The organism is Sphingobacterium thermophilum (assembly GCF_039541675.1).
Taxonomy (GTDB): domain Bacteria; phylum Bacteroidota; class Bacteroidia; order Sphingobacteriales; family Sphingobacteriaceae; genus Sphingobacterium; species Sphingobacterium thermophilum.
Genome location: NZ_BAABGR010000014.1, coordinates 1 through 51635, shown reverse-complemented (window position 1 = coordinate 51635; position 51635 = coordinate 1). Strand labels below are relative to the sequence as shown.

The window sequence follows — 51635 nt, the reverse complement described above, 5'->3', positions numbered from 1 at the left end:
TAGTGGTTACTAGACGTAACTTAAAATTGAAATTATACTTCTGTTTTTTACTCATAAAAATGCCCCAAATAAGTGTCTAACTTTTTGGGGCATGTCTATAACTCATGCCTTTTTTATTATATGATGGTAATCTTTTATTATTCCCCGTGTAACCAGGCTTTCTTAGCCAACAATTCTTCTTGGGTTTCTACCACATTTTCGTCTTCCACACAACAGTCTACCGGACATACGGCAGCACATTGCGGCTCATCATGAAAGCCCACACATTCTGTACATTTGTCCGAAACGATATAATACACTTCGTTCGAAATAGCTTCCTGTGGTGCCGACGCATCTATAGTAACACCATCGCCAAAATCGATAATTCCATCCAAAGCAGTACCATCCGAAAATCTCCATGGAACACCCGCATCATATATCGCATTATTTGGGCATTCTGGCTCACAAGCCCCACAATTAATGCATTCGTCAGTAATTTTTATCGCCATTTATAACCTCACAATTAATAAATAAACTAATTTTGTACTGTCAAAAGTAAAAATCGATTTCTAACTTTCATAATAAAAGTATACGTAATCAGTAGAGTTTTTACTTATTTGACAAAACAAAGATAAAGTAAATAATTATCAGAATAATTCTAAATTACATATTTTGACAAAGAACGAGAGAATCAGAGCTTTTGCAACATTAGGAGAATGGATGTGCAATCCTGACAGGGACAGTTTATTCCGCATAGAAAGCATCCACCTTCAGAATGCCTGGTACACTAAAGAAAATATCCTCAAGCAGTTTCAAACGCTTGGCCAAAACCTTACTGTAGAAAAACTGGAACAGTGGACTTCGGCCTACCCTATCCAAGACGGGATGAACAACAAAACCGTGGGACTAGTCCTTGCCGGCAACATTCCGTTGGTAGGATTTCACGACCTACTGTCTACACTTATTACAGGCTTCACGGCACTGGTCAAACTATCTTCGGATGATGCGGGGGTCAGCAAGCTCATCATCCACAAACTTCTAGAAATAGAACCACGCTTCCAACAGCATATACATCTGGTGGATCGCCTTTCCAATTTTGATCTTGTCATCGCCACAGGGTCCAACAATACTGCCCGATACTTCGAATATTATTTCGGAAAAAAACCGAATATCATCCGTAAAAACAGAAACTCCGTGGCAGTACTGACAGGAAAAGAATCTACAAAAGAACTTCACCTGTTGGGTTACGACATCTTCGACTATTTCGGTTTGGGATGCCGGTCCGTATCAAAAATATTCTTGCCTTCAGGCTACAACATAGCGACTTTCTTCGAGGCTATCGAACCTTTCAAAGATATCAAGGACCATTTCAAATACAGCAACAACTACGATTATAACAAATCTATATACCTTGTAAACGGAGACAAACATTATGACAACGGCTTCTTGCTACTCAAAGAAGACGAAAGGATAGCCTCTCCCCTGGCAGTAGTTTATTATGAAGAATATGACAGCTTATCCGATGTAGAGTCTTTTATCAACAACCATGCAGATCAAATTCAATGTGTGACGTCTATGACGCCCCTAAATATCCGTACCCCTCAATTTGCACTGGGCGGCAGCCAATGTCCTGCATTAAACGACTATGCTGACGGAGTGGATACGTTGAAATTTCTGACAGACCATCAATAATTGTTAAATTGATAAGCTTATAACAGGCAATTCATAAAAAATTCTAACTTTGTTTAACTATGTATGTAATCAAAGTAAAAGGTGTGGCAAAAATTCCTGACTATGTCCAATTGCGCGACGACGCCTTCACGCTCTTGGCCTACTTCAGGGTTGACAGACCCGACAAATCTTTGGAAAAAATCGGGTTAGGAGATAAAGCCGAACAAATCATGAAAATCGTTCAGGAATTGCCTTTCGGACAAATAAAAAAAATCAAACTATAAGATGGTAAAAAACACAGTAATACGTCTAAAAAACGTAGATATATATCAACAAAAACATTTAGTACTATCCAACGTTAATCTTGAGATCGACAAAGGTGAATTTATCTATCTTATCGGTCAATCGGGTTCCGGAAAAAGTTCCTTATTGAAAATCATATACGGCGATCTGTATATCGCCAACGGTGAAGGTTTGGTAGCTGGCTTTGACCTTAAGACCTTGCGCGAAAATGATGTACCCTTTCTTCGAAGAAAATTAGGTATTGTCTTCCAAGATTTCCACTTGCTAAACGACCGTACGGTAGAAAAAAATCTTGAATTTGCACTGAAAGCTACCGGATGGAAAGACAAAAACCTCATCCAAAACAAAATGATAGATGTACTGGAAAAGGTGGGATTACGCTCAAAGATACACAAGATGCCCCACGAGCTGTCCGGAGGAGAACAGCAACGTATCGTTATAGCAAGAGCTTTGCTCAACGATCCGGAAATCATTCTTGCGGATGAGCCTACAGGAAACTTGGACCCCGCCACTTCAGAAGAAATCGTACTGTTGCTTCGTGACATAGCCGCTTCTGGTACGGCTGTACTTATGGCTACACACGACTACCAGATCATACGTAATATGCCATCGCGTATTATACGCACCAGTGACGGCGCCCTACACGACAACGTAAGTATATAAAACTGACAAAAACTATTTTAATCCGACATTTTGGACGTGTTTATTCATCAAGCACTGACAAGGTGTCGGATATTTTATAATGGCAAAATTATTGAAACCCCTACTTGAGCTACTCAAGTATCTAAAAAAAATTGTGATCATGAACGAAAAAGAAAATATTCAAGACGAAAAGCAGCAAAACGAAAACGTAGAACAGAACGAAAAAGAACACACGCAAGAACAAGAAACATCTGCAGAAACTCCGGCCCCTTCTCAGGAAGAAGTGCTGAGCAATCAGCTTGCCGAAATGCAGGATAAATATGCACGTTTGTTTGCTGAATTCGATAACTATAAGAAGAGAACAGCGAAGGAACGTATAGAATTGATTCAGACTGCGGGCCAAGCTGTAATCTCTAAACTATTACCGGTTTTGGATGACTTTGACAGAGCATTATCAGCGATGGCTACAGCTCAAGATATTGAAGCTATTAAGCAAGGCATAGAATTGGTAAACAATAAGTTCCGCAAGATCCTTGAAAACGAAGGTCTCAAAGAAATTAAAGTTATCGGAGAGCCTTTCGATGCGGATTTTCAAGAAGCAATCACTGCCATTCCAGCGCCTTCAGAAGATATGAAGAACAAAGTTATAGACGTCGTTGAGAAAGGATACACTTTAAATGACAAAGTTATCCGCTATGCAAAAGTAGTGATTGGACAATAATAGCAACTATTTATGTCAAAAAGAGATTATTATGACGTACTTGGCGTTTCGCGTCAAGCCGATGCAGCAGAAATAAAATCAGCTTACCGTAAGTTGGCGATAAAATATCACCCGGACAAAAATCCGGACGACCCTACCGCTGAAGAAAAATTTAAAGAAGCTGCAGAAGCTTACGAAGTGCTGAGCGATCCGGAAAAAAGAGCTAGGTACGACCAGTTCGGCCATGCAGGAACCTCATCCAACTTTGGTGGTGGCGCCGGCATGAATATGGAAGATATCTTTAGTCAATTTGGGGATATTTTCGGCAGTGGAAGCCCTTTCGAAAGTTTCTTCGGTGGAGGCAGAAGTTCCAGAGGAGGACGTCGTGTACCTAAAGGTACCAACCTGCGCATCAAGGTTAAGCTTACCTTAGAAGAAATTGCCAAAGGGGTAGAGAAAAAGATAAAAGTAAACAAGCAAGTAGTCTGCCGTACCTGTAACGGTACTGGCGCTAAAGATAAATCGTCATACCACACCTGTAGAACATGTGGTGGTTCAGGATCGGTAAGACGCGTTACCAACACCATTTTGGGACAAATGCAAACCACCAGTACCTGTCCTACCTGTAACGGGGAAGGTATAGAAATAAGCGCTAAATGTACTACCTGTCGTGGCGAAGGATTAGTAAGAGGGGAAGAAACCATCTCTATCAATATCCCTGCCGGCGTAAGCGAAGGAATGCAGCTATCCATGAGCGGCAAAGGTAATGCAGCCCCTCGCGACGGCGTACCAGGCGACTTGATTATCCTCATCGAAGAGATTCCGCATGCTACCTTAAAACGTGATGGCAACAATGTTATCTACGACCTTTATGTCAACTTTGTAGATGCAGCCCTAGGTACCAGCGTGGAAGTTCCAACAATAGATGGGAAGGCAAAAATTAAAATAGAACCGGGAACGCAAGGAGGAAAAATACTCCGCCTAAAAGGAAAAGGTATTCCGGAAGTAAACTCCTACCACAAAGGAGACCAGTTGATTTACGTCAACATATGGACTCCGAAAGCTTTGTCGCCAGAAGAAAGAGAATTGTTAGAAAAACTAAGGAATTCTCCAAACTTCAAGCCTCAACCCGGAAAAAGCGAAAAGTCCTTTTTCGATAGGATTAAAGAATATTTTGAATAACAAATAAAAAAGAGCATCGTAAAGATGCTCTTTTTTTATACACCTTTGTAGGTCTGCAGCGACAAAGGATCTTCCAACTCAAAGGAAATATTAAGCTCTTTATCTCCTCTTCTTATCTGCATCTTAATACGTTTACCTTCACCGGACTGAAGTTTAGCCTTTATATCCTGCAGCTTCATCTTTCCTACCATTCTGCCGTTAATTTTAAGAATCTGATCTCCAATTTGAATACCAGCCTGCTCTGCCGGAGAGTTAGGCCTTACCTGATTGACAATATAGGTCGCATGCAGCTCAATAAGATAATTCACCTGGGTGCTAAACACAATGGTCCTACCTTCCATACGCTCATTTTCTCCCATATCCTGATACAACATACGGTGACGTACAAATTCAAATCCATCGTGTACAATTTCCAGTCCACTCATATCCACCACATAAGGCTTGTGGAAGTTTTTGTTCACTCGCAAATAAATACGCTGGTTTGGATAATCCAAAATGACATGAAAGCGACTCAAGATCTGGTTGCCTATGGATCCAACTCTGTTTTTCGATATCTTAACTGGATCATAGCTGTTGCTGTCAGGATAAGCGACAATAGGATATTCGACAACATACTTTGCCCATCGCAAACTTTTAATCCTGTTTTTATAGCCAAACACAGCCCCATTGAACCCCATTCCTAAATATTCCCGGATGTAGGGAGGCGAGATAACATAATGAGACAACTGACGCTGAAAAAGCATCATAGGATTCGAATTTCCTAAATCTAAGAGTAGCTTTTGGTTCTCAAATCTCTTCTCTTTAGTTTCAATATGAGCTTGGGTATAAACACGGTCATTTTCCAGTATTAGGGGAAATGAATCATACTTATCCACTTTTAATCCTAAATCTGAAGCACTATGTGCAACAGTAATCTTCTTCTTAATATAGTCTATAGCAACTACGTTACTTCTGAAGAATAAGCTCCCCAAAATTCCGTGAATAGGAATACCTATATTGCGCGAGAGGTTGAAACTAGTATCCGTAATTACATAAAGATGATGCACTGAATCGATTAAAGTACCTACCTCCAGCTTATTGCGTAGAGAAACCATTCCTTGAATAGGTCTCCCAATACCAAAACCCTGAAACGTGACAGCAGAGGTATTCTTCAGGAAGACGGAGTCCACCTGTCCAAACAACAACGTTTCCTTTACTCCATTGTCCAATAAAAACGATAAGGGTTCTCCATTAAGTTTGACAGACAATAAAATGAGATTATCTACAAAGTCGAAAGGTATCACAACCTTCTTATCATGTGGAAAATGCCAAAGCTGAGCTCGAAGCGGTCCTATATGCAATAGGAAGAAAAAGTATAGTAGGAACCGTTTCATAGGACAGACTTTTTTATATTAAGTTAACCAAAATTATCCTATAAAGCAATATAACTATGAACACATGCTAAAGAACAAGTTAGAAAGCTATTCTTAAGCCAAGCATTTTATGTTTTTACTTCATAAAAATTTATTAGATAATAATAAAAAAACGAGCCTAAAGCAGGGCTGCTTTAAACTCGCCTATTAACCAATTATAAACTTAAATTATGAGACCACAAAGGTACGCAAAATAGTTTACCATGCAAATTATTTTTGCGTTTTTTTGCGGTTTTCAATTATCGGTCGACTTCTCCAAGCACAATATCGATAGATCCTAGAATAGCTATTAAATCTGCTATAAGGACTCCTTTTCCTAATTCCGGAAGAACTGAAAGATTATTAAAACTAGGGCCTCTGGCCTTAACACGACGTGGAATATCGGTTTTTGCTTGTGTTTCAAAATAAAAACCGAGTTCTCCTTTAGGATTTTCTGCACGTACATAATATGCTTGTTCTTTTAAAGTTACTTTTTTAGGAACCAAGGCCCGTGGGTCAAATTCCGGAGAACGTGCAAAATCCGACATCAGGCGATCGGCACATTGCTCAATGATTTTAATAGATTCTTTAATCTCATCGACACGCACCTTATAGCGATCCCAACAGTCCCCAACAGTCCCCATCAAACCTTGTCCTATAGGAATGTCGAAATCCAATTCAGGATACACGGAATACCCATCCACACGTCGTAAATCCCACTTCACCCCACTGGCACGCAGCATAGGCCCTGAACAGCCATAGTTAATGGCTACATCTGCCGGCAAGACACCAATGTTTGCCGTACGTGCGATGAATATCTGATTGTTGGTAAGCAAGTCATCCAGCTCGTCCAACTTAGGACGAAAGTAGCTTACAAACTCCTTGCAGCGCTCCTCAAAACCTACAGGAATGTCATAGAAAATGCCTCCTACCCAAATGTAGTTATACAGCATACGGGATCCCGACGCCCATTCTAACATATTCATTATATGTTCTCGGTCGCGGAAACACCACAAGAATGGAGTAAACGCTCCTATATCGATACCGTAGGTTCCTATGGCAATGAGATGGGATGCTATGCGATTCAGTTCACAGACTAAAACGCGTATATACTCTACCCGTTTCGGAATTTTATCGGCTATTCCCAACATACGTTCTACTCCCATCACATAGCTGTGGCTGTTGTTCATAGAAGCCAGATAGTCCAGTCGGTCCGTGAAAGGAATGGTTTTGGGATAGCTCAACGACTCAGCATGTTTATCAAAACAGCGGTGCAGATATCCCAAGTGAGGGATGATTTCCTTAACAATTTCACCGTCGGTAATCAACTCCAAGCGCAACACTCCGTGCGTAGAAGGATGTTGTGGTCCTAAGTTGATGACCATCTCGGTAGAACCTATACTTTCTATCTTCTCTTTATATTTCAGGTAACCCTGATTGTATTGTTCAAGCATGTTATTCACCTTTTATTGGTATTCCGTGGTACGATTCCGGATCTTCATAATCTTTACGCAGAGGAAAGCCCTGCCAATCGTCCGGCAGCAGAATTCTTCGCAAGTCAGGATGTCCTGAAAAAAATATACCCATAAGGTCAAAGGCCTCCCTCTCGTGCCAATCGGCTGTTCGCCATACACTGCTTACGGAAGGTACTTCCGGCAAATTGTTCTTATCTCTATTTTCCATAGTCAGCTCCACGCGGAGAGTCAGCTGTCTTTGAAAGGGAAGAGACGCTAGATTATATACTACAGCAAATCTATTTTCCGGAAAATAATCCACCGCAGTAATATTTGATAGAAAGTCAAAATAGTATTTACTATCATCTCTGAGATAACGGCAAACGTCAACCAAAATATCTTTCGGCAGTGTGATGGTCTGCTGCAGTCCCCCTTCCATGGGCTGTATGTTTTCCACACCGAACTTGCTCTGTAAATCTTGTATCAAATTGTTCATTAGGGTGCTAGTCTTTTTTTTGTCCAGGAGTTATTTTCCGCTTTTGTATATACAATCCTGTCATGCAATCGAGAGCTTCTTCCCTGCCAAAATTCCATGCGCACAGGCTTCACCAAATATCCGCCCCAAAAGGTGGGGCGTGGCACCAAGGGTTGTCCGGCAAACTTATCTTCATACGTTGCCACACGTTCCTCCAATACGGACCTGTCGGCAATAACCTGACTTTGAGGGGATGCCCAAGCACCTATTTGACTGCCACGAGGTCGTGACGCGTAATACTCATCGGAATCTTCTGCCGGCAACTTCTCCACTATACCTTCAATACGAACCTGACGCTGTAACTCCGGCCAAAAAAACAACAGACTCACCTTGCCATGTTGTTCTATATCTTGTCCTTTCTGACTAGTATAGTTGGTAAAAAAACTAAATCCTTCAGACTTCAAATCTTTAAGAAGGACTACCCGAGATGAGGGGAAACCTTCACGATTTATAGTCGAAAGAACCATAGCGTTAGGTTCCACCACCTCACCATCCAAGGCCTGCTGAAACCACCGTTCAAACTGTTCTATAGGATTGCCTAATGTGTCATTTTCCGATAAAGAGCCCTTCGCATAATCCTCCCTTATCGCAGCTATATCCTTATGTTCGATTGCCATAAAAATCAAAAATTATTTATACAAACTTAATAAATGAAGTGCATAAATCTACCTAATAAGTGGGATTTTGACAGACACATTTCACTTGTTGAAACGTTTTTTGTAGTTTAGACTAAAAATAACATGGAGAGAAAAAATTATGTTTAATTCGAATCCACCAAAACAGGGAAGTTTGCTGCTTTCAGAGCCTTTCATGTTGGATCCCAATTTTGAGCGATCTGTAGTATTGCTATGTGAACATAACGAGGATGGCACGATAGGTCTTATTCTGAACCAACGGTCAAGCTTGTTGCTGTCGGATGTGGTGGATATGGATGTCGCAGACTTTCCTTTATATATTGGAGGGCCGGTACAGCACAACGCCATCTTTTATCTGCACCGTGCTCCCGAGAAAATAGAAAACGGCAAACTTATCTACAAAGACATCTACTGGGGTGGGGATTTCGAAAAAGCGGTTTTTCTGATTAACGAAGGTATACTTTCCACAACAGAAATAAAATTTTTCCTTGGCTACTCAGGCTGGTCCCCGGGACAACTTGACGAGGAAATAAATCAAAATTCTTGGGCGGTACATAATGAATACAGTACTGAACTCACCTTCCTCACCGATGGAGAAGACCTATGGAAACAGGCTTTGATAAGCTTAGGGCCTAAATATGCTCATGTAGCCAACTTCCCGAAAAGTCCTTATCTGAACTAAATGAACTCAGATTAAAAAAGCGAAACTGATGAGTTTCGCTTTTTTAATGCAATTAATACAGTAGTTAATGAGTTTCAAACTCATGCACAGAATATATATTGAAGTTGTCAAGAAATATTCTGTTAGCAGGAGAACTGATACTGTTTCCTGTGACAAAACGTACCCTGATGGTAGAGATTACCGTATTGGTTTCTGGCTTCTTGATATATAAGTAATGGAAAGAATTATTCCATAAATTTTGTTCTACCAAAGCAGACTTTGAATCAAAGTGATTTAAGGCAATGGTCTGGGAAGTGGTACCATCCTCAAACTGACAGCCGTTTTGAAGTTCTACTGTAAGCTTATTGTTGTCGGGCTCGCCAAACAAAGGCGCATACGCCACCGCGTTGAAGCTCAATACCAAAATACTGTCCTTCTCTATTCCACCTATGTTTCTGCTTATAAAATCAGCACCATAGTTATCCTTTCCAAGTTTTACATGCTCGAATCGGCCGTACACATATGCTGCCTCCTGGTCCTCTCCTACCGTAGAAGTCCATCCATTCGCCAGCTGTGTAGAAGTCCAGCTTTGCATCAACACCTCCCTCCCTTCATCCAAGGGATTTACCACGCCATAACGTAACCAACTAAAGTTATCACTAAACCGGCGTGTATATCCTTGTGTGACTGTGACAAATCCTCCATCAAGATCTTCTGTGATAAGAGATAACACACTAGTTCTTAACTCAAAAGTTTCCTTCAATGGTTTAATATCCAATATGACATGGTACAGGGAATTAGATACTTTTTCCACCTTCTCTATACTAATCCAATTTTCTGGATCTGCCTTTTCACTCGAAATAGAAAATTCTTTGTCGGTCAAGACATAGAGTGTATCTTTTCCTCCGGAGATATCTACCTTATAGGCAGACTTAATTTGATCTTCAGCATGAACACTCGAAGATATGATAAAATCTGATGCGGAGGAGGAAATCTCTTCTTTCTCACAGGATGTCAGACCTAAGGAGAAGAGTATTAAACCATATAGAGCCTTATTTAAATGATTCTTTAACATAACAATCTTTAAAAATTAATTCCAAGTAATTACAAGGTCAGCGATAATGGGTAGATGGTCGAGGTCATTTAATCCGGTATATGGTGCCGACACATTAAAAATCTTGATATTCGAAGAAGTAACTATATTATCTATGTTACCATTCGTATCACCTCGAAATCCTGTTCTCAAGGCTTTACCACCAGAGGTGTTGAACCATCCCAAATGCCCTCCATTGGCAATATTAAACCCTTGTTCAGCAAACTTCAACTGGTTAGCATCAGGAGCATTCATATCCCCCATACAGATAAAATACTTATACTTCTTAAGTTCTTCGAGAAGCATACCGAAAGAATGGTCATGGATATTCTTCTGCCAAGGGATATGTGTTGAGATGACCGTTATCACCTCATTCCCAATATGCAAATCCCCTAACACAGCGTAATAATCGCCATCCCACTTTTTCTCTCTTATATTGGTTATTTTATAATTTGTCGCAAAGCCATTAAAAATCCAGCGGTATGGGGTACCCAATACCACGGTGGAATAAAAGGGATCTAATAGCTGTTGTTGTGCCTGATATACGCTATCCTTGTCAAAGTATAGATTCCATTCATTGAAAGAAAAAATATCAAAACCTTGAACACCTATCCATTGCTTCCATCTGATAAGTTCTGCGGCCGCGACCTTCTTATCAAGCTGGAAACCACCCAATGACCCTTGGTTAAAATGTCCTACATTATATGAACATACCCGTAGCTTCACCGGCATGCTTGGTGTTTGCTGTGCAACACCTAATGTTGCACAGCAAAGAAAAATCAAACTATAAATCAATCGAATCATATCTATTTATTATATCGAACGGCTAGATAGCCAATGCCTGTATTTGAAGCGGCAGTCATAGGTTCTGACGCATACGAATTACCATCACTAGCCAAATTTTTATCCACTATCAACCGGATATAAACAGTTGATTTACCTAACATTGCCAATGGAAGCTTGAAGTTATAGTTCTTATAAGCTGCAAGCTGATGTATGGTTGTATTGGCCCACAAAGGCATATCGGTAACCGTAAAAGTTCCTATAGTATTCCACGCTTGATCCATGTTTCCATGCTCAGACCATTCTACCCTCCAGTAGCGAGGCGCTCCTTTTCCTGTCGCACCAGTCAGGTTGGACATAGTAAACTGAAGTGAGAGCTGAGACGTATTTACCCCAAGAGTAGAGAATTCTAAGATGAAGGCCTCTCCTCTCTGTTTAGCTTCATTCCACCACATGGTATTGGCAGCAATAGCGGCATTTACTACCTGCCCCTTACCATCACTGTTTGTGTTGGCTTCCTGATTCTGTTTAGTTACCCCCACAAGAACTCCATTTCCATATTGATTGGTATTCCCCAGATTCGTAGCTCCTACAGGTCCTAAATAAGAGTAATCGAAGCTGCGCGTCAGGTTAAGGTTAGCTACCGAAGATTTTATCGTACCCGAACCGTATGTAGCCTTGGCCACACCATTCTCGATAACAGGATATTGGAATTCCGTCAGCAAGCCCGAGAAACCTTGATTAAAATCCGAATTGATTTTGATATCTTCTTTTGCCAGATGGCGGATTTGATATCGACCTATATTTCCATATTTATCTTCTGTTGGAGCATCTTCGTATTCAAAGCGTGTAAATTTCTCATGGACGATGACGCCGGCCACTGTACCCGAGCCGTAAGGCAGCATAGCTCCATCCCGTCTATAAGGAACATTCGTATTGGTCATCAGGAATATGGTGTTCCCTTGAATATCGCGCATCAACAAAGGGTATTTCGCAATACGGTGTGCGCTGAACAAAATAGAATACCCCTCATTTATAGGTGTAAAAGAACCCTTTCGGATAGGAAACTCCACGTCTTTCAAGGTGACAAATGTGAAAATATCGTCGTCCGTAAGCTCGCTGATATATTTACTTTTCACCGCAAGGTCAGAAGCTCTACCTTCTTCTTGGCTTAACACCATCATGGATGTCACTCCTGTGATAGTATAAAAATCGGGATTCGATTCCTTATTCACCGTAGTGCCCTTCAAAAGAATTTTCACTTTGCTATATCTTTCGAAGATATTGTCATTAGCCGTACTAGTGACAATCTTAAAACCATATCGGCCATCGAAACTTTGGATATAGGTAACCTTATCGTTTTCGGTATAGTTGATTGCCGTAGGTGTAGTCTGTAAATATTCGCTAGCGTTAGGGTTCTTAGCATCAGAGATGATATGTCCTTCGATATAAATATCGGAGGTAATACGTTCTCCAGCCCATGCCCTCACCTGTGGAAAGTCGACCAATGTTCCAAATTCATTATTTGCATTGGCCTGCACCAAATATAAGGTGGAGGATATCTGCGCTCCCCAACCATCCACGTAGGTAAGCTTCACCTGTACGCTACGCAAGTTTACTGGATCGGGATTGGGCTGCACGCTGAATGTCAACAAAGAATCCTGAGCATGATAGTTGAAATCTTCATTCACCCATGGTTCTACACTTGCATCAGGATAAATCACTTGAATATCTATATCCTCAAAAGGAACATTGGCATTCAAATCTACATTAACCGTTCCCCCGTCGCCCAATACCGAGGTATTGAGGACTGGGAATTGCATCTTGGCTTCCATGACGCCACGCTGCTTGATATACACGGTATCGTAGCGTCCATATTGTTCGGAATGAAGAGGAACTACTGCCATTCTATTGAAAGAGTCATTCGCTTCAAAGCGGAAAGTGATGGTGGTATCCCCTCTGAAAGACTTGCCATCGGTCTTCAGCCAAGTGTCTTCGGGACTTATATCTACTGTAAATTCCGAATTGGACAACACTTTTACCTTCACTTCTCCCGCAGTATTAGGAACGATAAACTCATTGGTTTGTGCCCCTAATTCCGAAAAAGGCACAAGTTCTACCACATCCTTCTTACAGGCCTGGAATGCTATAAGCATCAGCACCAAAGGAACTATATGTTTTAAAATTTTACTTTTCATCGTATTCAGACCTTATTGAATATAATTAATAGCTACTACACCGAAGCGCACATTCACCGCACCATGGGAGGCACTCACCGTACCGCCTTCACCTCCATTAGGACTGTCTACTGCACAAATGTTGCTCTTAGGTTCTATACGTAGATAAACATTATCCTGACCGAGAAGGCTGTTAGGCAATTTTATCGAATATGGGTTAAGTCCCAAAGCGGTAAAATTGTGGTTCAGTCCCCATCCAGCCAATGGCCGCACCGAAAAATCAGAGTTAGGCACAACGGCATAGTTAACACCATCGGTAGAATATTTCACATGCCAGTACACTGGTACGTGCAATGTTGCTGCCGTTCCCGACCCACCTCCAATGTTAAAGTTCAATATCATTGTTTTTGCGGATGCTATATTTTTGGTCGAGAATTTTATGATCATAGCCTCCGGAGCATTTTTTGAACCATCCCACCACTTCTGGTTAAATTGGAATGCCGAGGATGGCACAGCCTTAGAGTTAGGATCGCTATGATATAGAGGATTGGCTCCCAAGGAAGCATTAACTCCAGTAGAAGGAAGTATAGTTCCCTGACCTACAGCCGGAAGATAGCCGCTAGTTCCATTTCCGTTTAGCGTCCCTCCTGCACTCAAATTGTCCGGATTGAAGTAGCGCCATTCTACCAGTTTCTCAAAAGTATTATTGTTATATAATTGAACATCAGCCTTATTTACCGGCCTTATGCTGTAGCGCCCAATCTCTCCGGCTCCGGCGCCATAGCGTATGATTTTGTTGTGTACAATGATTCCTGCAAGGTCTCCTACTCCTTTTGGCAGCTGATCTCTACTCCAGCTGTTGGCTGTATTCACTATCATCTTGATACTCGAGCCTTGCTGGTCGTAGATACTGGTAGGAATAGCATCCAGATAGGCTACGTTAGCACCGGCCCCTTGTGTATTCCAAGAGGTAGTTCGCGCATATCCCATATTGATATTGGTAAAGGCGCCATAAGGAATAGCTATCGTTGTCTCTTTCAACTTCAGATAGGTATGCACATCTTCATCCACCAGCTCCCCTATATATTTCGAACGGATAGTATAGTCCGTCGGTGCTACATTCTCTACCTGAACAATATTACCAGAGGTAAGCCCCTTAATTGTATATCGGGTTGGGTTAGCTTCTTTTACTAGAGTAAGGCCGTCGACCATAATAGAAGCTCTTGTAAATCTGGACAGAATGTTGGCTGCCTGTGTACCAAACTTCAAGCGGAAGCCTGATGTGCCATCCTCCGTCTGTATATAGTTTGTCTTCAACGACTCGGTAAAATCTATGGCGTTGAATGCGGTATTCGGGTTCAGGTCCATATTGTTATTACCGGCATCCCCCACCACTATACCTTGAATCACTTTCAGCGGTGCTGAAATGCGTATTTCTCCTGTTGGTCCCGGAATCATAGCCTTGAGAGCATCAAAATCTATAAAATCGTAGTCTTGCGCTGTCTGTATGACTTTGTGAGTCAAATCCACATAGGTCACTCCTTTGTTTACCAGTTTCAAATTCACGTTGGCTACACGCTGCTGACCTGACTCGTTGGCACGTACGGCAATAATCAGCAAACTGTCATTAGTAAGTTCCACATTCTCTATCCACCCACTACCATTTTCATAGGAAACAGTTTTTTCAAATTCAGGGAATAGTGCGCTAACATTTCCTCGTACGATGACCGTATCCATCTTAGGCCTTCGGGTGAGATAACTTTCGGTGGTTTTCTGCGTCAATGTCGGGTTTGTAGTGGTCTGATCCACATCAGCATATACCGTATACTCTTTGTCATACGCATCAAAAACAGTAAGATAAATCCTCACCGTCCTTGTACGGTTATAATTGTTTTCCAACAGGTCAAACTCAAATCCATTTTCCGTAAGGGCGGCATTGGTAACCCACTTCTCAGAAGTCTCATCGTCATATAGATATTCGACCAAAATTCTGTTGATATTGGACTGCAAATCATTGACGATAGGTAATGTAATATGAAATGGATTTCTTGTCACTGTATATTTCGACTTAGAAAACCTGAAAGCAGCATTCTGTCCGCTTTGAATGATGACAAGCTCCTTTTGTTCACTGCCTTTGGTGATGAGCAAGGTGGCTTTTCGTGCAATACCGAAATTTCTACTGTACGAAAATAAGATGTCGCCATTGCCGGTTCCGGATTTGGTATTCAGTGTCAGCCAGTCCGTCTCTTCTTTTACAGCTACCTGCCATGGACCGTCGGCATAAATCATAATCTTGGTTTTTCCTTCCGTCGCTTCGAGATGAATCTCTTCAGTAGAGAGGGCCAAAGAGAGGTCTAATTCGTATTTCTTCTCACACCCCACGACCAGAAGAAGAAACCATAACCACATCCATCTATACACTGAGCGACAGAAAAACATATTGGTCAGTCTTTTCATCTTAAATCTTTTAATTTCATTTATTTAAAATCTGCACCATCATTGGAGGATGATCAGAATACACTTCTGTAAATTCGTCATAGATAGGCATAGCCTTTACCACTTTAGGTAAAATAGCCTCCGAACCAAAGATGAAGTCAATCCTACGGGTAGGATATCTGAAATCATAATTGGCCGTGCCGTTGAGTTTATAGCCATGCAAATGGTGGATGACGTCCGTATATCCGGCATTTTCTACCTCATCCAGCACCACAAAGCTCTGGTTAGTTGTATTAGGTTCATAATCTTTACGGTTTACGGAATTGAAATCTCCCATGTATAGCCAATATTTTTCATTGGGGAACTTACGTATGGTGCTATCCAAATTGATATTCACCTCTTGAAGTCTATATTCGTCCCCTCTTCCGTCACCCACAGCTTTCCAATAGGCCTGTGGCCACAGGTGAGTGGTTACAATATTGATCTCCGTATTTTTGAGACGCGCAAAAATAGCCCCATGGGAAGTATACAATGTAATCCTACGACGTGACTCCAAAGGGTATTTAGATGTCAAAGCTACCGGAAAATTATCCGTAGACTTCAAGTTGGTGATGACATATTTATGTCCCCAGCGCGAGGCCAACTGCTCTAGCTGCCTTTGGTTGAAGCCGTTGGCTTCCTGAAGTGCCAACACGTCCGGTCCATGGCTTTTCACCCACTCCACAAACTTGTTGTAATTATTAGCTCTATCGTTTTTCATCCCTTCGAGGATATTGTAGCTAATAATTTTTAATGTATCCGGCAATTTCTCTTCTTCTACCGGGTTTTCAATATCGTCTTCCACAGGTCGGCTTTCTTCCTTTGAACAAGAAAAGAAGAAAACCATCAGTAAGCAAGCAGTAAGCTGCAGGATAACCCTATATCTATTTTCTACCATAGAATTCATACGCTTTATTGTCTAATGCATAATTTGATTTGACTACCTCCATATCCGGAATCGGATAATATTCATGACATGGCAGCATATTGTTTTTAAGAGAAGCATAATCTGTATAATCATAGGTTATCTGATACCAAATTCCCCAACGTACTAAGTCATATTTACGTTGGTATTCACCCAGCAGCTCTCTTCCTCTTTCCTTTTGGATTTCTTCTCTCAACAGATCCCAGTTGCGGAACTCATACATAGGAAGCCCCGCCCTTTTGCGTACCATATTCAGATAGCGGATTGATTCGTCAGCATTTCGCAGTTCCATATAGTTTTCAGCCTGCATGAGCAATGCGTCAGCATAACGGAAAACGCGCTGGTTGTTGCCATCGGCAGAGTTTACCATATTGTACGACCAGAATTTAGGCCCCAACCAAGGTCTTGTACCCACACTGTTGAAAGTCACACCATTGTATTCCCAAGCGAGAAACAGAGGAAGGCGCAGGTCACCACTATTGCGACGCATCACCGTCTGTACAAAATAGGAGTTAGGACGCAAGGCAGACCATGTCGTAGCGGAATTTCCCAATTCCGGAATCACCACACCATCATAGACATTATCTCTGTTGCGGGTAGGCATGCAGATGGCTGCTGAGTTGGTTACCACCTGCAATCCTGTCTCAGAATAGGTAAATTGCACTTCGAAAATGGATTCCTTAATATTTTTGTTTTTCAATGGCAGGTCACTCAATGGATATTGGTCGAGTGAACCATAGATTTTTTCCAACTCCTTCATTGCATCGCGGGCTACATCCCATCTTTTATTCCATTGGGCTAGTTTACCCAAAATCATCCATCCCATAGCCGCCCCACACCGGTTGCCGTCTACATCACTGGTACGTATCTGTGGCAGGTTAGGAACATGTTCTAACAGCTCGTCGATAAGATAATTACGAGTTTCCACAGCCGACATCCTTCCAAGTTTGGATATCCTGTCCAGCACCTCGGCATTAGCCACATCTTCGGTGTAGAAAGGCACATCACCGAAAGTAGAAGTAAGAAACCAATAATAATAAGCACGCATCACTATACCTTCAGCTAGCAATGGCTTTTTGACTTCTTCAGGAATAGGTGCTTTTCTTGTTGCCTCAATAATGGAGTTACAATACATCACACCTCGATATCCCTGGGTCCACATGGTCTGTCCAAAGCGAGGTTGCGCAGGCGAAATATCCAATTGAGCATCCAACGTTCCTGAAGCGATATACATGAGGTCTGTTACCCCTTCCGTAGCTATCAAATAAGTATAGGTATAAATAGTTTTCAGCGGTATATACGTAGCGTTGAGCCCTGAAATAATCTGTGCTTCCGTCTGATAATAATTTTCAGGATTGACAAAAGATGTAGGCTCTTCCTCAATAGAACAACCTACCAGAAGCAAGCTCAACAGCAGTCCCTTAAATAATCTTTTCATAATTTCTAACGAATTAATATCTGATTTGAATAGATCCGACAACAGTTCTAGGCTTAGGATAAGCCCCAATATCCACACGTCTCAATGTTGAAGTGCTGCTTTGTGAAGAAACATCAGGATCAAATCCGTTGTATTTTTTCCATACATACAGATTCTCTCCAGCTAAGCCAAGCTGCAAGCTCTTCAGCTTGTTTTTCGTCACCTTACTTAAGTCGAAATTGTATCCTACAGCCACTGTTTTGATTCTCAGATAGCTTGCATCGTGAACCATTCTGTCCGACGCTATATTATCTGTGCTTCCTGCTCTTGGCAGGTCAGAGTTTGGATTTCTTATTGGATGCCAAGCATTCAGCTGATAAGCGTACTGGTTGGTGATATAACCACCATTTCCTAGCCACTGCTCAGCGATATTATAAATCTTTCCTCCTAAAGAATAGTTGACAAACACATTCAATGTAAGGTTCTTATAACGGAAGTTATTCTGCAAACCTCCATAGATAAAAGGATCCGCATTTCCCAGATATACCTGATCGTTTTCGTTAAATACGCCATCGTGATTGACATCAATATAGCGTGCAGAACCTGGTTGGTACTGACTGGCCGAAGCGGAGACGTAAGACTTGGTAATCTTGTTACGTTCGATCTCGTCTTGATTTTTCCAGGTTCCTGCATATTGGAAACCCCACAAAGCATTCAAAGGATATCCTTTGATATAGCCGTACATCATATAGCTATTGTTGCCATAGGAGCCATACACATTCACGAAGTCGTAATGCCCTATATCATCTACCATTTGCCGGTTGTGCGAAATAGAAAAGCTAGAGCTCCATTCAAAATTCGGTTTTTCGATATTTCGAGTTTCAATGCTGAACTCCACTCCTCTATTTGATGTTTTCCCCACATTGGCAAAACGGGTCGAAAAGCCTGTCTGTGTCGGCGTCTGCACATCCAATAACAGATCCTTGGTATAAGAAAGATAACCTTCTACCGTTATGTTTACCCTCCTATTGAATAGTGATATATCCGCTGCAAGGTTGTACATATCGGTCTTTTCCCAAGAAAGTTTATCGGAAGCTAAACGGGAAGGATAGAATGCCACCGGCTGTGAACCGTTAAAAAGGTAGCCCGATGTGGTGGAAGCCAATGCCGCCAACGATCGATACGATGAAATACCATCGTTACCAGTTCTTCCGGCACTAGTTCTCAGAGCCAACTCATCTATCCACTTAATGTTTTTCATGAAACTTTCCTCGCTGACGGTCCATTTCAGTGCTCCAGAAGGGAAAAACGCCCACTTATTGTTGGCAGCAAAGTTTGATGCCCCATCTCTACGCCCTGTAACAGTGATATAGTATCGATTTTTAAAATGGTAATTGGCACGGGCAAGAAAAGACATCGATGTTTTGTTATTGTTGTTCGAGGTGGCGGTATAATTCTCCTTATCCGGAATAGCATTCATATTGTTCCACAAAATGGCATCCGACTGATAGCCATCCCCTTGCAAGGTAAGGTTGTCGCTCCACACCTTCTGTCCTATGAATCCTAAGGTGAAGTCGATATGATGCTTATCGAAATTTTTTGTATAGTTCAATGTATTCTGACTCATCAGATTGTACTCCGAATACTCTCCGCGGTAAGCTAGCGCTCCCTCATTAGGAGCTTTGGCGGGCAGCGTGCTAGGCTCAAAACGGAATGTATGTTGGCTATAGTTGTAATAAGTCAGCTGCGAGTTGATTTTCAGATTACGGACAGGCTCAATTTCAACATACCCTGTATTGGTAGAGCCATCTCTTTTCAGGTTGCGAATCACGCCCATATCAAGGATAGCTCGGGGAGAGTTAAAAGTTTGTCCCGAATACCACAGATCATTAAAATTATCATACACTTTGATCATAGGATTCAGATAAATGGCTCCATTCCACCAGTTTGTCCCTCCTATCGTCACTAAATTTTGGTCCTCATCACGCTTGGTAATATTATATTTCCATCCCACCTTCATCCATGGGAAAAGCTTATAATCAATATTTACCCTGCCTGTGATTCGAGAGAGTCCGCTTCTTTCGATAATTCCTTCCGTATTGTCATAGGATAGAGACACAAAGTAGTTTCCTCTTTCGTTTCCTCCCGAACCAGAAAGGTTATGTGTATGATAAGGTGCTAGTCTTGTTATCTCATCTACCCAGTCTGTTCCCTTACCCAATGACAAAGGATCCGGGTATGGATAATCCGACAAAGGCGAATTGAGATTGATACTGCCATAAGGGTCGGCAGAGGTAAACAAAGCGTAATCATTTCTGTATTGTGCATATTGAGACGCGTCCATGAGGTCAAGCTTTCGTGGCAGCTGAGACACTCCGAACGTACTCTTCAGATTGATTTGGTCCTTGCCGCGTTTCCCTTGTTTCGTAGTAATGATTATTACCCCATTGCTTCCACGTGAGCCATAGATCGCTGTAGCGGAAGCATCTTTAAGTACGCTTACCGACTCAATATCAGCAATATTGATATCTGAAAGATTACTTATACCGTCGATGACGCCATCCACTACTATCAAAGGCTCGTTGGTAGCCGTAATAGATCTTGTACCACGAATGCGGATAGAAGCCGGAGCTCCAGGTTCACCGGTCGAAGCCATGATATCCGCTCCGGGTACCCTACCTTGAAGAGCTAAGTCTACAGACACCACCGGTGCGTCTTTAATTTCATCCATCTTGACATTGACCACAGATCCTGTCAAATCCTTCTTCTTGACCTCACCGTAGCCTATGACTACGACCTCATCTACCTCGGCAACGGTTTCTGCCAGTACTACTTCCAACTCTCGTGTGGTGGTAATCCTCTTCTCCAGGCTCTCATACCCCAACATGTTGAAAATTACAGTCGTTGGGATTTGGGAAACCTTAATAGTAAAGTTTCCTTCGTTATCCGATACGGCGAGCGATTTGAGAGTATTCTCTCTGATAGTAACACCGGAGAGAGGGTTACCATCCTTATCCTTTACCTTACCTCGGATGATGATTTCCTGTATGAAAGGTTCATCCTCCCTACTTTCTTTCAACGAAACGATTGGTGAAGGTTTGGTCTTCTTCACTACCACTACACTGTTCTTATGCTTCTTAAAATCTAGGTCATATTTTGAAAGGATTTCCGTCAAAATCTTTTCTACCTCCTCCTTTTCATAGTTGACAGAAATTTTAGGTCTGTTAAGTATCAGCTCATCAGCGTAAAAAATGGATAAGCCGCTCTTATGCTGAATTTCTTTCAGCACACTTTCTAATGTTGCATCCGAACGCTGCAAAGTGATTTTCTGTGCAAAAATGGAGGCATTAACCTGCAAGACTGATACTAATAAAAGTATCCAAGTTAACTTCATGACAAACAATAATTTAGGTTCAATGAGGTTATTGGGGAATTTATACCTTAACCGTATTTTTTTCATACATTTGTAAATGTTGAGTTTGTTTAACAACGAATTCAATAATCTAGGTTTTAAGACTTGGTTTCGATACAGGGGTGGCTCCAACACTCCTGTATTCTTTTACTTGGTTATCGGTTATTTTATGAACTAGTTCTTGTTTTATTAAATTTTTATCACTGTTACCCTCCTTCCATCTATTTTAAATTTGATTTTATTGGTCATCTCTATAAGTTTTAGCACTTCGGAGAACTCTTCCATGCGCGAAATCGTCCCAGAATAGGTGATTCCGGCAAAGTCCCCCTGATAAAGTACATCTATATTGTACCAGCGCGCTAGGTCTTCCATCACCTTTTTGATGGAAGCACGCTGGAATGCAAATTTTCCTATACGCCACGCCGTAAAGTAATAGGTGTCAATGTTGCGTTTGGACATCTCACCCGTCTGTGGGTTGAATTCCGCCTGCTGGTCAGGTGACAACAATAGTTTTTCTTTACCCTTTTCAGACGACAGAGCTACTGCCCCCTCAACAAGGGTAGTGTACACCTTTTCACTATAGGCGTTGACATTAAATTCAGTGCCCAATACTTCTATGAGTTGATTTTTGATTTTTACCATAAAAGGAATTTTACCTTTCTTACCATTTCGGCGTACAATTTTGAAATAGGCCTCTCCTTCCATTTGCACCTCTCGGTGGTCTTCGGCAAACATTATCGGATAGGTGATGCGTGAGTCACTGTTGAGCCAAACCTGCGAACCATCGGACAACATCAATGTATATTCCCCACCCACAGGTGTGTATATAGTCGTATATGTCGATGTCAACTTCTTATCGATGACCTCATAAGAAATATTGCCATCCGTCGAAAGTCTGACTTTCAAGCCTTTATCCAGCAAGACAGTATCTTCCTTGATTTTGTCCAAAGAAAGTATAGTTCCATCCTCAAACTGCATGTGTGCGTTTTTGGTTCCCGGAACAATATTCTGCTGCTCTATAGCAGCCAGACGTTCTTCGTGTTCTCCTTTAGACCAAAAGATATACCCCATTCCACCTACCAAAAGCAATACTGCTGCCGCAGCAAACTTCCTATACGAAAAAGAAACAATTCTTCTTGGCTTCGACGGGCGCGAAATCCTCTCGTCCTGCAAAATATGCCCAAAAATCTTTTCCTTACTGTTTTCTAGCCCGTTGCTTCCTACAAGATCTATATCATCATTCCATACTTTGTACAACAATCTCTTCCCCTCTTCATTTGCCAGAAATGAAGATAGCTCTTCTTTTTCATCAGAGTTTAATGTCCCTCGATGGTATTTTTTCAGCAAATTGGTTAGTCTCTGTCTTTCCATCATCTATATAATCGAAAGCTGATGACAAAAAGACCAATGGACTATAAATTTTTTTTAAAAAAATGTGTGATAGATTTTGGAAAGACTGCCTCGTACATGGTGAGTAGCCAGACGAAGGTGATTTTTTACAGTGTTTTTAGATAGGCGCAGCGTATGAGCAATATCTTCCATGGACATATTTTCATTCGAAGACATGACATATACCTGTCTTTGTTGAGGAGGTAGATTTTCTATGATTTTCTGCAGAATAGAATTCAATTCAGCGAAATCTATCCATTCTTCCGTACTGTTGTCCGTATAGGACCAATATTTTTCCGCCTGCTGGTGGATATTTTGCACACTAATCTGCTTTCTGAAGTAACTTATGGTTAGCCGCTTGGCAATAGTAAACAATAGGGGATAAATATCTCTAGTGCTTCTGATCTTTTCTCTCCCCAAAAAAAGCTGCACAAAAATTTCCTGCACAAGCTCCTCCACATCTTCAGTTACAGCACATTTGGACTGCACATATCTAACCATGATAGGGTAATAAAAATCGTACACCTCACGAAAGATGTTTTTATCCCCTTTCACAAAGGCTTCGATTTCGATATTAGGCAGCTTAGGTCTCATGGTTTATAATTGGACAATCAATTCTTACATAGCAAAAATGCTAAACTCTAACAAGCTCATCATGTCTGGAATAAAACCTCCATTCCGACATTGTGTGATTTTTCCACTAAAATAAAATGTTAAGATTAATTAGGTATTAAGTTTATATAAATCCTAATTGGTTACACGAATATAAAAATATCCGAAACGGAAGACAAATAAAATGAAACAAAAAAAAGCGAAACAAAACTGTTTCGCTTTCTGTATTTGAGGGTAAGTAGTCGGGCTCGAACCGACGACCCCTAGAACCACAATCTAGTGCTCTAACCAACTGAGCTATACCTACCGTGTTTTAAGGTGAAGCAAAGATAAAGGTATATCCTAATATTTGCAAGAGGTATATATAGATTAATTTATAATACAATTATTATGAAGCACTTATTCTGTCAAAGAAACTGTAAATCTCACCGGTGATAACGGAAAATCCTGTTGATCCGTCTTAAGGCGGCTTATGGCCATGATTACATCCAACCCTTCGTAGATCTCTCCGAAGACGGTATAATCACCGTCCAGACGGGGTTGCCCTCCTTTTTCTAGATACACCTTTCGCTGTTCGTATGTATATTTAACACCTTTCTTTTCTTCCAACTTACGTAAGTCTTCTTCCGTAACAGTCTTGCCTACGACAAAATATATCTGATTCAGAAAAGAAGCCTTCTCGGAATTATCATCCCGTCCTGCTCCAAGCGCACCAACTTTATGGAAAGCCTGCTCATCAAACTCGGGACTGAGTCGTGGCTTTTTTGCCATCGGATCCGCTGCCTCCCTTCTTGCTATATCGATATCATGTTCGCCTCCCTGAACGACAAAATTTTCTATAATCCAGTTGAACAACGCGCCATGGTATGTAGAATCTTGAATGCAGCGTAACATCAAATCGCGGTGTTTCGGCGTAAAATCGTAAAGCACAACCTTTATAGTACCGTAGTCGGTCGTGAAAACTACCTTGCGGGATTGCCCATAGGACAATGAAAGCTGTAAGACAATAAAAAGTAACAAAACAAATCTTCTCATAATAACGAATATAAAAAAATGAAGTATAAAAAAATCTTTTTCTAAAAGTTAACACACAGTAAGAGAAACGATTGTGGAAATCTCCTAAAATGTGCAAAAAGCAGGGTACCTATTCTATTTTTAATTCCTTATTTTCGTACGTTATAATAGTGCTAAGTGAATGGAACTAACTAGACTTGAAATCAAAGGATTTAAAAGTTTTGGTGATAAAATCACAATCAATTTCAATGAGGGGGTTACGGCCATTGTTGGGCCTAACGGATGTGGAAAATCGAACGTGGTGGATGCCATACGTTGGGTGTTAGGTGAACAGAGTACTCGTGTTTTGCGTTCAGAAAAGATGGAAAATATCATCTTCAATGGAACAAAAACACGAAAGCCGGCAAACCTTGCCGAAGTGTCACTAACCTTCAACAACAACAAAAACATCCTTCCTACCGAGTTCACTACGGTAACCATTACGCGTAAACTTTACCGCAACGGTGAGTCGGAATACCGACTGAACGATGTGAAATGCCGTCTCAAAGACATCACGGACCTATTCTTGGATACCGGTATCGGCGCAGACACCTACTCCATCATCGAACTTAAGATGATTGACGAAATCATCGCTAACAAAGACAACTCACGGCGTGCGCTCTTTGAAGAAGCATCAGGAATCTCCAAATATAAAGTCCGCAAAAAACAAACACTTAGCAAGTTGAAAGATACGGAAGCCGACCTTTCCCGTGTCGATGACCTCTTATATGAAATCACAAAGAATCTTAAATCCTTAGAAAATCAGGCTAAAAAAGCTGACAAATATTTCCAGCTGAAGGAAGAATATAAAAAGGCAAGCATAGGCTTGGCTTATTATAAGCTGGACACCTTCAGCACCGACCTTAACGCTCTTACCGACAAGGAAAAGGAGCTACAGCAGGCCTTGGGACAGACCTTAGAAGATATTGATCGCAAGGAAAAAGAACTCCGTAGCGGCAGGGAAGAGATTTTGGTCAAGGAGAAAAGCCTTTCCGCTCAGCAAAAAGCAACAAATGAGTTCAACAACAAAATACGTGCTTACGAGTCGGAAAAGAAAATAAAAAATGAACGTCTTAACCACCTCAAAGAACGTGAATCACGTCTAAGCACAGAACTCAACCTTGACAAGCAACAGCTTACCAACGTAGAATATACTCTTAAAAGATTAAATGAAGAGCTGTATGAAGAACAAGCTAAGCTAGACGTTGCCCAAGGGGATATCCAGAAAACAAAAACGGAAGTGGAAGAGCTTAAAGCTCAACAACAGTCCGCAAAAAACAAGCTGGATAGATTTGTACAGGAAAACAACGATCTTCAAAACAAAATCTATAAGGTAGAGAAAGATATCGCTGTACTAAATATCCAAAAAGAATCGCTGGAGCAAGAATCTTTACGCAATATCAGCGATGCCTCTTCCAAAGCGGAAGAACTTTCACAGTTTAATATAGCGGTAGCAGAATTGCAGGGCAAACTGGACGCACAACAGCAACAATACGACGAAGCCGTACGTATAGAAAACGAGCTCAACAGTCAAATCCAAGCAGCAGAAGACCAGCTTCAGGAGACAAGAAATCTGCTCAACAAAGAATCACGCCTTGTCGACGCTAAACAAAACGAATATAACCTAACGAAATCACTCGTAGACAATCTGGAAGGTTTTCCGGAGTCTATAAAATTTTTACGCAAAAACGCGGGATGGGCAAAAGCCTATCCACTCTTTTCGGACATTCTATTCTGTCAGGAAGAGTATCGGGTGGCAATAGAAAATTACTTGGAGTCGGTGATGAACCACTATGTTGTGGACACCAAACAGGATGCCATTCAAGCGATAAAACTGTTGAGTGATTCCTCACGCGGTCGAGCCAATTTCTTTGTATTAGAATCGGTACTGGAAAATAAAGACGCCGACTACATCGTTCCCGAAAATATGATTCCTGCCATGCAGGTAATTAAAGTAGACAAAAAATATGAAAACCTTTGTCTGCAGCTGCTCAAACGCGTCTATATCCTGAAGTCTGATGACCCTAAAGCCTTGGAAGTAGATCTTCCTCATAAGGATATCATCGTGTTGCACCATGAAGGAAAGTTCAGTAAAAACAAACTGGGCTTCAGTGGTGGTTCAGTAGGTTTGTTTGAAGGAAAACGTATCGGACGTGCCAAAAACCTAGAAAATCTCGCTAAGGAGATCAAAGAACTTAACGTCTGTATCGCTGAGCTACAACATACGGAAGCTGAACTTGTAGAAAAGATTTCTTCCCTAAAAGCACAATCGCAAAAAGAAACCATCGACGAGATACGCATCCAGCTGGCTCGCATTCAAAATGAATGGACGTCCGTGAAAACCAAGCAAGAGCAATACCAAGCGTTTATATCCAATTCACAAAACCGCAAACAGGATATCGAAAAACGCCTTGCCGAAATAGCGCACGAACTCACCAAGGCGGAGCCAGAGTTGAAAATCCTTAAAGTAGAAGCCGAAGAACGCCAAAAACAACTGGCCGACCTCCAAGCAGCCTACCAAGAGTTGAACGATATCGTACAGGAAAAATCTACGGTCTACAACCAAGAGAATATCAGACTTCATCAACAACAAAATAAGGTTGCAGGCATCCAGAAAGATTTGGAGTACCGTGAAAGTCAGAAAGAAGCGTTGGAGCTGCGCATCAACAAAAGTATCGCCGAGCTTGAACAGATCAAGACGGACATGAAAGATGCTCTCACCTTCACCGAAACCAATGATGACGACCTCAAAGGATTGTACGAGCAACGTGAAGCATTGGAAAAAGCTCTACACGAAATGGAAGAAGAGTTTTATAGCTTCCGTAAAAAGCTCAACGACCTAGAGGAAGAAGTCGCTACTTTGCGCAAGAACAAAGACCAGCTAGACTTCTTGATTACAGAAGTAAAAGATAAGAAAACATCCCTACAGATAGACTTAAACACACTCAAAGAAAGACTATCAGTAGAATTTAATATAGATATCAAAGAGCTCTTGGAAGGTGAAATGCCTGAAATCGAGCAGTCGCAGGAAGAGCTTGCAGAACTATGTCGAAAGCTCAAGAAGCAGCTGGATGAATTCGGAACCATCAACCCTATGGCTAAAGAAGCATACGACGAAATTCAGCAACGTTATGAATTCATCAACAAAGAGAAAAATGACCTGCTGGAGGCCAAAGAGTCACTGATGACAACCATCAAGGAAATCGACGACACCGCCAACGAGAAATTTATGAACGCCTTCAATACCGTGCGAGAAAACTTTATCAAAGTGTTCCGCTCCCTATTCAACCAAGAAGACAGCTGCGACCTTGTCCTTAGTAATCCAGACAACCCTCTGGATTCGGACATCGACATTATCGCCCGACCAAAAGGAAAACGTCCTCTTTCAATCAACCAGCTTTCTGGTGGAGAGAAAACCCTTACGGCCACAGCTTTGTTGTTCTCACTTTATCTACTCAAGCCGGCTCCATTCTGCATCTTCGATGAGGTGGATGCTCCGTTGGATGATACCAACATTGACAAATTCAACAAAATCATCAAAGAATTCTCAAGCCAATCGCAATTTATCGTCGTGTCGCACAACAAACGTACAATTGCTAGCACAGATATAATTTACGGGGTAACTATGGTAGAACAAGGTATTTCTCGCGTGGTGCCTGTTGACCTTCGTGAAGTAGCCTAACAACATTATAATACTAATAATGCTAAAAATCCTCTGACCTAACAGTTAGGTCAGAGGATTTTTTTATACAAACAAAACCTCTACTCACTTGTTAGCATATTATACACCAACAGATTTTTATGTTATGGATAAATTAAAAAAATTCGAGTTGATGGCTAAGATTGTGCGTGAGTTGGAAGATGTAAGAAAAAGTCAGCAGGCTGTATTAGAAAAAATAGGTAAAATCGAAGTAGACAACATAGAGTTGGGCGACAAACTTATCGAATCCAAAATGCCGGAAATCTATGGCCGCACAGCAGAAAATGCAGAAGCCATACGGCAAATATTGGAAGACTTTCAACAGAAAACTGACGACTTTGCCGGCAATAACAATATAGACAAGCTTAAGGAACAACAGGAAATAAACAATTTGAAGTAGTTATCAAAGATAAGAGCATGTAGAGCACATGCTCTTTTTTCATCATGTCTTAAAAGCAAATCTAAACTACAAGCTTCCACCCCAGGACCTGTATCTCCTCTTTCTTAATTAATCGTTTCTCGGCAAAAAATCAACAAAAGTATTCACCGACATATTTCGGAGTTCTACCGAATTTATAGGGTCATTGGTCTAATCACACTAAAATCTCCGGCTATATCGACATAATTTTGAGGTATCAAAACAGAAATGATATCGACAATTAAAAAAGATAGAAAGCCATGAAAAAGACATTGACCTCAGCAATAGCAGCAGCATTAGTTTTTGTATCATTAAACTCTTTTGCTTCATCTCCTAGCTCAACAACTATCGAAGAAACAACAAAATCGATGGTAGAAACGTTTGTAACTTCGTTGGTAAACGGCACTGTGTCGTATGACAAAAAAATGTTTGCTAACAATTTTGAATATATAAACACAGCCAATAACAATAAATTAAACAAAAAAAAGTTTTTAAAGCTGTTGGAACAAAATAAAGGACTTGAGTTTGACGCTAAGACGAGCTACGAAATCCTTGAAGAGACGAATGACATCTGTATTGCGAAGTCTGTATGTCAGTTTTCGGACTTCTCAAGAGTGGATTATATCACTTTGGCTAAAACCGGCGAAGGCTGGAAAATCACCAAAGTTATGACGACCTACCCTTAATTATTTCTTTATTATTGGGTGTTTTTGTTTAGTAAAAAAGGCCTACATCCCCTGTAGGCCAATTTTATTTTATTACTAAACGCATATTATAGGTTTCCTTTTTTCATTTCCGAGATAGCATGATTAGCTGCACGTGCGGTAAGAGCCATATATGTTAAGGACGGATTTTGTGTCCCTGTAGAAGTCATGCATGCGCCGTCGGTCACAAATACGTTTTTACAATGATGAAGCTGGTTATACGCATTCAACAAAGATGTTTTCGGATCTCTTCCCATACGTACTCCGCCCATTTCGTGAATGTCCAAGCCAGGATTTTGGTTGCTACGGTTTATATAGATATTTTTCACGCCGGCGCGTTCTAACATTTCCGCTCCTTGCGCCAAAAAATCTTCCATACTTTTATAGTCATTTTCCGAATAACCTATGGACGTTATAAGCTTAGGCAAACCATATTGATCCAATTCGTCACTCAGACGTACGTGATTCGATTCATTGGGAATAGTTTCTCCCTGCATCATCATCCCTACATGCCAGCCACCTAACTTAAGCATATTATCTTTATAGTTCCCTCCTACCTGTCTACCTTCTGTAGGCACTCCTGCCGCACGATAGGCACTGAAAAATGAAGCGTAGCCCCGTAAGAAGTCCATTTCCTGCTTCTTGACGTTTCTGAAATTAGGAATTATAGGTTGAGTAGGACGCCTTCCATAATAATATTTATCTTCGAATCCTTCAACACTGCCGCCCAGCGATCCCATATAATTGTGAAAAGCAACAAACTTACCCAACAAACCGCTGTCATTACCTAGTCCGTTAGGGAACCTTTTGGATTTAGAGTTCAACAGAATAAGATTTGTATTGAGGGCGGAAGCATTGACAAAGATAATGCGTGCATAATACTCTTCCGACTGCTTGGTCTCTCTGTCGATGACCAATACTCCTTTGGCTTTCTGACTCTGCTCATCATAAAGGATGGAATGTACAATTTTGTTGGCCTTCAAAGTCAGATTACCAGTCTTCTCTGCCCATGGCAAAGTAGATGCATTGGAAGAAAAATAACCACCAAAAGGACATCCCCGTTGACAGAGTGACCGCGCCTGACATTGGGTACGCCCCTGCGCTATATGGATAGGCTGAGGCGAAGTGATATGAGCACATCGTCCCTGAATGACACTTCTGTCCGTATAAGCTGTCTTTATCTTTTGCTTGATCATCTTTTCTACCGCATTCATCTCAAAGGCCGGCAGAAAATGACCGTCAGGCATCATCCTATTGTTGTCACGATTTCCCGCGACGCCGATAAATCTTTCTACATACGTATACCAAGGCTCTATATCTTTATATCTTATAGGCCAGTCCACGGCGAAGCCGTCACGTGCAGGCCCTTCAAAATCGTAATCCGACCAACGCTGCACTTGACGTGCCCACAACAAAGACTTACCTCCCACCGCATCAGCACGTATCCAATCGAAAGGCTTCTCCTGAATATATTCTTGTTCATTATCTTTTAGGAAAAAATGTATGGCATCTTCCTTGAAAGCATAACATTTAGAAGCTATAGGATTTTCTTCCTTCTCGGCTAAGGTTAGCTGTCCTCTATGTTCGAATTCCCACGGATCCAGATTCGCTGTAGGATAATCCTTAATATGTTTTACTGATTTACCCCGTTCTATAACTAGTGTTTTTAGTCCCTTCTCACAAAATTCTTTTGCTGCCCATCCACCGGAAATACCGGACCCCACCACTATGACATCAAAATAATTACTTTTACTCATATTAGGTTGATTCAATTCGGTGCCTAAGATAAAAATATTACACCTGATTCCCTACACTCTTTCTTTTGCCCTCGGACACAACACCTTATTTTTTTGGCACAATATTTGGCCTATTAAATTGAAAACATAGGAATTAACGTTAATCGTTATTTTATATACAACATTCTTCCGGCCCACCCTAAAAAGTGGGCCTTTCCATTTATCTTTCCACCAGTTCTTTAACCACTTCACCATAACTATCCACTTTTTCAGTTTTCATCTTCATCAGATGAAACCATTTTATGAAAGCATTCACAAAAACTATAAACATCAGCACAATCGCTAAAGCTGCCAATGCAGCAAGTAGATACTGTCCATGAGGGAGATAAATGGTAAAAATCTGCAAATAGCTGGCCCAGAACGTGATGATAGCCATCACCACACCTGGTATTGCCGTGCATAAGGCGTACTTACCCCTGTTCAGGCGTATCAGCATAGTGGTACAAACAATAAGACCACACGCTGCCAGCAGTTGGTTGCTGATACCGAAAAGCGGCCAAATACTGCTTACATTCCCCGTATAAACCAGATATCCCCAAGCAAAAGTGAAAAGAGCACTACTAATAAGAATTCCCGGAAGCCAACTCTTATTTTTAAACGCAGGAATAAAATTGCCCATCATCTCTTGTAGAAAAAAACGCCCCACCCGTGTTCCCGCATCGATAGCTGTAAGAATAAATACAGCCTCAAACATGATAGCAAAATTGTACCAATAAGCTACGACATCATCCATAAAAGGTATCTTATCAAATATATGAGCCATCCCTACCGCCAGAGATACTGCTCCTCCCGTCCTTCCATATAAATCTATCCCTATTCTATCCATGAAATGATCCAAATCCACAACCTTCATATCCGGGAAGGCAGCCAGAAAAGAATCATATTTTGCGACAGGGGTGTTGATAGCAAAATAATCTCCCGGCATCAAAGTACAGGCCGCAATCAAAGCCATCAGTGCCACAAATCCTTCCACAAGCATCGCTCCATAGCCGACAAAAAGCACATCACGCTCCTGTGCCAACATCTTCGGTGTAGTGCCCGTGGCAATGACCGCATGAAATCCAGAAATCGCACCGCAAGCTATAACGATAAAGATAAAAGGCAATACAGGACCACCGATGACCGGCCCTCCACCATGAATGAAAGATGTAATTGCCGGCATCTGAATAGTGGGCTGCACAAAGATTATACCCACTGCCAACATAAGAATAGTTCCTATCTTAAGATAGGTGGACAGATAATCACGTGGAACCAACAACAGCCACATCGGCAATACGGAAGCAAAAAAACCATACACCGCAATAGCTATAGAAATGGTTTCCACATCCCAATGGAAAAGATTAGCTATATGATCATATTGCATCAGACTATGCCCTCCGATAATTCCTACGATAAGCAAGACCCCGCCAAGGATGCTTGCCAGCAGCACGGAATCTTTCCTATACCGCATCAACAACCCCATGATAATCGCTATAGGCATTGTTATCAATACCGTAAAGAGAGACCATGAAGCCTCATGCATGGCACTGATGCAAGCCAATGATAGCCCTGCCAAAGTCAAAATAAGAATAAACAAAACCGCAAAACCGGCGATATACCCTGTCGTCTTCCCAATCTCTTTAGATGCTATGGTCGCTAAACTTTCCCCCCTGTGACGTACAGAAGCAAACAGCACAATCATATCGTGCACTCCTCCCGCTAAAACACAGCCTATCAAAATCCATAATGCTCCAGGAAGATATCCAAACTGCGCAGCAAGTACAGGACCTACTAAAGGACCTGCCGCCGCAATAGCTGCAAAATGATGACCAAACAAAACGTTCTTGTTGGTAGAAATATAATCATGGCCGTCAGCAAACTCTACCGCCGGCGTAGGATGTGCATTATTAAGACGTAAAACCTTATTCGCCATAAAAATGCCATAAAATCTGTAAGCTATGGCAAAGAGCAATAACGCCACAAAAATTAAAGTCAATGCATTGATACCGTTTAAAAATTCCATAAGGTTTATGATTGGTTAAATCGTATTAAATATCCAATATTATCAAATATTTTTCAAAAAAAAGAACCTCAAATATAAAATATTTTAAAATAACAGCTCAACAAATACCTTAGACTTTATCCTCCCAAAAGGAAAAAAATCGAAACAAAAAAACATATCTGTTTGTTATAATACAGGATAACCGACACATAATTACCTATTATTTTAAATCTTGAAGTTTTATTTTTTGTATCTTCGCAAACTTTACTTAATCATTAAATGTTGAACAATATATCGGCCCAATAAAATAATTCTAAAAAGGCCGTCATATCAATATGGAACAGGAAAAACAAGATTTAAGATTATTTGATTTGGCTCGTAGACAGCTGAATCTATATCCCAATCTAACCATTTTTGCGCATAAAGTTAACCATGAGTGGAAGGAAGTGAAGACTTCAGAATTTCTGGCTCAGGTTGATGCCATATCTAAAGGCCTTATAGCTTTGGGCGTGGAGCCCAATGAAAAAGTAGGACTTATAGCCGACAGCAGCATGGAATGGCACATTATGGACTTTGCTATCCAACAAGTGGGAGCTGTATGCGTGGCTATGTATCCTAATATTACGGACGCAGATTATCAATATATTTTTAATGACGCAGAAATAAAACTCTGTGTAGTCAACAACAAAAGCCTTTATAACAGGATTACAAAACTTCAGGAGTCCTTATACACCTTGAAATATGTATTCTGTATTGCCGAAATCGAGGAAGCCCGTAACTGGAAAGAAATAATAGAACTGGGCAAGAATATTAAGGATGAAACACTGCAACAACGAATGAACGCCGTAAAACCGGAAGATCTGGCAACCTTAATCTACACTTCCGGTACTACAGGCAAGCCTAAAGGCGTAATGCTGACACATAACAACATCATGTTCAACGTGATGGCTGCCCGTGAAATCACTCCTTGTCAGGCTTACGACAGGGCGCTAACCTTCCTGCCGCCATGTCATGCTTATGAGAGAATGGTGATTTATACCTACATGTATATCGGTATCACGATCTATGTGGCGGAATCGCTCGAAAAAATAGGACAAAACGTCAAGGAAGCACAACCCCATATCATGACGGCCGTACCACGGATCTTAGAGAAAGTGTACGAAAAGATCATGAAAACCGGACAGGAGCTTACCGGGGCTAAAAGAAAAATATTCGATTGGGCTGTCAAAGTAGGGGAAAAATACGATCCAGATTCTAAAAAAAGATCTTTTGCCTACAACCTACAGCTAAAAATGGCAAAAAAACTTGTCCTTGACAAATGGTATGAAGCTTTGGGAGGCCATCTAGTTACGGTAGCTTCAGGTTCCGCATCCCTCCATAACAAGCTAGCACGTGTATTTATGGCTGCCGGTATCCCTCTTTATGAAGGCTATGGTATGACTGAAGCCTCTCCCCTCATCTCGGTAAACCATTATCAGAAGGGTGTCCGCGTAGGAACTGTAGGTATTCCCGTAAAATATGTAGAAGTAAAATTGGCAGAAGATGGGGAAATCCTTATGAAAGGCCCTAATGTTATGCAAGGCTACTACAGAAATCCTGAAGAGACAGCAAAAACCATTATCGACGGCTGGCTGCATACCGGAGATATCGCCGTGCTGGAAGAAGGAAAATTTATAAAAATCATAGACCGTAAGAAGGAGATGTTCAAAATTTCCGGAGGAAAATATGTCATCCCACAGCCTATTGAGAAAAAGCTGGTAGAATCTTATTTCATCGAGCAGGCCATGGTCATAGGAGAAGGACAGAAATTTGCCTCAGCCTTTATTGTGCCTAACTACGGTCACCTGATGGACTGGAGCCGTTCTAGCGCTCCCGAGCTTATAGGTATGTCGAAAGACGAATTTTTAAGCCATCCGACCATCGTCAAAAAGATAAACAGTGAAGTTCGCCTAGCAAACAAACATTTCGGAAACTGGGAGCAGATAAAAAAACCGATTATACTTCATAATGAATTTACAGTAGAGGGAGGTGAACTTACACCTACCCTTAAAATGAAACGTAAGGTAATCCTCGAAAAATATAAAAAAGAATACAACGAGCTTTATAAGTCTGACAATGACGAAGAATAAAAAAGGGGGCGATAATCGCTCCCTTTTTTTATGACCTTGGATGATATTGTGTAATGATGGACTGCAGATAGTCCTTATCGATATGGGTATAAATTTCAGTGGTAGTAATACTCTCATGTCCCAACATGTCCTGCACAGCACGTAAATCAGCCCCTCCTTCCACAAGGTGGGAAGCAAAGCTGTGACGGAAAGTGTGGGGGCTGATTTTTTTCTTTAATCCTATTTTTTGCGCTACCTCCTTAATAATCAAAAATACCATGACACGGGTCAGCTTGGCCCCCCTTCGGTTGAGAAAGACCACATCTTCGTGTCCAGCTTTAACCTGCTGCTTAGCACGCACTTCCTGAAGGTAAATCTTCAAATATTTTATTGCCTGTGCTCCTATGGGGATAAGCCTTTCCTTATTTCCTTTTCCTTCAATCTTGATAAATTCCACCTCCAGATGCAAATTCGATATTTTTAGTTCTACGAGCTCACTGACACGAAGACCACATCCATACAACACCTCCAACATAGCTTTGTTGCGCATCCCTTCCGGGTGAGAAAGGTCAATGGCACTAATAAGCTCATCGATCTCGTGTACCTCTAGGACGTCGGGAATTTTGCGAGTAAGACGCGGTGTTTCAATAAGCTCAGCAGGATTCGTAGATAGCTCATACTCAAGCTGCAAAAAATTGAAAAAAGATTTTATGCCCGATATCAGACGCGCCTGCGTGTATACCGAAATGCCAAATCCGTTCACCCACTCCAAAAAATGCTGAACATTTTTTACATTAATTTCTTCTATATTGAGCTGGTGGTCTTCACAGAAAATTTGCAGCTTCTGAATGTCATTTAGATAGGCAGAAACGGATTTTTTTGACAAATTGCGTTCAAATAAAAGAAATTTTCTAAATTCCTGGATTACCTTCTGCCACTGCAACATAAAAAAACAACTGTAAAAATCTACTCCTCTATTTTCTAATCAGATAGAAAACACTTAATTTGTTATAGAATTAACACTCTAAATTAATGAAAATATTAAAACCATTAGCTATTGCATTGCTATTACCTGCTTCATACATCGTCACAGAGGCAGGCACACCCGTTAATATAAATACGCTTCAAGCTACCCAACTTTTAAAAGACAGCATAAATTGGAATGCGCCTCTTCCCTTCGACAACGAAGTGAAAGTTGGTAAGTTGAAAAACGGATTTACTTACTATATCCGCAAAAACAAAGAGCCTGAAAAGCGAGTAACTATGTATCTGGGTGTCAAAGTGGGATCGATATTGGAAACAGAGGAAGAACGCGGCTTAGCGCACTTCTTGGAGCATATGAACTTCAACGGGCTGAAACATTTCCCTAAAAACGACCTCATAGACTACTTGCAGAAGGCTGGTGTACGGTTCGGATCGGACTTGAACGCTTACACCTCTTTCAACGAAACCGTCTATGAACTTCCTATCCCTTCAGATGACCCTGAGTTATTGAAAAACGGACTTCAGGTGATGCGCGATTGGGCTCAGGATGCGCTACTCACATCAGAAGAGATTGACAAAGAACGCGGTGTCATCATGGAAGAGATGCGCGGCAACCGCGGAGCTCAACAGCGTATGCAGGACCAATACCTTCCTGTGCTTTTCAATGGTTCTCTGTATGCCGAACGACTTCCTATAGGTACCGAAGCTGTAATCACAGGATTCAAACATCAGCTCATCCGGGACTTCCACAAACGCTGGTACAGACCTGAGCTGCAGTCTATCGTCATCGTCGGCGATATCGATCCTATAGAAATGGAGAAAGAAGTTACGCGTCTCTTTTCCGATATGCAGGTACAGAAAAAAGCTGCCGAACGGAAGAAAGTGGGCATAGAGCTGCTGAATAAGAATCAGTTCAAAGTAGTCACAGACCCAGAAATGCCACAGACGGTGGTCTACATGGTAATCAAACATCCTTTTGAAGAGACAAAAACATATAAAGACTATAAACTAGAGCTTACCAAAGGCATATACTCACAGATAATTAATGCCCGTCTGTTTGAGATTGCTCAGAAACCTGATGCTCCTTTCCGCAACGCCGGTGTAGACATTGATGGATTCCTCAACATATTTGAAGCAATGAATATTTCCATCATTCCAAAACCGGGACAGCTGGAAGAAAGTATCAAGGTTGTCGTTCGTGAGTTGAAAAGATTCGAAAAGTTTGGTGCCACAGAAACCGAATTACAGCGTACCCTATCGGATTATGCAAAGTATTTCGAGAACAGTTACAATGAAAGAGACAAGAAAGAGTCTTACGTCTATGCCAAAGCATATCTCGACCACTTCTTAAACAACAGTCCTGTTTTAAGCAACGAAGACTCTTACCGGATTACAAAACAAATCCTTCCTACCATCACGCTGACGGATGTAAATGCTGTAGCAGAAAAATATTATGCCGAGGTAAACCGTGATATCATCATCCTAGGTCCAGAAAAGGATAAAGAGAAGATGCCTTCCGAAACAGCAGTAAATGGTTGGTTAGCTGCGTTGAGCAGTGAAACATTAGAAAAATACGAGGATAAAGTCTCGGAATTACCATTATTGCCGTCTACTCCGGTAAAAGGAACAGTACAGTCCACCAAAAACTTAGAAGCTATCAAGGCTAAAGAAATAACCTTGAGCAATGGCGTGCGTGTAATCTTGAAACCTACAGACTTCAAAAATGATGAAATCATCGTACGTGCGCAAAGTGAAGGAGGACACTCCTTATACAGTGATGCAGATTACTTCTCAGCTGCCTATGCAGCAAACCTCGTAAATTCTTCGGGGCTAGGGAACCTGACTTCCGTAGAGTTTAAAAAATATCTTTCAGGCAAAAATGTAAATGTCAACGCCTTCATCGATGAGCGTTCGGAAGGACTTAGTGGCTACAGTGACAAAGAAGGATTAAAAACCTTATTTGAGATAATCTATGGATATTTCACAGCTCCTCGCTTGGATGAGGATATCTACCAAGCTTTCGTGTCGAAAACCATAGCGTCTATGCAAAACAGAGAAGACGACCCTAACTTTGTCTTCAGAAGTAGCATCAATAAAGCATTATATGGAGAAAATATCCGTCGCAACCTGCCTTCGGAAGAAAATATACGCTCAATAGACAAAGATCGTGCATTACAGATTTTCAAGGAAAGGTTTGCTGACGCTTCAGACTTCACCTTTACCATCGTTGGGTCGTTCAAGGAGGAAGAAATCTTACCTTATCTGGAAGAGTATTTGGCCGGCCTACCATCCTCAAACAGTAAGGAATCCGCCAAAGACCTCAACATCCTTCCGCCGGCGAAAGGAATTAACGTAGAAGTACATAAAGGTAAAGAGGAGAAAGTGCAGGTAAACCTAAGCTTTATGGGCGACTACGCTTACAATGACCAAGAAAACATTAACATGGATGCCTTGGAATCTATCCTCAACATCAAATTGATCGAAAGATTGCGCGAGGAAGAATCTGGCGTATATGGTGTGGGAGCCGGAGCCTCATACAACAAATTCCCGAAAGGTAGATATTCATTCTCTATCGGTTTCGGCACCAGCAAAGAAAAATATCAATCGCTGATCAAATCCGCTTTAGATGAAATTAATAAAATCAAACAAAACGGACCTTCAGAAGTGGATTTGAACAAATTTGTAATGGAAAAGAAAAGAGAATACGAAATAAAACTACGTGAAAACAGCTTCTGGCTAGGATCCATCTCTTCTGCCTACCGTCTACAAGAAGATCCGGCAAAAGCATTGCAGTATCTCGAAAATCTTCAAAAGGTAAATGCAGAATCAATCAAAGCCGTCGCTAATAAATATTTGCTGGAAGACCGCCTGTTCAAATTTATCCTTCTGCCGGATAAAAAATAAAATACAATATACTCCATATAAAAAGCGTGTTTAGCAAGGTGAGCTAAACACGCTTTTTTGTATTTTGAGTGTAAATCAAAACATCTCTTAAGGCATAGACATTGTTAATCTAAGAGTAGACTTAACAAAAACTGCTATTATTAATCTCTCTCCTCGGTTCGAATCTGATGATGAAAGTGTATATAAAATCGTCTGTTGATGGTTTAGAAATTGACTTAAAACAGAAAAAGCTTCATCTACCGATGAAGCTTTCCTTGCGGAGAGTGAGGGATTCGAACCCCCGGACCTGTTACAGTCAACGGTTTTCAAGACCGCCGCATTCGACCACTCTGCCAACTCTCCGCCACAAAAGTAGAAATTATCCCTATTTCTGCAAAACGAAATTTATCGGATTTTCTTTATTCACTGTAAATGAGCTCAATTAATTTAAATCGACAAATGTACCTCCCCTATTCTTAAGGCAACAACATCTCACGACAGTGTTTTTTGATGTTATCGGCCATTCTATCTATAGGCAAATCGTCCGAATCCGTCCCAAAAGGTTCTTCGATAGATTCACCAATCATCTCTATGGTAATGAGAATATAAAAAATGAAAGGCACAGCAAAACACACAAAGTATCCCATGGAAAAAACGTATCCTATAGGTAGTGTCAACGTATAGATAATGATAAAGACCTTGATAAAAGAACTATAAGCAATGGGAATGGGTGTATTTTTGATACGCTCACAAGCCCCACATACGTTCGTCATGCTGGTTATCTCCTCGTTCAATAGACGCAGCTGCTCCCCCGAGAGCTTACCTTCCCTATATAAACTGTTAGTCTTATTAAAAAGTAAAGACGCCACCTGATTAGGGCCGTGTTTCTTATCATCCAAACTTATTATTTCGGGATGGTCAGCCTCATCCAACATAAATTTCGTATACTCCGACCTTAGAAAATTATATAAGGTTTCGGCAAACAAAGGAATGGCTTTGCGATAAAAACTTCTGTTGATCTTATCTTCCCTCTCCAAAAAAGCATTTAACTTGATAGATAAAGTTCGACTTACATTGGTCAATGTTCCCCACTGTTTGCGTGCTTCCCACCACCGGTCATATGCTGTATTAGTACGAAACACAAGGATAAGCGACAGGACAAAGCCTAGCAAACTATGTACTGTAGTGATGTTTTTTACCCAGCTTTTATCCGACAGTTTAAGATATTCCAATTCCAGATAAGCTATTGACCAAGAGAACAATCCCAGACCGATGATAAGAGGAAAAATTTTCTTCGTATGCTCGGCACTTAACAGATATTTGATGGGATAAAGCCAATCCTTTGGGTTATAGACTTTCATGAAATTAGTGTTGTTATAAAATCCTAAATACCTTATTTTAGTTCGCAATATGGCGAAATATCAGAAAAAGCGCAAACAAAATCTTGTCTCCACAGCCAGTGAACGTAAAACCTATTTGTTATGGAGTATCGTCATTCCCGCCATATTGATTTTCCTTATCTGTCTTTGGAATTACCGCTACAGTATCGTATACTACTATCATATGACTTTCAATAAGGAAGTCAAAAATGATAGCAACGAAAAGAGCAAACACGACGCCCGTAACATACTTTTGATGAAATCCCATAGAGACAAATGTTTCGGCATAGATATCAGCGAATATCAAGGCAAAATATTATGGGATTCAGTACGTCTGATCAACGAGGAGTTTCCCATAGACTTCATCTTTGTCCGTGCAACGATGGGCGCCAATGCGCAGGACCGTAGATTTCAGAAAAATTGGGAAGCAGTAAAAGATATCAACAAACTTCGCGGCGCCTACCATTATTTCCGCCCTAACGAAAACTCTATAAAACAAGCCACGAACTTCATCCGTACGGTAAAACTCGGCCCCGGAGATCTTCCTCCTGTATTGGATATAGAAGAGCGTCCCCGCGTGCAGCCTATGGACAGTCTTAAGGTAGGACTGAAACGCTGGCTCGACAAAGTAGAAGCTCACTACAAAGTAAAACCTATCATCTATTCTGGTGATAGCTACTTTACCGATTTCTTAGAAAAAGAATTTAAGGAATATAAGCTCTGGATAGCCAATTACAACTTCTGGGTGGAAAATCCCAAAGCCCATTGGGACATTTGGCAGTTCTCTGAAAAAGGAAGTGTAAAAGGTATACGTGGATATGTAGATTTGAATATGTATAAGTCAGATGTGGAAGACTTGGAAAAACTTACTATCCCCTATTAAAATATTATGGCAAATTTTAACGAGATAATCCAAAAGAACAACCTGGTATTGATAGATTTTTCTGCAGAGTGGTGTGGTCCCTGTCAGACATTGGCTCCTATCCTCAAAGAGGTAAAACAACACTTCGGCGAACAACTATCAATAATTAAGATCGATGTGGACAAAAACCAGGCACTAGCACGTAACTTCGGCATACAGGGTGTACCTACATTAATCCTGTATAAAGGTGGTCAACAAATATGGAGACAAAGCGGACTATTGCCTAAGAGCGAACTGGTACGTATCATCAGCCCCCACCTTGATTAGTCCATATTGTCGGCTTCAGGATAGTCGTCCTTAATTTTCGTCAGCACGACCTTGTCTATCCTGTTGCCGTCCATATCTATCACTTCCAGTTTATATCCTTTATAGGTGATAGACTCTCCTTCCGCAGGCACGTGATCCAAAAATAGGAATACCAATCCCCCAACGGTGGTTATATTGGACAATTCTTCCTCATCTTCGTCACTTAATTCTATATTGAAACGCTCGAAGAAGTCATCCAGCTGATAACGACCATCCAAAATGAAAGACCCATCTTCACGTTCTCTCACCAACCTTGACCGACTTTCCTTCGTCTCATCGTCAAAAGTCCCCACCAGATTGGACAAAATATCTTTTAACGTGATTATGCCCTGAGGACTGCCATATTCGTCAATAACCACGGCTTGATTCACTCTACTGCTTTTCAATACCTCCATCACGGCGTAAATGCCACTATTTTCATTGACGAAAGGTATAGGTTTTATGAGCCGCTGAATATCCGGATGGTCATTGTTCAAAAAAGCTTTCAACAGATCTTTTGCCGACACGATACCTTTGATATTGTCAAAATTACCGTCACATACCGGGTATTCTGTATGGTTGGACCTCAAAATATAGGTTCTCACTTCTTCAAATGAATCCTGCATATCCAAATAGGTGATATCGTTTCTATGCACCATAATATTGATAGCCTTTTTATCTCCTATTGTCAACAGTCTGTCCACCAAGTCGTGCTCAAAACCTTCGATAACACCACTGTCTACCCCTTCGTCTACCAATGCTTTGATCTCTTCCTCCGTGACGGTATTTGCCGAACTTTTTATATTAAATAATTTGACAATAAAATCAGTAGCTATTGATAGCGTCCACACAAAGGGCTGCATAACCTTACTTAGAGTATTCATCGGTATGGCGATGAAGGATGCGTATTTCTCGGGGATAGCCATGCCTATACGCTTAGGTACCAGCTCCCCAATCACCAATGATAAAAAAGTGATGATAAGAACTACCAACCCTACTGAAAGATGATCTGCATATTTGGCTACCCCAGGAATATGAGAGATATATGGTGTGATAAATTTGGATATGGAGCCTCCTGAGAAAAAACCGGTCAGAATGCCGATTAAAGTGATACCGATCTGTATGGTGGATAAAAACTGATTGGGATCTTCTTTCAACTTCAGGGCAGTCTTCGCGCCTGCATTCTTCTGGCTCAAAGACTGTAATCGCGCTTTTCTACTGGAAACTATCGCTATTTCCGAGGCGGAAAGGATTCCATTCAGAATCATTAACACCAGGATGATAGTTATTTCTGTTATCATACAAATTTTGAAAGTCTATTGAACGAATATACTAAATTCGTACAGATATTCAGTGTATCTTTACTTCACATTTTGTGCAATCGTTTGATTTTCATAAAGTATTTCTTAAATACTCAGAATTTTGGATATTGCGTATTCTTATACAGATAACTTTATGAGCAAATCTGATAACTTTTTAAAAGACATTATTTCACATTTTAATATTGAAGGGGATGTAATTGGTATAAGTAAATTCGGCTCTGGGCATATCAATGACACGTACCGTGTTGACTTAGAAAATTCAGCAACCTCTTTCCTACTGCAACGTATTAACCATCATGTGTTTCCAAAGATTGATGTTCTGATGAACAATATCCGTCTGGTGACCGAACATCTCAGACAGCTGTTTTTGTCATTGGGAAAAGATCCACAAAAACATACGCTCACCATTGTCCCCTGCAAAGACGGTAAGCTATACCATGAGGATGAGGAACACAACTATTGGCGGATATTTTATCTGATAGAGAATGTTAAAAGCTACGACATCGTAGAAACACCGCAACAGGCTTTCTCTGCTGGCCAAGCTTTTGGACAGTTCCAAAAGCAGCTTTCCACACTAGATGCCCAACAAATAGAACCTGTGTTACCCAACTTCCACAACATAGACTTCCGACTGAGTAACTTGAAAAAGGCTATACAGGAAGATAAAAAAGGACGTGTCAAAGAGGTGGAAGATCTTATCCAATTCATCGAACAGCGCGAAAACAAGATGCGCACCATCCTCGATATGGGAGAGAAAGGGTTGCTACCAATACGTATTACCCATAACGATACTAAATTTAACAATGTTCTTTTGGACGAAAACGATAACGTTCAGTGTGTCATAGATCTGGACACCGTCATGCCAGGCTATGTGGCTTATGACTTCGGTGACGCCATACGTACTATCATCAATCCTGCAGCCGAAGATGAAAAAGACCTTTCGAAAATCACCTTAAACCTACCGCTTTTCCAAGCCTACGCAGAGGGTTATCTTTCTGAAGCTAAAGACTTTCTAACAAAAGAAGAAATCGAATCTCTCTTCTATGGGGTACTGCTATTGCCATATATGCAAGCGGTACGATTCCTAACAGATTATATTGATGGTGACACTTATTATAAAATTCACTATATTAATCATAACTTAGTTCGTACACGTACACAAATTAAGCTCGTCGATGAGCTGGAAAAACACGAAGTAGAACTAAAAAACATTTTGAACAATTTCGCGCCAATCAGTATATCATGAAAAGTTTAGAAGTCGAAAAGATTTATATTCCCTCCATTACATTTGAAGCACTACAGTTTGCCTTCAGAGATTTGAAGGTGCATGAAATTGCACACAACAACTGGCCGACAGAATTTCCTTACACGCCGGATGTAAAATTCCAGATAGGCTACGACCGTAAACATATATTCTTACATTATGTAGTGGAAGAAGAATATGTTAAGGCTACATATATACGTGCTAATGAAAACGTTTACGAAGATAGCTGTGTGGAGTTTTTTATCTCTTTGGATGGCAAAAAGAATTATTTCAACTTCGAATTCAATGTTCTCGGCACAGGTCTTATAGGTTTTGGGCCTCAGGTGAAAGGAGAAAGAAAAAGACTTGACAACGAAACTATAGAAACGGTAGATACCTACACCTTCTCACAAAAGGTGAATGGCCATAAAACTTGGGAAATCTATATAGTCATCCCACAGGAAATATTGCAAGTAGACAATTTGGAAGGGAAAACCTATCACGCCAACTTCTACAAATGTGGCGACGGCCTTCCTAACCCGCACTTCCTCTCTTGGAGTCCTATAGATTTTCCGAAACCAAATTTCCACCTTCCTGAATTTTTTGGAGAAATCAAATTTAAATAAATAAAAAAGGGACCTTAGAGTCCCTTTTTTATTCCGCTACCAGCTTGTTGTGTATCATGGCGTAATTGTATCGCTGAATGAAAGCTTTCAAAGTCTTATCCAATGAGTCTGCTAAGCTTCTATCACTCAAAAGATCTTTTTTTAGAAATTTATCTTCCGCAATGTTATAAATCGCTGTGGGCCGCTGTCCGTCATGCGTCATGAAATAATCTCCTTGGAAGAAGTTGAATACACCTCCAATGTTATTTACCAAAAAGTTGTCCTCTCTTTCCGAGAAAGCATCAAAGCCGAAAGAGAAGTACGGCTTCGGATAATTTAAATAATTAAGCACGGTAGGTAAAATGTCAATCTGCTGCACTAATTTGTTGGACATTCCTTTGAGATTTCCTCCCGGATAATAGAAAATTATAGGTATGGCAAAGGCATTAGGCGCTGTATGATATTCCGGCAGATGACTTACAGTAGCATGGTCTGCCACCAACACAAATAAGGTGTTTTCAAACCACTTCATGGTCGATGCCTTCGCAAAGAATTGTTTCAGTGCATAATCCGCATAGCCCATAGGCTCATGCAGTGGCAGTGGTCCCTTCGGAAATTTTCCGGCATATTTTTCCGGTACCTTAAAAGGATGATGCGAAGAAAGAGAGAAGAAGCTCACAAAAAAAGGCTGTGGCAGCTCATCCATTTTATCGGCCATAAACTGCATGAAAGGCTCGTCCCAAATCCCCCAGATGCCGTCAAAGTCCGCATCGTTGTTGTATTCGTTCTTGCCGAAATAATGCTTGAAGCCGGCCAGCTGAGTATAAGCGGAAAAGCCCATGCTGCCATTAGGTGCCCCATGAAAAAAGGCCGTCTCATACCCTTCATCTCCCAACAGCTTCGCTAAACTCGTAGTCCTATTGCCCGAATATATCGACAATACAAACGGTTCTCCCACGGACGGTATTCCCGTAATGATGGAAGGAAGCGCATCTATAGACTTGCGTCCGTTGGAGAAAGCTCTCTTGAAGGTATACGATTCTCCTATCAACGAATCGAGAAAAGGTGTATAGCCCTTGTAAGTACCTCCATTAATATCTTTATTAAGAGCACCAATATGTTCTCTTCCGAAACTTTCCAAAATAAGAATGACTACATTAAGCTTTTTGAACGCTCCACGTTCTGTCGGCTTATGGATAACTTGGTACCGCCGGTCCAACTCTTGTGGAGTAAAAAAATGCTCTTCCTTAAGTTTTACAGCCTTCAAGGTTTTTAGCATACTGAAAGGCGTATTGAGCACTATATTCATCTCCTCCGGACTTTTAACATAATCTCCCGCATTGCTCAGTGTTATAGGACGTGTGCTATGTGCCCAGCCTCCACGAACCCCTCCCACAAACAAAAAAATCGTCAATAAAAAAGCACTAAATTGACATATATAAAAAAGCCATCCCTTCACCTTGGCGCGTTCGAGCTGTAGCTGCGAATAGATTTTACTCATGCAAAAAATGAGAAGGACGAAAACCAATAGCAGATACCAATAATCTATCAGAAAGTCCACAAACAGCTTGCCCATATTTTCCTCATTCGCAAACTGGCCGAAAACCGTGCCAGTGGTACGCTTTAACGTAAAAGGATAATAAGCATAATCCACCAGATTTAAAGCTATGCCTATGGCATTAGTCACCACAAAAATCCATTTACAAACTTTTTGGTACCTTTCGTTATATTTGAAAGGCACAGGCAGACTTTGCAAGAGTATATAAATAATATTGATATAAAGTATAGCTACAATGTCGAACTTTACGCCTCCCAACATCATGGTCCACAACTCTGTCCCACTTACATTAGGAAACAACGACTTATTGTATAGGTAGAAACCATAGCGCAACAGGGCATAAATCAATAGCAACCCTACAAACTGAATGATAAGTAACAGAAATGTATTTAGTATTCCTTTGAATCTGATTACCTTCATATCAATAATTTTGAAAATCCCTAAACACCCCTTGATAGTAGGCCTGAGCTATACGAAGTAAGCTGTCTTTCTTACTTTCAATATTTTCGCCTTGGGAAAAAGCTATCTTTCTTCCTACCATATCAAATCCTACAGCCTCACCCGTGTTGGTAATAATGCCCAAGGTACTGTTGGAGTTGTAGAAAGCCACATGTGGCCGATTCTTTGAAAAAAGGTCAAACGAATATTTAAAAGGTGACGGGCGGTCCGTCACAAAGTTCCACAGCGTTGTTGCCACATCCAGCTGGCTCACCACCTTATCGATTTTCTTTCCGCACCATTCTTTCTTAAGAGCTCCGCCAAACATAAACAATGGAATATGATAGCGATTAGGATGTTCCAGCCCATATTTTTCTTTTGGATACATGTTTCCATGATCGGACACCACCACAAAGATGGTATTCTTATACCATTCCCTTTTCTTGGCTTCTTCCACAAAATTTCCTATCATAGTATCTGTATAATACGAAGTACTGCGATACATATCCGCTTTGGTCTTGTTACCAAATTTATACTCTCCATCCAACGTATAGGGTTCGTGATTCACCAGAGTATAAAAGATCGAAAAGAAAGGTTTGCGATCTTTATCTAAGTCACGCAGCATTTTTTGAGCCACCACATGGTCATATACTCCCCATGAATTTCTCTTCTCATGGAGATGAAAATTACCATTGTCTACCACACGCTCCACCCCATGTGTAAACATGAATGACTTGAAATTATAAAACTGGCTCTGTCCACCATGATAGAAGGAAGTACTATAAGCCAATGAATCATACACCTGTCCTATACCCGGAAGATTCTCATGCTTAGGAATATATTGGATAATACTTTCCGGTCCTTGAGAAGGAAAACCGCTCATAACGGCTATCATACCTTTGTCCGAACGGTCTGCCGCAGCATAAGCGCGACTAAAATATACCCCTTCACGCATCAGCCTGTCCAGATTTGTTGTGATACCTTTCTCTCCGCCCAACTCTTCAAACACCTGAGCTACCATGCCCTCCAGCAGGATTAAGACCACGTTAGGTCTATCGGTATTTAAAATCTGTTGTACCGTATCTTTACCCGTCGGCAACAAGGGTCTCACCAAAGTGTCCGCCTCCTCAAAAGACATAAACAGATAGGGGTTTTTCTTAGAGCTCTTGGTCATGTCCTTCATAAATGCCCAATACGTGTTTACCGCCAAATGGTTGGAAATCGTATTGTCCGAAAAGTACACGGCACTCGGGTTTAAGGTGGCACGACCATACCCTCCACGAATAAAGGTAAATAGCACAAAAGCTCCCGAAACCAAAAGCACTACAGTACCCGAAAAATTATGCTCTTTATATTTGGCAAAGCGAACAACAAGCCAATGGTATGAATAGTGTGCGATAAGAAAAAAAAGCACGATGGTAATGATTGCTAGAATAACCATTCCTCCATCCACCGAACTCGACACTCCCCTAACCGTTCCAAAGCCCAACTTAATAGCCCTTTTGCTGATTTTCTCTCCCCACGCCTCATAAAGAGGAGTATTTACCACCGTAATGAGCGCAAAGATTATGGTAGGAAACAATGTGTATCCTCGTAGCCACCAAGGTGACACCGGTCTTCTGATAAACAATAGTTGGACAATGTAAAATAAAAAAGGAATAGCGATTAGATAGCAAGCCAAGGAGGCATCAAGCCTCAAGCCATACAGATATGAAAAGAAAATCTCTCCCTTCTCTTCAAACTTAGTCCAGTTGTTGATCAAAAATACTGTCCTATCAAAAAGACATAATATGTACCAATATAGAAAGTAACTGAATAGAAACAATATATTGGAACGCCACGCCGGTTGACTCATACTCAAATAAAAAAATATAAATTTCCGCCAAACAAAAAAATCCCCCAAAAGTAAAAATATTAAAGTACAATTATTCTAACTCTATATCATTTTTTGTTTTATTGCATACCTTTAAGTCCTCTGAAATCCGTAATTTTGTACTTCAATTTTTGAACGATTTTAACATGAGTATAGCAAAGACTTATAATCCGAAAGAAGCAGAAGAAAAATGGTATTCTTACTGGATGGAGAACGGCTTTTTCCGTTCTGTTCCGGATGAACGCGAACCGTACACCATCGTGATGCCACCACCTAACGTGACAGGGGTGTTGCATATGGGACACATGCTAAACAACACCATTCAGGATGTGTTGATACGTCGTGCACGTATGCAAGGTAAAAATGCATGTTGGGTTCCGGGAACTGACCACGCTTCTATCGCCACGGAGGCTAAAGTCGTTGCCATGCTTAAAGAAAAAGGAATCGACAAAAAATCGTTAACCCGTGACGAATTCCTCAAGCACGCATGGGAATGGAAAGAAAAATATGGAGGTATCATCCTCAAACAGCTCGAAAAACTTGGTGCCTCATGCGACTGGGAACGTACCAAGTTCACCATGGATCCAGACCTTTCGGAAGCTGTAATAGACACTTTCATCAAGCTATATAAAGAAGGATATATATACCGCGGGGTTCGTATGGTAAACTGGGACCCACAAGGCAAAACCGCCCTTTCGGACGAAGAAGTTATCCGTAAAGAAGTAAACCAAAAACTTTATTACGTCCGCTATAAAATCAAAGATTCGGACAAATATATTATTATCGCCACAACACGTCCGGAAACCATCATGGCCGACACGGCAATATGTATCAATCCAAACGATGAGCGCTACACATACCTTAAAGGTAAAACTGTAATCGTTCCTTTGGTAAATCGTGAAATTCCGGTAATAGAAGACGAATATGTGGAAATGGAGTTCGGTACAGGATGTCTTAAAGTGACACCTGCACACGACCTTAACGACTACGAGCTAGGCATCAAACACAATCTTCCGGTAATTGATATCTTAAATGATGACGGAACCTTAAACGAAAATGCACAGATCCTCGTAGGTGAAGACCGCTTCATCGCCCGCAAGAAAGTCGCAAAGCTCCTTGAAGAAGCCGGTCAGATCGAAAAAATTGAAGATTACAAGTCGCATGTGGGATTTTCCGAACGTACAGACGCTGTCATTGAACCTAAATTGTCTATGCAGTGGTTCTGTAAGATGGAAGAACTAGCAAAACCTGCTCTGAAATATGTGGAAGATGGCACCATCAAATTTATCCCTGAAAAATTCTTTGCTTCATATAAGCATTGGATGGAAAATGTTAAAGACTGGTGCATCTCACGTCAGCTATGGTGGGGACATCGTATCCCTGCTTGGTACAACGACAAAAATGAATGGGTAGTAGCCAAAACAGAAGAAGAAGCTCGCAAAGAGTTTGAAGCACAAGGAAAATCTGTTTCCGGAATTCGCCAAGATGAAGATGTGCTCGACACTTGGTTCTCTTCAGGACTATGGCCTATGTCCGTATTCGATGGAGTACGTAATCCAGATAACGAAGATTTCAAATACTACTACCCTACCAACGATTTGGTGACAGCTCCGGAGATTCTGTTCTTCTGGGTAGCACGTATGATTATCATGGGCCACGACTACACGAAGAAACCTCCTTTCCGCAACGTGTATCTTACAGGTATCGTACGCGATAAGCTAGGTCGCAAGATGTCAAAATCGTTAGGTAACTCTCCAGATCCTATAGAGTTGATGGAGCAATACGGTACAGACGGGGTGCGTGTAGGCATGTTGCTGTCATCCCCTGCCGGCAATGATTTGATGTTCGATGTATCGTACTGCGAACAAGGACGCAATTTCGCTAACAAAATCTGGAATGCTTTCCGCCTAGTGAAAGGATGGGAAGTAAAAGAAGCCTCTGCTACGACCACCCAAAAGACGGCCGCAGTCTGGTTCCAAAACCGCTTTAACCAAGCCGTAGCAGAAATTGACGAACACTTCGCTAATTACCGTCTTTCAGACGCCTTGATGGCAACATACAAATTGATTTGGGATGATTTCTGCTCTTGGTACCTGGAATTGGTAAAACCTGCTTACCAAACTCCAATAGAATCTGAGACCTTAGAGACGGTCAAAAACTTCTTCCAGAAGGTACTGACATTGGTACATCCATTCATGCCTTTCATCACCGAAGAGCTATGGCACGATGAGCTTTTCGGCACTCGTGACGCTAAAGATTGTATTATCGTAGCTCCATACCCTAAAGCTGAAGGATTTGACGAACAGATTATCAAAGAATTCTCTACCGTTCAGCAAATCATTTCTGAAGTACGTAATATCCGCAACTCAAAAGGTATCTCTCCGAAAGTAGCGTTACCTTTAGCTATCAATAATACAGATATTGACTTCGCTAAATATCAGGAGTCCATCATCAAGCTGGCTAATATCTCTGAACTTACTTTCGTAGGTGAGAAGGTTGCCGGCGCCATCAGCTTCCTTGCTGGCAAAACAGAATGTTTCGTAAAACTTGCTTCTGACAACATTGATGTAGAAGCAGAACGCGAACGTATTAACAAGGAACTCGAATACTTAAAAGGTTTCTTGACTTCGGTAGAGAAAAAGCTTTCTAACGAAAAATTCGTTCAGAACGCCAAACCGGAAATCGTACAAAATGAAAGAAACAAAAAAGCTGATGCCGAAGCAAAAATCAAAATATTGGAAGAAAGCTTGGCTAATTTAGGATAGTATCTAGCACAAATAGATCTTTACAAAACCTTACCTTAAACGTAAGGTTTTGTTTTATCATAGAAACCAAAAAGCCAGCATACTGGACTGCCCCCAAAAAGTTGGACGAATTTATGCAATATTTTTGATATGATGAGCTCGGTATTCTACCGGGCTCATTCCATTTAAATTAGTTCTTATCC

General features: G+C 41.1%; 38 protein-coding genes and 2 tRNA genes. 16 read left to right on the top strand and 24 right to left on the bottom strand.

From position 1 onward, the window contains the following. Positions 1-137 precede the first annotated feature (137 nt). Positions 138-488, bottom strand: coding sequence for a 4Fe-4S dicluster domain-containing protein (locus ABD873_RS06055; RefSeq protein WP_039054106.1), 351 nt, complete (start codon positions 486-488; stop codon positions 138-140). 163 nt (positions 489-651) lie between these two features. Between ABD873_RS06055 and ABD873_RS06050 the strand changes: the two genes are divergently transcribed. The 5 genes from ABD873_RS06050 to dnaJ all read left to right on the top strand — a co-directional run bounded on the left by ABD873_RS06050 (position 652) and on the right by dnaJ (position 4477). Next, positions 652-1671, top strand: coding sequence for an acyl-CoA reductase (locus ABD873_RS06050; protein WP_345066002.1), 1020 nt, complete (start codon positions 652-654; stop codon positions 1669-1671). A 59-nt stretch (positions 1672-1730) separates the two neighbouring features. Further along, on the top strand, positions 1731-1934 hold the full coding sequence (locus tag ABD873_RS06045) for a fructose-6-phosphate aldolase (RefSeq protein WP_345065999.1): 204 nt from the start codon (positions 1731-1733) through the stop codon (positions 1932-1934). Position 1935: 1 nt separating this feature from the next. Then, the gene (locus ABD873_RS06040; protein ID WP_345065996.1) at positions 1936-2616 is read left to right on the top strand and encodes a cell division ATP-binding protein FtsE; all 681 of its coding nucleotides are present in this window, start codon (positions 1936-1938) and stop codon (positions 2614-2616) included. Positions 2617-2755: 139 nt separating this feature from the next. Further along, on the top strand, positions 2756-3316 hold the full coding sequence (locus ABD873_RS06035; RefSeq protein ID WP_039053988.1) for a nucleotide exchange factor GrpE: 561 nt from the start codon (positions 2756-2758) through the stop codon (positions 3314-3316). Between the two features lie 12 nt (positions 3317-3328). Further along, positions 3329-4477 carry a molecular chaperone DnaJ gene (gene dnaJ, locus ABD873_RS06030; RefSeq protein ID WP_345065993.1) on the top strand — a complete coding sequence of 383 codons (1149 nt, stop codon included), beginning with the start codon at positions 3329-3331 and terminating at the stop codon, positions 4475-4477. A gap of 35 nt (positions 4478-4512) precedes the next feature. Here the strand turns inward: dnaJ and ABD873_RS06025 are convergent, their stop codons facing one another. The 4 genes from ABD873_RS06025 to pdxH form a co-directional block, all read right to left on the bottom strand. Next, positions 4513-5850 carry a PDZ domain-containing protein gene (locus tag ABD873_RS06025; RefSeq protein WP_345065990.1) on the bottom strand — a complete coding sequence of 446 codons (1338 nt, stop codon included), beginning with the start codon at positions 5848-5850 and terminating at the stop codon, positions 4513-4515. Between the two features lie 278 nt (positions 5851-6128). Then, the gene (locus ABD873_RS06020; protein ID WP_345065987.1) at positions 6129-7322 is read right to left on the bottom strand and encodes an NADH-quinone oxidoreductase subunit D; all 1194 of its coding nucleotides are present in this window, start codon (positions 7320-7322) and stop codon (positions 6129-6131) included. A 1-nt stretch (position 7323) separates the two neighbouring features. Continuing rightward, on the bottom strand, positions 7324-7818 hold the full coding sequence (locus ABD873_RS06015) for an NADH-quinone oxidoreductase subunit C (protein ID WP_345065984.1): 495 nt from the start codon (positions 7816-7818) through the stop codon (positions 7324-7326). Beyond that, positions 7818-8474, bottom strand: coding sequence for a pyridoxamine 5'-phosphate oxidase (pdxH, locus tag ABD873_RS06010; RefSeq protein ID WP_345065981.1), 657 nt, complete (start codon positions 8472-8474; stop codon positions 7818-7820). Before pdxH ends, ABD873_RS06015 begins: the two co-directional genes overlap by 1 nt. Before the next feature lie 139 nt (positions 8475-8613). Between pdxH and ABD873_RS06005 the strand changes: the two genes are divergently transcribed. Next, complete coding sequence (locus ABD873_RS06005) at positions 8614-9174, top strand: YqgE/AlgH family protein (RefSeq protein ID WP_345065979.1); 561 nt, start codon at positions 8614-8616, stop codon at positions 9172-9174. Positions 9175-9238: 64 nt separating this feature from the next. On the opposite strand, the gene ABD873_RS06000 is transcribed toward ABD873_RS06005, so the two are convergent. From ABD873_RS06000 to ABD873_RS05950, 11 genes are all read right to left on the bottom strand, one after another. Next, on the bottom strand, positions 9239-10228 hold the full coding sequence (locus ABD873_RS06000) for a hypothetical protein (RefSeq protein WP_345065976.1): 990 nt from the start codon (positions 10226-10228) through the stop codon (positions 9239-9241). 15 nt (positions 10229-10243) lie between these two features. Then, the gene (locus ABD873_RS05995; protein WP_039054298.1) at positions 10244-11050 is read right to left on the bottom strand and encodes an endonuclease/exonuclease/phosphatase family protein; all 807 of its coding nucleotides are present in this window, start codon (positions 11048-11050) and stop codon (positions 10244-10246) included. 2 nt (positions 11051-11052) lie between these two features. Beyond that, positions 11053-13227, bottom strand: a complete 2175-nt coding sequence (locus ABD873_RS05990) for a DUF5689 domain-containing protein (RefSeq protein WP_345065971.1) — start codon at positions 13225-13227, stop codon at positions 11053-11055. A gap of 12 nt (positions 13228-13239) precedes the next feature. Then, entirely contained in the window at positions 13240-15663 is a 2424-nt protein-coding gene (locus tag ABD873_RS05985; RefSeq protein WP_345065968.1) for a BACON domain-containing protein, read from the bottom strand. Between the two features lie 16 nt (positions 15664-15679). Further along, positions 15680-16588 (bottom strand): endonuclease/exonuclease/phosphatase family protein, encoded by a 909-nt coding sequence (locus tag ABD873_RS05980; protein WP_345065965.1) that lies wholly within the window; start codon positions 16586-16588, stop codon positions 15680-15682. After that, positions 16566-18044, bottom strand: a complete 1479-nt coding sequence (locus tag ABD873_RS05975; protein WP_039054182.1) for a RagB/SusD family nutrient uptake outer membrane protein — start codon at positions 18042-18044, stop codon at positions 16566-16568. The genes ABD873_RS05980 and ABD873_RS05975 overlap by 23 nt, the downstream gene beginning before the upstream one ends. A gap of 13 nt (positions 18045-18057) precedes the next feature. After that, the gene (locus ABD873_RS05970) at positions 18058-21417 is read right to left on the bottom strand and encodes a TonB-dependent receptor (RefSeq protein WP_345065961.1); all 3360 of its coding nucleotides are present in this window, start codon (positions 21415-21417) and stop codon (positions 18058-18060) included. 207 nt (positions 21418-21624) lie between these two features. Beyond that, positions 21625-22806: a FecR family protein gene (locus tag ABD873_RS05965; protein ID WP_345065958.1), complete on the bottom strand. Its 1182-nt coding sequence runs from the start codon at positions 22804-22806 to the stop codon at positions 21625-21627. A gap of 54 nt (positions 22807-22860) precedes the next feature. Continuing rightward, positions 22861-23418: an RNA polymerase sigma factor gene (locus ABD873_RS05960; RefSeq protein WP_345065955.1), complete on the bottom strand. Its 558-nt coding sequence runs from the start codon at positions 23416-23418 to the stop codon at positions 22861-22863. Between the two features lie 251 nt (positions 23419-23669). Beyond that, positions 23670-23743 (bottom strand) — tRNA-His (locus ABD873_RS05955). Between the two features lie 92 nt (positions 23744-23835). Next, positions 23836-24471: a peptidylprolyl isomerase gene (locus ABD873_RS05950; protein WP_345065952.1), complete on the bottom strand. Its 636-nt coding sequence runs from the start codon at positions 24469-24471 to the stop codon at positions 23836-23838. A 160-nt stretch (positions 24472-24631) separates the two neighbouring features. On the opposite strand from ABD873_RS05950, the gene smc reads away from it, so the two are divergent. The 3 genes from smc to ABD873_RS05935 all read left to right on the top strand — a co-directional run bounded on the left by smc (position 24632) and on the right by ABD873_RS05935 (position 29293). Beyond that, complete coding sequence (gene smc, locus ABD873_RS05945) at positions 24632-28171, top strand: chromosome segregation protein SMC (protein WP_345065949.1); 3540 nt, start codon at positions 24632-24634, stop codon at positions 28169-28171. Positions 28172-28295: 124 nt separating this feature from the next. Beyond that, positions 28296-28589: a hypothetical protein gene (locus ABD873_RS05940; protein ID WP_039054598.1), complete on the top strand. Its 294-nt coding sequence runs from the start codon at positions 28296-28298 to the stop codon at positions 28587-28589. Positions 28590-28867: 278 nt separating this feature from the next. Beyond that, entirely contained in the window at positions 28868-29293 is a 426-nt protein-coding gene (locus ABD873_RS05935) for a nuclear transport factor 2 family protein (protein WP_345065945.1), read from the top strand. Positions 29294-29379: 86 nt separating this feature from the next. Here ABD873_RS05935 and ABD873_RS05930 read toward each other — a convergent pair whose 3' ends face one another. Beyond that, positions 29380-31068 carry a GMC oxidoreductase gene (locus ABD873_RS05930; protein WP_345065942.1) on the bottom strand — a complete coding sequence of 563 codons (1689 nt, stop codon included), beginning with the start codon at positions 31066-31068 and terminating at the stop codon, positions 29380-29382. A gap of 199 nt (positions 31069-31267) precedes the next feature. After that, positions 31268-33109: a carbon starvation CstA family protein gene (locus ABD873_RS05925; RefSeq protein WP_345065940.1), complete on the bottom strand. Its 1842-nt coding sequence runs from the start codon at positions 33107-33109 to the stop codon at positions 31268-31270. A 314-nt stretch (positions 33110-33423) separates the two neighbouring features. On the opposite strand from ABD873_RS05925, the gene ABD873_RS05920 reads away from it, so the two are divergent. After that, on the top strand, positions 33424-35217 hold the full coding sequence (locus ABD873_RS05920) for an AMP-dependent synthetase/ligase (protein WP_345065938.1): 1794 nt from the start codon (positions 33424-33426) through the stop codon (positions 35215-35217). A 28-nt stretch (positions 35218-35245) separates the two neighbouring features. Here ABD873_RS05920 and xerD read toward each other — a convergent pair whose 3' ends face one another. Next, positions 35246-36139, bottom strand: a complete 894-nt coding sequence (xerD, locus tag ABD873_RS05915; RefSeq protein WP_345066007.1) for a site-specific tyrosine recombinase XerD — start codon at positions 36137-36139, stop codon at positions 35246-35248. An 89-nt stretch (positions 36140-36228) separates the two neighbouring features. Here xerD and ABD873_RS05910 point away from each other — a divergent pair, with 89 nt between their 5' ends. Continuing rightward, positions 36229-39084 (top strand): M16 family metallopeptidase, encoded by a 2856-nt coding sequence (locus ABD873_RS05910; RefSeq protein WP_345065936.1) that lies wholly within the window; start codon positions 36229-36231, stop codon positions 39082-39084. A gap of 257 nt (positions 39085-39341) precedes the next feature. Here ABD873_RS05910 and ABD873_RS05905 read toward each other — a convergent pair. Then, positions 39342-39426, bottom strand: a tRNA-Ser gene (locus ABD873_RS05905). A 113-nt stretch (positions 39427-39539) separates the two neighbouring features. Continuing rightward, the gene (locus ABD873_RS05900) at positions 39540-40424 is read right to left on the bottom strand and encodes a bestrophin family protein (RefSeq protein WP_345065934.1); all 885 of its coding nucleotides are present in this window, start codon (positions 40422-40424) and stop codon (positions 39540-39542) included. 49 nt (positions 40425-40473) lie between these two features. On the opposite strand from ABD873_RS05900, the gene ABD873_RS05895 reads away from it, so the two are divergent. Together ABD873_RS05895 and trxA are read left to right on the top strand one after the other, a co-directional pair. Next, a complete protein-coding gene (locus tag ABD873_RS05895) occupies positions 40474-41325 on the top strand; it encodes a glycoside hydrolase family 25 protein (protein ID WP_345065932.1) in 852 nt (283 codons plus the stop codon). 6 nt (positions 41326-41331) lie between these two features. Beyond that, positions 41332-41631 carry a thioredoxin gene (trxA, locus tag ABD873_RS05890; RefSeq protein WP_345065929.1) on the top strand — a complete coding sequence of 100 codons (300 nt, stop codon included), beginning with the start codon at positions 41332-41334 and terminating at the stop codon, positions 41629-41631. On the opposite strand, the gene ABD873_RS05885 is transcribed toward trxA, so the two are convergent. Beyond that, on the bottom strand, positions 41628-42950 hold the full coding sequence (locus ABD873_RS05885; RefSeq protein ID WP_345065927.1) for a hemolysin family protein: 1323 nt from the start codon (positions 42948-42950) through the stop codon (positions 41628-41630). The genes trxA and ABD873_RS05885 overlap by 4 nt on opposite strands. 154 nt (positions 42951-43104) lie before the next feature. On the opposite strand from ABD873_RS05885, the gene ABD873_RS05880 reads away from it, so the two are divergent. Together ABD873_RS05880 and ABD873_RS05875 are read left to right on the top strand one after the other, a co-directional pair. After that, positions 43105-44217, top strand: a complete 1113-nt coding sequence (locus ABD873_RS05880; protein WP_345065925.1) for a phosphotransferase enzyme family protein — start codon at positions 43105-43107, stop codon at positions 44215-44217. After that, positions 44214-44840, top strand: coding sequence for a carbohydrate-binding family 9-like protein (locus ABD873_RS05875; protein ID WP_345065923.1), 627 nt, complete (start codon positions 44214-44216; stop codon positions 44838-44840). The genes ABD873_RS05880 and ABD873_RS05875 overlap by 4 nt, the downstream gene beginning before the upstream one ends. Before the next feature lie 28 nt (positions 44841-44868). Here ABD873_RS05875 and ABD873_RS05870 read toward each other — a convergent pair whose 3' ends face one another. Together ABD873_RS05870 and ABD873_RS05865 are read right to left on the bottom strand one after the other, a co-directional pair. After that, positions 44869-46797 carry an LTA synthase family protein gene (locus ABD873_RS05870; RefSeq protein ID WP_345065921.1) on the bottom strand — a complete coding sequence of 643 codons (1929 nt, stop codon included), beginning with the start codon at positions 46795-46797 and terminating at the stop codon, positions 44869-44871. Between the two features lies 1 nt (position 46798). Beyond that, positions 46799-48670: an LTA synthase family protein gene (locus tag ABD873_RS05865; protein WP_345065919.1), complete on the bottom strand. Its 1872-nt coding sequence runs from the start codon at positions 48668-48670 to the stop codon at positions 46799-46801. Positions 48671-48834: 164 nt separating this feature from the next. On the opposite strand from ABD873_RS05865, the gene ABD873_RS05860 reads away from it, so the two are divergent. Beyond that, positions 48835-51453, top strand: a complete 2619-nt coding sequence (locus ABD873_RS05860; protein ID WP_345065916.1) for a valine--tRNA ligase — start codon at positions 48835-48837, stop codon at positions 51451-51453. Positions 51454-51635 lie beyond the last annotated feature (182 nt).

Coding starts and splice junctions, on each gene's coding strand:
- ABD873_RS05960 (WP_345065955.1), bottom strand. CDS start 23,418: ATGAGACCTAAGCTGCCTAATATCGAAATCGAAGCCTTTGTGAAAGGG.
- ABD873_RS05900 (WP_345065934.1), bottom strand. CDS start 40,424: ATGAAAGTCTATAACCCAAAGGATTGGCTTTATCCCATCAAATATCTG.
- ABD873_RS06025 (WP_345065990.1), bottom strand. CDS start 5,850: ATGAAACGGTTCCTACTATACTTTTTCTTCCTATTGCATATAGGACCG.
- ABD873_RS06020 (WP_345065987.1), bottom strand. CDS start 7,322: ATGCTTGAACAATACAATCAGGGTTACCTGAAATATAAAGAGAAGATA.
- ABD873_RS05925 (WP_345065940.1), bottom strand. CDS start 33,109: ATGGAATTTTTAAACGGTATCAATGCATTGACTTTAATTTTTGTGGCG.
- ABD873_RS05885 (WP_345065927.1), bottom strand. CDS start 42,950: ATGATAACAGAAATAACTATCATCCTGGTGTTAATGATTCTGAATGGA.
- ABD873_RS05870 (WP_345065921.1), bottom strand. CDS start 46,797: ATGAAGGTAATCAGATTCAAAGGAATACTAAATACATTTCTGTTACTT.
- ABD873_RS05950 (WP_345065952.1), bottom strand. CDS start 24,471: ATGAGAAGATTTGTTTTGTTACTTTTTATTGTCTTACAGCTTTCATTG.
- ABD873_RS05980 (WP_345065965.1), bottom strand. CDS start 16,588: ATGAATTCTATGGTAGAAAATAGATATAGGGTTATCCTGCAGCTTACT.
- ABD873_RS05865 (WP_345065919.1), bottom strand. CDS start 48,670: ATGAGTCAACCGGCGTGGCGTTCCAATATATTGTTTCTATTCAGTTAC.
- ABD873_RS05930 (WP_345065942.1), bottom strand. CDS start 31,068: ATGAGTAAAAGTAATTATTTTGATGTCATAGTGGTGGGGTCCGGTATT.
- ABD873_RS05910 (WP_345065936.1), top strand. CDS start 36,229: ATGAAAATATTAAAACCATTAGCTATTGCATTGCTATTACCTGCTTCA.
- ABD873_RS05990 (WP_345065971.1), bottom strand. CDS start 13,227: ATGAAAAGTAAAATTTTAAAACATATAGTTCCTTTGGTGCTGATGCTT.
- ABD873_RS05940 (WP_039054598.1), top strand. CDS start 28,296: ATGGATAAATTAAAAAAATTCGAGTTGATGGCTAAGATTGTGCGTGAG.
- ABD873_RS05875 (WP_345065923.1), top strand. CDS start 44,214: ATGAAAAGTTTAGAAGTCGAAAAGATTTATATTCCCTCCATTACATTT.
- ABD873_RS06045 (WP_345065999.1), top strand. CDS start 1,731: ATGTATGTAATCAAAGTAAAAGGTGTGGCAAAAATTCCTGACTATGTC.
- trxA (WP_345065929.1), top strand. CDS start 41,332: ATGGCAAATTTTAACGAGATAATCCAAAAGAACAACCTGGTATTGATA.
- ABD873_RS05860 (WP_345065916.1), top strand. CDS start 48,835: ATGAGTATAGCAAAGACTTATAATCCGAAAGAAGCAGAAGAAAAATGG.
- ABD873_RS05975 (WP_039054182.1), bottom strand. CDS start 18,044: ATGAAAAGATTATTTAAGGGACTGCTGTTGAGCTTGCTTCTGGTAGGT.
- ABD873_RS05920 (WP_345065938.1), top strand. CDS start 33,424: ATGGAACAGGAAAAACAAGATTTAAGATTATTTGATTTGGCTCGTAGA.
- ABD873_RS06055 (WP_039054106.1), bottom strand. CDS start 488: ATGGCGATAAAAATTACTGACGAATGCATTAATTGTGGGGCTTGTGAG.
- smc (WP_345065949.1), top strand. CDS start 24,632: ATGGAACTAACTAGACTTGAAATCAAAGGATTTAAAAGTTTTGGTGAT.
- ABD873_RS06035 (WP_039053988.1), top strand. CDS start 2,756: ATGAACGAAAAAGAAAATATTCAAGACGAAAAGCAGCAAAACGAAAAC.
- ABD873_RS05935 (WP_345065945.1), top strand. CDS start 28,868: ATGAAAAAGACATTGACCTCAGCAATAGCAGCAGCATTAGTTTTTGTA.
- ABD873_RS05895 (WP_345065932.1), top strand. CDS start 40,474: ATGGCGAAATATCAGAAAAAGCGCAAACAAAATCTTGTCTCCACAGCC.
- pdxH (WP_345065981.1), bottom strand. CDS start 8,474: ATGGCAATCGAACATAAGGATATAGCTGCGATAAGGGAGGATTATGCG.
- ABD873_RS05985 (WP_345065968.1), bottom strand. CDS start 15,663: ATGAAAAGACTGACCAATATGTTTTTCTGTCGCTCAGTGTATAGATGG.
- ABD873_RS06000 (WP_345065976.1), bottom strand. CDS start 10,228: ATGTTAAAGAATCATTTAAATAAGGCTCTATATGGTTTAATACTCTTC.
- ABD873_RS05995 (WP_039054298.1), bottom strand. CDS start 11,050: ATGATTCGATTGATTTATAGTTTGATTTTTCTTTGCTGTGCAACATTA.
- ABD873_RS06015 (WP_345065984.1), bottom strand. CDS start 7,818: ATGAACAATTTGATACAAGATTTACAGAGCAAGTTCGGTGTGGAAAAC.
- ABD873_RS05880 (WP_345065925.1), top strand. CDS start 43,105: ATGAGCAAATCTGATAACTTTTTAAAAGACATTATTTCACATTTTAAT.
- ABD873_RS05970 (WP_345065961.1), bottom strand. CDS start 21,417: ATGAAGTTAACTTGGATACTTTTATTAGTATCAGTCTTGCAGGTTAAT.
- dnaJ (WP_345065993.1), top strand. CDS start 3,329: ATGTCAAAAAGAGATTATTATGACGTACTTGGCGTTTCGCGTCAAGCC.
- ABD873_RS06005 (WP_345065979.1), top strand. CDS start 8,614: ATGTTTAATTCGAATCCACCAAAACAGGGAAGTTTGCTGCTTTCAGAG.
- ABD873_RS06040 (WP_345065996.1), top strand. CDS start 1,936: ATGGTAAAAAACACAGTAATACGTCTAAAAAACGTAGATATATATCAA.
- ABD873_RS05965 (WP_345065958.1), bottom strand. CDS start 22,806: ATGGAAAGACAGAGACTAACCAATTTGCTGAAAAAATACCATCGAGGG.